Below are 52,987 nucleotides of genomic sequence, written 5' to 3'. Positions count from 1 at the left end.
ATCCGCGAGGGTGGCCGCACCGTTGGCGCTGGCGTGGTTGCCAAGATCATCAAGTAAGCGTATAGTGCGCGGCTCGGCACCCCTCCAGGGGGTGCCAACATACGAAATGAGGGGCAGGACGCCCCTCGTGTTCGCGCCCAGGACGGGCGAAGCTGGTGGAAACCGACCTGTTTGACAGGTTTGTTAACACGAGCTACACTTTCTTGCTCGGTGGACCATTCCTTGGTCCGCCGAGTTTGTTTTCCACGGGAAGCAGGGCCCCAGGCCCCTGGTTCCGACGCTCTTTACCGTAACAAGGACATCGCCATGGCGGACCAGAAGATCCGGATTCGGCTCAAGGCCTACGATCATCGTCTGATTGATCGTTCGGCTTCCGAAATCGTGGAGACGGCCAAGCGGACCGGCGCGCAGGTGCGCGGCCCGATCCCGCTGCCGACCAAGATCGAACGCTACACCGTGCTGGTGTCGCCGCACGTCGACAAGGACGCGCGCGACCAGTACGAGACCCGCACCCACAAGCGCGTGCTGGATATCGTTGACCCCAATGACAAGACCGTCGATGCGCTCATGAAGCTTGAGCTCGCGGCTGGCGTCGATGTCCAGATCAAGCTGACCTGAGGCAACCGCCATGACGACCAAAAATATTGGAATCGTGGGCCGCAAGGCGGGCATGAGCCGCATGTTCACCGAGGATGGCCGCTCCATCCCCGTGACCGTGATCGAGGCCAGCCCGAACCGCATCACCCAGATCAAGACCACCGAGACCGACGGCTACACCGCCGTGCAGGTCACCGCCGGCACCAAGCGCGCCGCGCTGGTGAACAAGCCGCTGTCGGGCCACTTCGCCAAGGCGAAGGTCGAGGCCGGCCGTGGCCTCTGGGAGTTCCGCATCGAAGACAAGGATGCGGGTAACTTCCAGGTGGGCGGCGAGATCAAGGCCGACATCTTCGAGGTTGGCCAGCTGGTTGACGTTGCCGGCATCACCAAGGGCAAGGGCTTCCAGGGCACCATCAAGCGCCACAACTTCAAGATGGGCGACGCTACCCACGGTAACTCGCTGTCGCATCGTTCGCCGGGCTCCATCGGCCAGCGCCAGACCCCGGGTCGCGTTTTCCCGGGCAAGAAGATGGCCGGCCACATGGGCGCCGAGCGCCAGAGCATGCAGAACCTGGAAGTGGTCAAGGTCGACGCCGAGCGCGGCCTGATCGCGGTCAAGGGTTCCGTTCCCGGTGCGCCGGGCGGCGACGTCGTCGTCCGTCCCGCGAGCAAAGGTTGAGGAGTTAGATAATGGAACTCGCCGTCATTGGAAGCGGTAAGGCGCTGTCGGTTTCCGACGCCGTCTTCGGCCGCGAATTCAGCGAGGACCTGGTGCATCAGGTGGTGGTTGCTTTCCGCAACGCCGGCCGTGCAGGCACCAAGGCCCAGCTGACCCGCTCGGAAGTCTCCGGCACGACCAAGAAGTTCAAGAAGCAGAAGGGCGGCGGCGCGCGTCACGGCGACTACCGCGCCCCGATCTTCGTGGGCGGTGGCGTGTCGTTTGCCGCCAAGCCGCGCAGCTTCGCGCAGAAGGTCAACCGCAAGATGTACCGCGCTGCCATCTGCGCGATCATCTCCGAGCTCAATCGCCAGGACCGCCTGAAGGTCGTCGACAGCTTTGATGTCGCCGAGCCGAAGACCAAGGCCCTGATTGCGAAGTTGAACGAGATGGGCGTCGCCCGTCCGCTGATCGTCACCGAGAACGGCACCGAAGCCCTGTTCCTGGCCGCCCGCAACCTGCCGTACGTGCAGGTCCGCGACGTCCAGGGCCTGGATCCGGTCGCCCTGGTCGGTGCCGAGAACGTGATCATGACCGCCGAAGCGGTCAAGAAGGTCGAGGAGTGGCTGGCATGAACATCAACATCCTCTCCGTGATCCGCGCCCCGCGCGTGTCTGAAAAGACCGCGCGCCTGCAGGAACAGAGCAACCAGTACGTCTTCGAAGTGGCGCAGACCGCGACCAAGGCCGACGTCAAGTCCGCCATCGAGTCGCTGTTCAACGTCAAGGTCGAAGCGGTCAACGTGGTGAACGTGAAGGGCAAAGCCAAGGCCTTCCGTAACCGTGCCGGCCGCCGTGGCGACTGGCGCAAAGCATACGTTCGCCTGGCCGATGGCCAGACGATCGACGTGATGGCCAAGGCCTGAGGTAGGAACCCATGGCACTACAGACTTTCAAGCCGACCTCGCCTGGCCGCCGCGCCATGGTGCGCGTTTCCACCGCCGGCCTGCACAAGGGCGGCCCGCTGGAATCGCTGGTCGAAAAGAAGAGCAAGACCGGTGGCCGTAACAACTACGGTCGCATCACCACCCGCCACATCGGCGGTGGCCACAAGCAGCATTACCGCATCATCGACTTCAAGCGCGACAAGGAGGGCATCCCCGCCCGTGTCGAGCGCCTTGAGTACGATCCGAACCGCACTGCGCACATCGCGCTGCTGTGCTATGCCGACGGCGAGCGCCGCTACATCATCGCTCCCAAGGGCCTGGCCCAGGGCGACCAGGTGATCGCCGGCAAGGATGCGCCGATCAAGACCGGCAACAGCCTTCCGCTGCGCAACATGCCGGTTGGTTCGACCGTGCACTGCGTCGAGATGAAGCCGGGCAAGGGTGCCCAGCTGGCCCGCGCCGCTGGCGCCGGTGCCCAGCTGATTTCCCGCGACGGCGGCTACGCCACGCTGCGCCTCCGCTCCGGCGAGATGCGCAAGGTGCCGGCCGACTGCCGCGCCACCATCGGCGAAGTCGGCAACGTCGAGCACAACCTCGAGAAGCTGGGCAAGGCTGGTGCGGCACGCTGGCGCGGCGTCAAGCCGACCGTGCGCGGCGCGGCCATGAACCCGGTCGACCATCCGCACGGCGGTGGTGAGGCCAAGGCTGGCCAGGGCAACCCGCACCCGGTGTCCCCGTGGGGTACCCCGGCGAAGGGTTACAAGACGCGCAAGAACAAGCGCACCCAGAAGTTCATCGTGCGCGATCGTAGGGGTTGATAGGCCATGGCACGTTCTCTTAAGAAAGGTCCCTTCATCGACCACCACCTCGTCAAGAAGGTGGAGGCCGCCCAGGGCAGCAGCAAGAAGCCGATCAAGACCTGGTCGCGTCGTTCCATGATCTCGCCGGAAATGGTCGGGCTCACCATTGCCATCCACAATGGCAAGGTGCACATCCCGGTCCTCGTGAACGAGAACATGGTTGGCCACAAGCTCGGCGAGTTCGCCCTGACCCGTACCTTCAAGGGTCACGGCGGCGACAAGAAGTCGGGCAAGTAAGGGGATATGACTATGGAAGCCAAAGCCATTCTCCGTACCGCCCGGATTTCGCCGCAGAAGGCCCGCCTGGTCGCCGACCAGGTCCGTGGCATGCAGGCCTCCCGCGCCTACGAGCTGCTGCAGTTCTCCGACAAGAAGGCCGCCCACATGATCGGCAAGGTCCTGTGGAGCGCCATCTCGAACGCCGAAAACAACCTCGGCGCTGACATCGACGAGCTCAAGGTCTCGACCATCATGGTCGACGAGGGTCCCGTCCTGAAGCGCTTCATGGCCCGCGCCAAGGGCCGCGGCACCCGCATCCTCAAGCGCACCAGCCACATCACTGTGGTTGTGGGCTCGGGCAAGTAAGGCAGGGACGACGAATATGGGTCACAAAGTTCATCCGACCGGAATCCGCCTGGGCATCGCCAAGGATTGGAATTCCAAGTGGTTCGCCAACAAGCGCGACTACGCCCAGTACCTCACCTCGGACCTGAAGGTCCGCGAGATGCTGCGCAAGAAGCTCGCGCAGGCTGGCATCTCCAAGATCCTGATCGAGCGTCCCTCGAAGAGCGCCCGCGTCACCATCCACTCGGCTCGCCCGGGCGTGGTGATCGGCAAGCGCGGCGAGGACATCGAGAAGCTGCGCAAGGAAGTCTCGGACATCATGGGCGTCCCGGCGCACATCAATGTCTCCGAGGTCCGCAAGCCCGAGCTGGACGCCCAGCTGGTGGCCGAGTCGATCGCGCAGCAGCTCGAGCGCCGCATCATGTTCCGCCGCGCGATGAAGCGCGCCGTGGGCAACTCGATGCGCCTCGGCGCCCTGGGCATCAAGGTCAACGTCGCCGGCCGCCTCAACGGCGCCGAGATCGCGCGTTCGGAGTGGTACCGCGAGGGCCGCGTGCCCCTGCACACCCTGCGCGCCGACATCGACTACGGTTTCGCCGAGGCCTCGACCACGTACGGCATCATTGGCGTCAAGGTCTGGATCTACAAGGGCGAAGTGTTTGACTTCAGCCAGGTCGGCCAGGAGAAGGTGGAAGAGCGCACCGAGCGCCCGTCCCGTCCGGCGAAGGAAGCGAGGTAATCCGCCATGCTGCAACCCAAGCGAACCAAGTACCGCAAGGTCTTCAAGGGCCGCAACGACGGCCTGAGCTGGAACGGCTCGGCCGTCAGCTTCGGCGAGTTCGGCCTCAAGGCCACCTCGCACGGCCAGCTGACCGCGCGCCAGATCGAGGCGGCCCGCCGCTCGATCAGCCGTTACGTCAAGCGTGGCGGCAAGATGTGGATCCGCGTGTTCCCGGACAAGCCGATCACCAAGAAGCCGATCGAAGTGCGAATGGGCGCCGGTAAGGGCAACGTCGAGTACTGGGTGGCCCAGATCGCCCCTGGTCGGATGATCTACGAGATCGAGGGCGTGGACGAGGCGACGGCTCGCGAGGCTTTCCGCCTGGCTGCCGCGAAGCTCTCGGTCACCACCACTTTCGTGACCCGGACGGTGCGCTGATATGGAACTCAAGGAACTGCGTAACAAGTCGGCGGCCGAGCTGAAGGCCCATCTGCTGGACCTGCACAAGGAACAGTTCGCCCTGCGCATGCAGAAGGCGACTGGCCAGCTGAGCCAGCCCCACAACATCAAGCGGGTCCGTCGCGAAATCGCGCAGACGATGACCCTGCTGACCGACAAGAAGTAAGGGCGAGCTATGAGCGATAATGCCAACCAGCTGCGCACGGTCGAAGGCCGCGTCGTCAGCAACAAGATGAACAAGACCGTCACCGTGCTCGTCGAGCGCCAGGTCAAGCATGCGCTGTACGGCAAGTACATCCGCCGCTCGACCAAGCTGCACGCGCACGACGAGGACAACGCCTGCAACGAAGGCGACGTTGTCCGCGTCACCGAGTGCCGCCCGCTTTCCAAGACCAAGAACTGGCGCGTGGTGGAAGTCATCACGCGAGCCGGTAAGTAAGGAGGCCCGGAAATGATTCAGGTACAGAGCTACCTCGAGGCCGCCGACAACTCCGGCGCCAAGGAAATGATGTGCATCAAGGTGCTCGGCGGCTCCAAGCGCCGTTACGCGCACATTGGCGACATCATCAAGGTCACCGTCAAGGACGCGATCCCGCGTGGCAAGGTCAAGAAGGGCGAGGTCTACGACGCCGTCGTGGTCCGCACCCGTTCGGGCGTCCGCCGTGCCGATGGCTCGCTGATCCGCTTCGACGGCAACGCCGCCGTCCTGCTCAACAACAAGCAGGAGCCGATCGGCACCCGCATCTTCGGGCCCGTGACCCGTGAGCTTCGTTCCGAGAAGTTCATGAAGATCGTGTCGCTCGCTCCCGAAGTGATCTGAGGGAAGGAACAGACATGAACCGTATTCGCAAGGGCGACCAGGTGATCGTGATCGCCGGCGCCGACAAGGGCAAGAAGGGTGAGGTTGTTCGCGTCGCGGGCGACAAGGTCGTCGTGCAGAACGTCAACATCATCAAGCGCCACACCAAGCCGAATCCGCAGGCGAACATCGCCGGCGGCATCGTCGAGCGCGAGGCGCCGCTCCACATTTCCAACGTGATGCTGTTCAACCAGGCCTCGGGCAAGGGTGAGCGCATTGGTTTCAAGGTGCTCGAGGATGGACGCAAAGTGCGTGTGTTCCGCTCGAGCGGTGAGGCGGTTGACGCCTAAGGAATGATGCCATGACCCGGCTTGAGAAGATTTACAAGGAAGAGGTTCTGCCGAAGCTCATCGAGCGCTTCGGTTACAAGAACGTGATGGAAGTTCCCCGCATCACCAAGATCACGCTGAACATGGGCGTGGGCGAGGCCGTGGGCAACAAGAAGATCCTGGAAAATGCCGTCGCCGACATGACCAAGATCGCCGGCCAGAAGCCCATCACCACCAACGCCCGCGTTTCGGTGGCGAGCTTCAAGATCCGTGACGGCTGGCCGATCGGCTGCAAGGTCACCCTGCGCCGCGCCAAGATGTACGAGTTCCTGGATCGCCTGATCAACGTCTCGCTGCCGCGCGTGCGCGACTTCCGTGGCGTGTCGGGCCGTTCCTTCGACGGCCGTGGCAACTACAACATGGGCGTCAAGGAACAGATCATCTTCCCGGAGATCGATTTCGACGCCGTCGACGCCATGCGTGGCATGGACATCGCCATCACCACGACGGCGAAGACCAACGAGGAAGCCAAGGCGCTGCTCGAGGCCTTCAACTTCCCGTTCCGCAACTGATCCGAGGACTACCCAGATGGCCAAGACTTCGATGGTGAACCGCGACGTCAAGCGCAAGAAGCTTGTCGCGAAGCACGCCACCAAGCGCGCGGAACTGAAGAAGATCATCAGCAGCACCACCGCCTCCTACGAGGAGAAGATGGATGCCGCCACCAAGCTGCAGAAGCTGCCGCGCGACTCGAGCCCGAGCCGCGTCCGCAACCGCTGCGAACTGACCGGCCGCTCGCGCGGCGTGTACAGCAAGTTCGGCCTCGGCCGCAACAAGCTGCGCGAAGCCACCATGCGTGGCGACGTGCCGGGCCTGCGCAAGGCCAGCTGGTAATCGCCGGCCCCCTCCGGGGGGCTTGCGGATATCGGTGCTCCCACACCTAGGAACAAGGTAAGCAAAAATGAGCATGACTGATCCCATTGCCGACATGCTGGTGCGCATCAAGAATGCGCTCGCCGTCGGCAAGCCGCAGGTTTCCATGCCTGCCTCCAAGATGAAGCTGGCCATCGCCAACGTGCTGAAGTCCGAGGGTTACATCGGCGACTTCCGCGTGAACGGCGAAGGCGCCAAGGCCAAGCTCGAGATCTCCCTGAAGTACTACGAAGGCAAGCCGGTGATCGAGCGCCTCGAGCGCGTCTCCCGTTCGGGCCTGCGCCAGTACAAGGGCAAGAGCGACCTTCCGAAGGTGCTCGCCGGCCTCGGCGTCGCCATCATTTCCACCTCCCAGGGTCTGATGACCGATCGCCAGGCCCGCGCTGCGGGCGTGGGCGGCGAAGTCATCTGCCTCGTGGCCTAAGGAGGACTGACCCATGTCCCGCGTTGCCAAGAAGCCGATCTCCCTGCCGAAGGGCGTCGAGTTCAACGTTTCCAACGACCAGGTCGTCGTCAAGGGCCCGAAGGGCTCGCTGAGCCTGGCCAAGCCGGCCGGCGTCGAGTTCAAGGTCGAGAACGGCGTGCTGCAGCTGTCCGCCGCCGAGGCCGCCAACATCCCGATGGCCGGCACCGCCCGCGCCATCCTGGCCAACATGGTCACCGGCGTTGCCGAGGGTTTCACCCGCAAGCTCGAGCTGGTCGGCGTCGGTTACCGCGCCGCCATGCAGGGCAAGGACCTCAACCTCAGCCTGGGTTTCTCGCACCCGGTCGTGTTCGTGGCGCCGGAAGGCATCACGCTCGCCACCCCGACCCAGACCGAGATCCTGGTCACCGGCGCCGACAAGCAGCTGGTGGGCGAGGTCGCGGCCAAGATCCGCGCCTTCCGCAAGCCTGAGCCGTACAAGGGCAAGGGCATCCGCTACTCCGGCGAAAAGATCATCATGAAGGAAGCCAAGAAGGCCTAATCGGGCACTTCAGCTTCCCAAAGGTAAAAGACCATGGAAAAGAACACCGCCCGTCTCCGTCGCGCCAAGACCACCCGCGCGCACATCCGCAAGCTCGGTGTCGCCCGCCTGTCGGTGCTGCGCTCGGGCCAGCACATCTATGCCCAGCTGTTCACGGCCGATGGCTCCAAGGTGCTGGCTTCCGCCTCCACCGTGCAGGCCGACGTCAAGGAAGGCCTCAAGGGCAGCAAGAACATGGAGGCTGCCGCCAAGGTCGGCCGCACCATCGCCGCCAAGGCGCTGGCCGCGGGCATCGACAAGGTCGCCTTCGATCGTTCGGGCTACCGCTACCATGGCCGCATCAAGGCCCTGGCCGACGCCGCCCGCGAGGGTGGCCTGCAGTTCTAAGCCCACGGGCTTGAGTTCCAAGATCCAACCACAACCATAAGCGGCCAAGTGCCGTAAGCAACCTCAGGAATCCACATGAGCAGCAACGAGCGCGATCGCAATCGCGGCGAAAGCGACGACGGCTTCATCGAGAAGCTGGTCGCCGTGAACCGCGTGTCCAAGACCGTCAAGGGCGGTCGTCAGTTCACCTTCACCGCGCTGACCGTCGTCGGCGACGGCGCGGGCAAGGTTGGTTTCGGCTACGGCAAGGCCCGCGAGGTCCCGGTGGCCATCCAGAAGTCCATGGAGTACGCCCGCAAGGCGATGGTCTCCGTTGACCTGGACAATGGCACCCTGTTCCACCCGGTCAAGGCCAACCATGGTGCCGCCCGCGTGTACATGCAGCCGGCTTCCGAGGGTACCGGCGTGATCGCCGGTGGCGCCATGCGCGCCGTGCTCGAGGCCGTGGGCGTGAAGAACGTGCTGGCCAAGGCCGTCGGTTCCCGCAACCCGATCAACCTGGTGCGCGCCACCGTGAAGGGCCTGGCTGCCACCCAGTCGCCGGCCCGCATCGCCGCCAAGCGTGGCAAGAAGCTTGAGGAGATCCTCAATGGCTGAGAAGACCGTCAAAGTCCGCCTGGTCAAGGGCCTGCGCGGCTGCCAGGAGCGCCATCGCATTTCGGTGCGCGCCCTGGGCCTGAACAAGGTCAATGACGTCCGCGAGCTCAAGGACTCCCCGTCCGTGCGCGGCCTGATCAACCAAGTGCATTACCTGGTGCGCGTCGAGTCCTGAGCGCCCCGAGGAGAACCCATATGAAGCTCAATTCTCTCAAGCCCGCCGACGGCGCCCGCAAGGATCGCGTCCGCGTCGGTCGTGGTATCGGCTCCGGCCTCGGCAAGACCGCCGGCCGCGGCCACAAGGGTTCCTTTGCCCGCACCGGCAAGGGCAAGATCAAGGCCGGCTTCGAAGGCGGCCAGATGCCCATGCAGCGCCGCCTGCCGAAGATCGGCTTCCGCTCGAAGCTGAAGAACGACACGGCCGAAGTGCTGCTGTACCAGCTGGACAAGCTCGAGGCCGGCGAGATCGACTTCGCCGCCCTGCGCGAGGCCAAGCTGGTCCCGGCCACCGCCAAGCAGGCCAAGATCGTCAAGAAGGGCGAGCTGAGCAAGAAGTTCGTGCTCAAGGGCGTGCTGGCCACCGCCGGTGCCAAGGCCGCCATCGAGGCTGCCGGCGGCAGCGTCGCGGAGTAAAGCCTTGGCCCAGTCCTCTTCCGCAGCAGCTGCCCTCGGCGGGCTCGGCAAGTTCACCGAGCTCCGCCAGCGCCTGGTCTTCGTGATCCTGGCCCTGATCGTCTACCGCATCGGCAGCTACATCCCGGTGCCGGGCATCGATCCGGAAGCCATGCTGCGGCTGATGGAACAGCAGGAAGGCACCATCGTGGACATGTTCAACATGTTCTCCGGTGGTGCCCTCAACCGCTTCAGCCTGTTCGCGCTGAACGTCATTCCGTACATCTCCGCTTCCATCATCGTGCAGCTCATGGGCCAGATCTACGAGCCCTGGAAGCAGATGAAGAAGGAAGGCGAGAGCGGCCGCCGCAAGCTGACCCAGTACTCGCGCGTCGGCGCGGTGTTCCTGGCGATCGTGCAGGCGGGCAGCATCGCCTCGATGCTGCAGGGCCAGGGTGGCGTGGTCTACGCGCCGGGCCCGGGCTTCATCCTCACCGCCGTGGTCTCCCTGACCGCCGGCACGATCTTCCTGATGTGGCTGGGTGAGCAGATCACCGAGCGCGGCATCGGCAACGGCATTTCGCTGATCATCTTCGCCGGCATCGTGGCGAGCCTGCCGGGTGCCATCATCGGCACCTTCCAGCAGGTCGCGAACGGCGAGATCAGCGGCTTCGCGGTGGTCGCCATCCTCGCGCTGGTGCTGGGCGTCACCTACTTCGTGGTGTTCATGGAGCGCGGCCAGCGCCGCATCACGGTGAACTATGCCCGTCGCCAGGGCGGCCGCCAGGCCTACATGAACCAGAGCTCGCACCTGCCGCTCAAGCTGAACATGGCGGGCGTGATCCCGGCGATCTTCGCCTCCAGCCTGATCATGTTCCCGGCCACCATGGTGCAGTGGTTCGGCCAGGGCTCCGGCCCGACCGGCGAAGGCTGGAAGGACCAGCTGAACCTGTTCCTGCAGAACCTGAGCCAGGCCCTGGCCCCGAGCGAGCCGCTGCACATGCTCCTCTACGGCGCCATGATCATCGGCTTCGCGTTCTTCTACACCGCCCTGGTTTTCAATTCGCAGGAAACGGCGGATAATCTCAAGAAGTCGGGGGCCCTGGTTCCGGGCATCCGGCCGGGCAAGGCCACCGCCGATTACATCGACGGCGTGCTGACCCGGCTGACCCTCATCGGCTCGCTCTACCTGGTGCTCGTGTGCTTGCTGCCCGAGGTCATCCGGTCGTTCTGGTCGGTCCCGTTCTACTTCGGCGGCACCTCGCTGCTGATCGTGGTCGTGGTGGTGATGGATTTCACCGCCCAGATCCAGGCTCACCTGATGTCCCATCAGTACGAGAGCCTGATGAAGAAGGCCAATTTGAAGGGTGGTTCCCGCGGCGGCCTCGCCCGTAGCTGAGAACCACGCACAATGGGCGGTCCGCGCGGCAGCTTGGCGCGCGGATGAGCCGGCACCCGTCCCTGCGCTGGAGTAGCGCGGGGCGTCCGACCCGGGAAGGGGAGGGCAGGCGCCAGTTCGTCGCCGGAGCATGGGCACACTCCCCATGCCGGGTTTCCCGGGTCCCAGGACCCGGGGGGCTACAAGAGAACCCCAAGCTGCTGTATACTTTCCGATTCACTGCGCTCAATTTAGTTTTGGAGAACGCCTGATGGCGCGCATTGCGGGTGTCAACCTGCCTGTCCAGAAGCATGTCTGGGTGGGCCTGCAGAGTATCTTTGGCATCGGCCGTACCCGGTCGAAGCTTGTTTGTGAGGCGGCTGGGGTGGCTCCGGCCACCAAGATCCGCGACCTGTCCGAGCCGGAAATCGAGCGCATCCGCGCCGAGGTGGCCAAGTACACGGTCGAGGGCGACCTGCGCCGTGAAGTGGGCATGTCGATCAAGCGCCTGATGGACCTGGGCTGCTACCGCGGCCTGCGTCATCGTCGTGGCCTGCCGATGCGTGGTCAGCGTACCCGCACCAATGCCCGTACCCGCAAGGGTCCGCGCAAAGCCATCAAGAAGTAAGGACCTGGCCCAATGAACAAGCCGGCAGTTAAGACGAAGAAGAAGATCAAGCGGGTCGTCACCGACGGCATCGCCCACGTCCACGCTTCCTTCAACAACACCATCGTCACCATCACCGACCGCCAGGGCAACGCGCTCTCGTGGGCGACTTCGGGCGGCGCGGGTTTCCGCGGTTCCCGCAAGTCCACCCCGTTCGCCGCCCAGGTCGCCGCCGAAAAGGCCGGCAAGGTCGCGCTGGAGTACGGCGTGAAGACGCTGGAAGTCCGCATCAAGGGCCCCGGCCCGGGCCGCGAGTCGGCCGTGCGTTCGCTGAACGCGTGCGGTTACAAGATCACCAACATCATCGACGTCACCCCGATCCCGCACAACGGGTGCCGGCCGCCGAAGAAGCGCCGCGTCTAACGGGAACTGGAGACTACATAAATGGCTCGTTATATCGGTCCCACCTGTAAGCTCGCCCGCCGCGAAGGCTCCGACCTCAGCCTGAAGTCGCCGGCGCGCGCGATTGATTCCAAGTGCAAGCTGGAGCAGAAGCCCGGCCAGCACGGCGCCGTCGCCAAGCGCGGCAAGCTGTCCGACTACGCCACCCAGCTGCGCGAGAAGCAGAAGGTCAAGCGCATCTACGGCCTGCTGGAGCGCCAGTTCCGCAACTACTACAAGAAGGCTTCGACCAAGAAGGGCAACACCGGCGAGACCCTGCTGCAGATGCTTGAGCAGCGCCTCGACAACGTGGTGTACCGCATGGGCTTCGCCGTCACCCGTCCGCAGGCGCGCCAGCTGGTGTCGCACAAGGGCGTGCTGGTCAACGGCAAGGCCGTCAACCTGCCGTCGTACCAGGTCAAGGCCGGCGACAACATCGCCCTGACCGAGCGTGCCCAGAAGCACCTGAACGTCCAGGAAGCCGTGAACCTGTCGCAGCAGATGGACCTGGTCCCGAGCTGGTGCGAAGTGGACGCCAAGAAGTTCGCCGGCGTCTTCAAGGCCGTCCCGGATCGTGCCGACCTGCCCTCGGACATCAATGAAGCGCTGATCGTCGAGCTGTACTCGAAGTAATCCTTTAGGAGACACCTTGACCATGACGGTTACCGCCACCCAGGTGCTGCGCCCGCGCGGCCCGCACATCGAACGCCTCGGCTCCAACCGCGCCAAGGTGGTCATCGAGCCGCTGGAGCGCGGCTACGGCCACACGCTGGGCAACGCCCTGCGTCGCGTCCTGCTGTCGTCGATCCCCGGCTTCGCCATCACCGAGGTCGAGATCGACGGCGTGCTCCACGAGTACACCACCGTCGAAGGCCTGCAGGAAGACGTGCTCGAGGTCCTGCTGAACCTCAAGGACGTCGCCATCCGCATGCACAACGTGGACCACACCACGCTGTCGCTGCAGAAGAAGGGCCCGGGCGTCGTCACCGCCGGCGACATCAAGACTGACCACAACGTCGAGATCATCAATCCCGACCACGTGATCTGCACCCTCACCAAGGACACGGCGCTGAACATGCGCCTGAAGATCGAGCGCGGTTTCGGCTACCAGCCGGCCGCCGATCGCCGCCGCCCGGACGAAGAGTCCCGGGCGATCGGTCGCCTGGTGCTTGATGCCACCTTCTCGCCGGTCCGCCGCGTCGCCTACGCCGTCGAGGCCGCCCGCGTCGAGCAGCGCACCGACCTGGACAAGCTGGTGCTGGAAATCGAGACCAACGGCACGATCGATGCCGAGGACGCGATCCGCACGGCCGCCGACATCCTCACCGACCAGCTGTCGGTGTTCGGCGACTTCACCCAGCGCGAGCGCGGCCCGGCCAAGGCCTCCGCGACCGGCATCGACCCGGTGCTGCTGCGCCCGATCGACGACCTCGAGCTGACCGTGCGCTCGGCCAACTGCCTCAAGGCCGAGAACATCTACTACATCGGCGACCTGATCCAGCGTACCGAGGTCGAGCTGCTCAAGACCCCGAACCTGGGCAAGAAGTCGCTCACCGAGATCAAGGAAGTCCTCGCCCAGCGCGGTCTTTCGCTCGGGATGAAGCTGGAGAACTGGCCGCCGGCCGGCCTGCAGCAGGGCATGCTGGGCTGAGCCCCGGAATTCACTAAGGAACCACGACCATGCGCCACCAGAAATCCGGACGCAAGTTCAGCCGTACCAGCGCTCATCGCGAAGCGATGTTCAGCAACATGGCTGCGTCCCTGATCAAGCACGAACTGATCCGCACCACCCTGCCGAAGGCCAAGGAACTGCGCCGCGTCGCCGAGCCGCTGATCACCATCGGCAAGACCGATGGCGTCGCCAATCGCCGCCTGGCCATGTCCCGCCTGCGCGACAAGGAAGCGGTGGGCAAGCTCTTCGTCGAGCTCGGCCCGCGTTACCAGGCCCGCCCCGGCGGTTACCTGCGCATCCTCAAGTGTGGTTTCCGTCCGGGCGACAATGCCCCGATGGCCTACGTCGAACTCGTCGACCGCCCGCAGGCGGCCACCGAAGCCGCCGAATAATCCCGGCGCACCGACGTGGTACCCAAGACCCCGGCCCGCGCCGGGGTCTTGCTTTTCGCGGCACGGAAACTTCGCCTGCTCGCCGCTGTCCTGTACGCTAGACCCTGCACACGAAAGCCGCGCCCATGACCGCCAATCCCTTCGCCTGGACCTTCCGGGCCCAGTTCCTCACCGGGTTCCTGCTCTGCGCGTCGCTGCTGGCCTACGCGCTGTACGTGCAGTTCGGCATGCTGATGCTGCCTTGCCCGCTGTGCATCCTGCAGCGCCTGGCCTTCGCCGCGATGGGCTTCGTCTTCCTCGTCGGTGGACTGCACTCGCCCAAGGGCCGGGTCGGTCGCGGCGTGTACGGCCTGCTGGCCTTCGCTGCGGCCGCAGCGGGCGCGGGCGTCGCCGGCCGCCATGTCTGGCTGCAGTCGCTGCCGGCCAGCGAAGTGCCGCTGTGCACGTCGATGGGCCTGGACTACATGGTCGAGGCGATGGGCCCGTTCAAGGCCCTCTCGAGCGTGCTCGCCGGCTCCGGGGAGTGCGCGAAGGTGGACTGGACCCTCCTGGGCCTGTCCATGCCTGCCTGGACGCTGGCCTGGTTCATCGGCCTGGGCCTGGGCGCGCTCTGGGCGGGCTGGCGCCGCCGCTGACTCCCCGCGTCGTCGCGTCGCCTGCACGGGCCCGCGAGGCGCCTGTGGCATGATGATTTCGACTTCCCACCGCGATGACACCACGGACCCCCGAGATGAACGCCTCCGACCGCAGCCTGACCCCCGTTTCCGTTCCCGGTGACTGGTCGCCGGCGAGCTGGCGGGCGTTCGCCGCGGCCCAGCAGCCCACGTATCCGGACGCCCAGGCGCTCGCCGAGGTCCTCGGTGAGCTCGGCCGGCTGCCTCCGCTGGTCACCTCCTGGGAAATCCTGGCGCTGAAGAAGCAGCTTGCCGAGGCCCAGGAAGGCAAGCGATTCCTGCTGCAGGGCGGCGACTGCGCCGAGTCCTTCGCCGACTGCGAGTCGGCCCTGGTCTCGAACCGCCTGAAGGTGCTGCTGCAGATGAGCCTGGTGCTCGTGCACGGCCTGCGCCTGCCGGTAGTGCGCGTCGGCCGTTTCGCCGGCCAATACGCCAAGCCGCGCTCGGCCGACATGGAGGAGAAGGACGGCGTCTCGCTGCCCAGCTACCGCGGCGATTTCATCAACCAGCCCGAGTTCACGGCCGAGGCCCGCACGGCCGACCCGCGCCGCATGATCAAGGGCCACGCGCGCTCGGCGATGACGATGAACTTCGTGCGCGCGCTGATCGACGGCGGTTTCGCCGACCTGCACCACCCCGAGTACTGGGACCTGGGCTGGGTCGGCCATTCGCCGCTGTCCGACGAATACCGACGCATGGTCGCCGCCGTCGGCGACGCCGTGCGCTTCATGGAAACCATTTCCGGCGAAGCGCTGCACAACCTCAACCGCGCCGACTTCTACACCTCGCACGAAGCGCTGCTGCTGCCCTACGAGGAAGCGCTCACGCGCCAGGTGCCGCGCCAGTGGGGCTGGTTCAACCTGTCCACCCACTTCCCGTGGATCGGCATGCGCACGGCCGCCCTTGATGGCGCGCACGTGGAGTATTTCCGCGGCCTGCGCAACCCGGTGGCGGTGAAGATCGGCCCCTCGGTCACGCCCGACCAGCTGCTGCGGCTTGCCGACGCGCTCAACCCCGAGAACGAGCCCGGCCGCCTGAGCTTCATCCACCGCATGGGTGCCGCCAAGGTCGCCGAGAAACTGCCGCCGCTGCTCGACGCCGTGCGGCGCGAAGGCCGCCGCGTGCTGTGGATCTGCGACCCGATGCACGGCAATACCGAAAGCACCAGCAACGGCTACAAGACCCGCCGCTTCGACAACATCCGCGCCGAAGTGGAGGCCAGCTTCGACCTGCATGCCGCGGCCGGCACCCGCCTGGGCGGCGTGCACCTGGAGCTCACCGGCGAAAACGTCACCGAGTGCACCGGCGGCGCGCGCGAACTCACCGACACCGACCTGGCGCGCGCCTATCGCTCCACCGTGGACCCGCGCCTCAACTACGAGCAGTCGCTCGAGATCGCCATGCTGATCGTGCGCAAGCAGACCAGCCTGGCGGCCCCGATCACGCCCTGATTCCTCAGGGCGTGGCGCCCGGCGCGAAGCCGGGCGGGCGGCGGGCCCGCGTGGCCTGCTCGAAGGCGTAACCCAGCGCCAGCAGTTCCGCTTCCGAGTGCGGACGACCCAGGAAAGCCAAGCCCAGCGGCAATTCGCTGGCTTCGCCCATCGGCACCGTGAGGCTGGGCGTGCCGGCTACCGCGGCCATGCCGTACCCGGCGCTGACGAAATGGTCGCCCAGCACGTGGTCGGTGGGCCAGGCCGGGCCGGTGGTGGGCGCCACCAGCGCATCGAGCTTCTGGCCATCGAGCACGGCCATCAGGCCTTCGTCCCGGGCCAGGCGCCGGGCCTTGGCGCGCGCTTCGACGTAGGCCTTGTCATCGAGGCCGGGCTTGGCCTGGGCCTGCACCAGCAGGTCCTGGCCGAAGAAGGGCATGGCAGCCGCGGCGTTGGCCTCGTTCCAGGCAATCAGCGCCTCGAGCGAAGCCACGGGGGCGCCGCTCCCGCGCAGGTAGTCGTCCAGGCCGGCCTTGAACTCGTGCAGCAGTACCTCGAACTCGGCCTGTCCCCACTGGCCCCAGGTGGGCACGGTCACGTCCACGACGTCGGCGCCGGCTTTGCGCAGGACCTCGAGCGCTGATTCCGTGGCGGCGTCCACGGCGGGGTGGCGGCCCATGGCCTGGCGCAGCACGCCGATGCGCTTGCCGGCGAGGGCCTGGGCATCGAGCGCCGACAGGTAGTCCACGCGCGGGCGCTGGACTGCCGCCGGATCGGCAGCGTCATGCGCCACCAGCACCTGCAGCAGCGCGGCCGCATCGGCCACCGTGCGCGCCATCGGGCCGGCGGTGTCCTGCGTCGCCGAGATCGGGATGATGCCGTCGCGGCTCACCAGCCCCACCGTCGGCTTCAGCCCGACCAGGCCATTGACTGCCGACGGACACAGGATGCTGCCGTCGGTTTCGGTGCCGACGCCCACGGTGGCCAGGCTGGCGGCGATCGCCGCGCCGGTGCCCGAGCTCGAGCCGCAGGGGTTGCGCTCGAGCGCGTACGGATTGCGTGTCTGCCCGCCGCGAGAGCTCCAGCCGGAGCTGGAATGGCTGGAGCGGAAATTGGCCCACTCGCTCAGGTTGGTCTTGCCCAGCACCACGGCGCCGGCGTCGCGCAGCCGCGCCACCAGGAAGGCGTCGTCCTTGGGGCGGTGGTTGGCCAGGGCCAGCGAACCCGCCGAGTTCACCAGGCCGGCCACGTCGATGTTGTCCTTGAGCAGCACCGGGATGCCGTGCAGCGGGCCGCGCACCTTGCCGGCGGCACGCTCGGCGTCGCGCGCACGGGCTTCGTCGAGGGCGGCCGGGTTGAGTTCGATCACCGAGTTCAGGCGCGGGCCGGCGCGGTCGATGGCGGCGATGCGGTCGAGGTAGGCCGCGGCGAGCGCTTCGGCGCTCAGCGTGCCGGCCTCGAAGGCGGCGCGTGCGGTCGCCACGTCGAGTTCGACGACGTTGGCGGTGTCGCTGACGACCACCGGCGACCAGGCCATGCCATCGGGCTCCTTGCCGGTGGGCAGCCAGCGGCGCACCCGGTAGTCGCCCAGGTCCACCTCGGCCACGGCGTCGGCGCTGGCCAGCGCCACGTAGGCGCGGTTGCCGGCGGGCGGCACCACGATGCCAATGGGGAGCGGGCTCTTGCCGAAGCGGTCGCCGAACAGGCGGCCCTCGGCGTCCTTGGCCTCGCGGTCGAAGCGGATGTCGGCCAGGTGGCGGCGCGCGGCGCGGTCATAAACACGCACCAGGCCTGCTTCGGCGCAGCTCACCAGCACGCGCGAGCCGTCGGGCGTGATCGTGACGCGGATGGGGAAGCCGGCCGCCGGGAGGCGCGCCAGCTCCCTGCCGCTGGCGGCGTCGAACACGGCGACGTCGCCTGCGTCGCGGTGGCCCACCCAGAGCTCGCGGCCGTCGGGCGAAACGGCGATGCCCTCGGCGCCGTCGCCGGTCTTCCAGACGCCCAGGCGTTCGCCCTTTTCCAGGTCGATCACGGTCACCGAGTCATCGCCCAGGTTCGAAACATAGGCGCGGCTGCCGTCGGGGTGCAGGGCGACCATGTGCGAACCCGCCTGGTCGGTCGGAAGCACCGCCACGCGTTCGCCGGTGCGCGCCGACCAGCCCACCAGCGCCCGCTGGCCCTCGGCGGTCACCCAGGCGGTATCGCCGTGCCAGGCGATGCCATGCGGGCGGTCGTAGCGCCCCAGCCGGTGCATGGCCACCACCCGTGCGGCGGCCACGTCCACCAGGCTCAGGCTGTTGCCCGGTGCGCCGGGTCGGCCGTAGTTGGCCACCAGGGCCCAGCGCCCGTCCGGGCTGACCGCGGCTTCGTGCGGGCCGGCGCCCACGGCGACCGTGGCGCGCTCGCGGCCGCTGGCCAGGTCGAGCAGGGTGGCGGTGTCGGCGGCCTTGTTGAGCACCACGAGGGTGTCGGCGCATGCCGGGGTCGAGGCGGCGAACGCGGCGGCAAGGCAAAGCAGGGGCAGGGCGGCAGGACGCATGGCGGGCTCCGGGGACGAACCCGTGGAGTCTAGACAACTCCCGCGTTGCGACGGCGTGACCCGCGGCGCGGTCCTAGCGCAGCAGGTCCCAGGCGATGCGGGCCACCAGCGCCAGCACCACGCCCAGGAACAGCAGCCGGATGAAGCGGTCGCCCTGGCGGATGGCCAGCCGGCTGCCGACGTAGCTGCCCAGCATGTTGCCGACGATCAGCGGCACCGCCAGCGCCCATTGCACGAAGCCGCTCGCGGCCAGCACCGCCCACGAGGACAGGTCGGCGGCCACGTTGGTGGACTTCGACACCGCCGAGGACTTCAGGAAGTCCAGCCCGATCACGCTGACGAAGGCGAACACCAGCAACGTGCCCGTGCCGGGGCCGATCAGGCCGTTGTAGAAGCCGCAGGCGGCGCCGACCAGGGCCGCGGCCACGGCCTCGCGGCGGGGCGCGAAACGGCGCTGCTCGCGCGTGCCCAGGTCCTTGCGCAGCACGGTGTACACCGCCAGCACCACGCACACGGAGAGCACCACGAGCTTGAGCACGTCGGGTTCGATGCGCTTGGCGAACTGAACGCCCACCGCCGAGGCGGCGAGCGCGGCCAGCAGCGCCGGCAGCACGATGCGGCGCTCCACCGTGAGGTGGCGGAAGTAGTTCCAGGCCGCGACGCTGGTGCCCAGCAGCGAACTGGTGCGCTGGGTGGCGATGGTCTGGAGGATGTTCAGGCCCGGATGCAGGTTGAGCATCGCGGGCGTGAGGATCAGGCCGCCGCCGCCGACGATGCTGTCGAGCAGGCCGGCGGCGAAGCCGGCCAGCCCGGTCAGCAACCAGAGCTCGGGGCTCATCGGTGGCAGGTCCGCAGGCGGGGATCAGCCGGCGCGCGAGGCCTTCTTGCGGTCGTTTTCGGTGCGGAACTTCTTGCGCAGGCGGATGGCGACCGGGGTGATCTCGACCAGCTCGTCGTCGTCGATGAACTCCAGCGCCTGTTCGAGCGAGAACTTCACCGGCGGGATCAGGCCCTCGTCCTTGTCGGTGCCCGAGGCGCGGAAGTTGGTCAGCTGCTTGCCGCGCAGGGCGTTGACGGTGAGGTCGTTGTCCTTGGCGTGGATGCCGACGATCTGGCCTTCGTAGATTTCCTCGCCCGGCTCGATCATCAGGCGGCCGCGCTCCTGCATGGCGATCTGCGCATAGGCCGGCGACGGGCCGGTGCCGTTGGAGATCAGCACGCCGTTCTGGCGCTGGCCGATCTCGCCTTCCTGCTTCGGCGCGTAATGGTCGAAGACGTGGAAGAGCAGGCCGGTGCCGGCGGTGATGGTGCGGAATTCGGTCTGGAAGCCGATCAGGCCACGCGCCGGGATGATGAAGTCCATGCGCACGCGACCCTTGCCGTCCGGCTCCATGTTCTGCAGGAGCGCGCGGCGCTCGCCCAGGCGCTGCATCACGCCGCCCTGGTACTGCTCCTCGAGGTCCACCACCAGCGACTCGAACGGCTCGGACTTCACGCCGTCGATGTCCTTGATGATCACCTCGGGGCGCGATACGGCCAGCTCGTAGCCCTCGCGGCGCATGGTTTCGATGAGGATCGAGAGGTGCAGTTCGCCGCGGCCGCTGACCTTGAACTTGTCGGCGTCGCCGGTGTCCTCGACCTTCAGCGCCACGTTGTGCTGGGTCTCGCGCATTAGGCGGTCGCGCAGCTGGCGCGAGGTGAGGAACTTGCCGCCGCTGCGGTCCTTGTTGCCGGCGAAGGGCGAGTCGTTGACCTGGAAGGTCATCGAGATCGTGGGCTCGTCGACGGTGAGCACCGGCAGCTGCTCGGGGGCCGAGACGTCGCAGACGGTGTCGGAGATGCCCAGGCCTTCGATGCCCGAAATGGCGATGATGTCGCCGGCGCGCGCTTCCTTCACCTCGTGGCGCTCCAGGCCCATGAAGCCGAGCACCTGCAGCACCTTGGCGTTGCGCACCTTGCCGTCGCGGGCCACCACGGTGACCGGCTGGTTGGTGCGGATGGTGCCGCGCTGCACGCGGCCGACGCCGATGATGCCGACGTAGTTGTTGTAGTCGAGCGAGGTGATGCGCATCTGGAACGGGCCGTCCATGTCCACCGGCGGCGGCGGGACCTTGTCCACGATGGTCTGGAACAGCGCGGTCATGTCGCCCGAGCGAACCGATTCGTCCATGCCGGCGTAGCCGTTCAGGCCCGAGGCGTAGACCACGGTGAAATCGAGCTGCTCGTCGGTGGCGCCCAGGCGGTCGAACAGGTCGAAGGTCTGGTTGAGCACCCAGTCAGGGCGCGCGCCCGGGCGGTCGACCTTGTTGATCACCACGATCGGCTTGAAGCCCATCGCGAACGCCTTCTGGGTGACGAAGCGGGTCTGCGGCATCGGGCCGTCCATCGCGTCCACCAGGATCAGCACCGAGTCCACCATGGACAGCACGCGCTCGACCTCGCCGCCGAAGTCGGCGTGGCCCGGCGTGTCGACGATGTTGATGCGGTATTCCTCGCCTTCCGGCGACGTCCAGCGGATGGCCGTGTTCTTGGAAAGGATGGTGATGCCGCGTTCCTTTTCCAGGTCGTTGCTGTCCATCGCGCGCTCGGCGAGCTGCTGGCGTTCACCCAGGGTGTTGGACTGCTTGAGCAGCTGGTCCACCAGGGTGGTCTTGCCATGGTCGACGTGGGCGACGATGGCGATGTTGCGGAGCTTTTCGATGGACATGCGAATGGGCGCCGGGGGCGCTGTCTCGTAGGAAAATGAGTCTGACAGTATATCACCGAACGGCGCCCCGGACGGCCCCCGGGGTGGCAGCTGTGGCATCCTAGGCGGCCCGCCGGGACCCGCCCGGCACCCGTTACCGGAGCCTGAAATGTCCCTGACCGCTGTCTTCACCACCTCCCGCGGGCCGATCCGCGTCCGCCTGCACGCCGACAAGGCCCCGGTCACCGTGGCCAGCTTCGTCAACCTGGCCCAGCGCGGCTTCTACGATGGCCTGAGCTTCCACCGCGTGATCCCCGACTTCATGATCCAGGGCGGTTGCCCCAAGGGCACCGGCACGGGCGGCCCGGGCTACCGCTTCGAGGACGAGTGCCGCGCCGACCTGCGCCACGACAAGCCGGGCGTGCTGTCCATGGCCAACGCAGGCCCGGGCACCAACGGCAGCCAGTTCTTCATCACCCACGTGGCCACCCCGTGGCTGGACGGCAAGCACACCGTGTTCGGCGAAGTCATCGGCGCCGGCGACCAGCAGGTCGTGGACGCGGTGCGCGGCGGCGACAAGATCGAAAGCGTGCGCATCGAGGGCGACACCGCCCCGCTGCTGGCCGCCCAGGCCGCGCGCGTGGCCGACTGGAACAAGGTGCTCGACGCCTGACCAGGCTCAGGGCAGGAAACGCAGCCTGTCCAGCGTGCGCGACACCGCTTCGGCGTCGCGCGGGTAGTAATGCTCCTCGGGCGCCAGCCACACCAGAAGGGTGAGGCGCCCGTCGCGCTCCGCCGCCGCGGCCTGGCCGCGGTAGCGCAAGCCACGGCCGTTGGCCAGGCTCAGCTCGAAGCGCAGGCCCGGCACGCCGCCGAAGTCGGCTGGCCGCAGGCCCTGTGCCTGCACGGCCGACCAGCCCGAGAGGGCCAGGCCGTCGGCCACCAGGTCGCGGATTTCGTCCGGCCGCATGCCCGGGCGGAACCACGGGCCGTCGGGGCGCCGCTTCGTGGCCTTGCTGCCCTGGAACACGTGCTCTCCCGGTTTCACCCGCGAGACGATGTTGAGCTGGTTCAACGGCGTACCGTCCACCGTCCAAAGCTCCTGGCGAGCCCCCTTGATTCGGGCCCAGTCGAGCGAGGTTTCCAGCTGCAGGTCGAACACCTGCACCCGGCCGGCGGGCTGCAGCGTGCCGCCGGCGCCGGCGCAGGCGGCCAGCAGCAGGAGGGTGGCGAAAGACAGGAGCAGGCGCGTCATCGGCCGGGCTCCGGACTTGCCAGGTAGCTGGCGATGAACTCGGCGTCGTCCGCTTCGGGTGACAGTGCCAGGTAGCGGCGCAGGGACGCCGAGGCTTCCTCGTGGTGGCCGGCGTCGCGCAGGGCCAGGCCATGGTCGCGCCAGGCTTCGGCCGGCGGGTCGGGCAGGGCCAGTGACCGCGCCAGCAGCTCCGCGGCGCGCGCCGCATCGCCGGGCCCGCCGCGGCGACGGTGCGCTTCGGAAAGGTAGTAGGAGAGCAGCGACTGGCGGGCTGGTGGCGCGTCGGCGAGCAAGTCGCCGATGACCCGTGCCGAACTGTCGTACATGCGCCTCGACAGTTCGCCACGCAGCCAGCGGGCGAAGTGGGGCGCCACAGCGGCCTGGTGGCGGTCGCGGCCGGATTCGCCGCCGGCCGGCAGCCTCGCCGCGGCTGCGGTGACGTCCGCCAGCCGCTCCGCCGTGCGCGGGTGGGTGGCGAAGACGGGCAGCGGCTTGCCGTGCCGGCGGGCGTCTTCCTCGGCCTTCATGCGTTGCCAGAGCCTTGGTGCCGCGGCTGCTTCATACCCTTGGGCGACGGCGGCGGCCAGGCCGATGGCGTCGGCCTCGCGCTCGGCCTCCCGCGAATGCCCGTACATCGAGGCGGCGCCCAGCAGGCTGGCCGCCGGACCCGCGGCCGCGGCACCGGCGCCCCAGGCCACCAGCCCGAAGGTGCCGAGGAACGCGCTGGTGCGCTTGGCCTTGCGCCACTGCACCAGCGAATGGCGCTGCCGGAAATGCGCGAATTCATGCCCCAGCACCATGGCCAGCTCGGCTTCGTCCCGGCAGCGCAGCAGGGCGCCGGTCCACACCACCAGCATGCCGTTGGGCGCCATCGAGGCGTTGAACCAGGGCTGCTCGATGACGTAAACGCGCAACTCGCCGCAATACTCGCCGGCGACGCGGCAAGCCACGTCGTGGACATAGGCTTCCAGCGCGGCGTCGCGCACGCGCAGCGGGTGTTCGCGCAGTTCGCGTTCGGCGCGGTCCATGGCGTAGCGCAGCTCGTCTTCCACGCTGCCGCGCTCCGGCACGTGGCCCGGCAGTGCGGCGGGCGGCACGGCCGCGCCGGCAGCCGCCAGGGCCAGCCATAGCGGCAGGCTGGCCGCGGTCACAGCGGCAGGCCCTGCAGCAGTTCGCCGGCCGTGGCGCGTGCGCCGGCCTCGTCGCGCAGGTCGCCCGTCTGCCGCGCGATGCGGTTGAACCACACCACCCGCCCGTTGCGCAGGTCCACCAGCGTGGCCACGCCCACCTGGCGCCCGCCGCCGATGTCCACCACGCCACCGAAGGCCGCGCCGGCCACCAGGCCCAGCACCCGCAGCGCCTTGCGGCCGTCGCTGGCATAGCTGTCGCGCACGTAGGTGAAAAGTGCGTAGTCGGCGCCGGTGGCCGCGCGCAGCTCCGAGACGCCGCCGCCCAGCGTCCAGTCCAGTCGGTCGCCCTTGGTGGCGAGTTCGCTGCCGGGGCGGGCGTGGTAGGCGATGCTGAGTGCGACGGCCTCGTTCAGGCGCAGCACCTGGCCGAGCCGTGAACTGGCGGGCAGGTCGTCGGGCACGTCGAAATCGGGGCGGCGGCCCACGCCGGCCGCGGCCAGCCGTTCGGCCACCGCCGTCGGATACCGGCGCCGCGCGGCCTCGGACCAGTCGCGTCGCGGCTCGGTCATGCCGCCGGCCGTGACCTCGCTCAGTTCGATGTCGGGCTCGACCACCACGACGCTGCCCTGGATCCGCAGGGGGCGTCCGTCCCCGTCCGCGGCGACCTGTTCAGGGCCCGCGCCGGCATGGCCGGCGGACAGGCCCAGCAGCGCGGCCAGCGCGAGGGCGGCGGCGGGTGCTGTCCGGCGGTGGCGGCGCATTGCGGACATGGGCTCCTCCTGCCGCCAGAGTGCCTGATCCGGGCCCGCAGGCAAGTCCCCGGCGGGCCGGCCGGGGAGGGTGGCGTGGTATCCTTTACCGGTTTTCCATCCCGCCAACCAAGCACGCGAGGATAGTGATGCCCCAGCTCGCTCAGCGCATGGGCCGTGCCAAGCCCAGCGCCATCATGGCCGTCGCCGAAAAGGCGAAGAAGCTCAAGGCCGAAGGCCGCGACATCGTCAGTTTCTCCATTGGCGTCCCCAACTTCCTGCCCGGCGAACACGTCTACGCCGCCGCCCGCGAGGCGCTGGCCAAGGACAGCGGCCAGTACGGCAGCAACCGCGGCTCCGACGCCCTGCTCGATGCCTTCCTCAAGCACATCGAAGCGCTCGGCCTCACCGGTTATACGCGCATGCACTGCGCCACCGGCATCGGCGCCAAGCACATCCTCTACAACCTGGCCGAGGCGCTGCTGGACGAAGGCGACACCATCGCCTATGCCACGCCCTACTGGACCACCTACGCCGACATCGCCGAGGTGCTGAACGCGAAGATCCTCGAGCTGCCGTGCCCGGCCAGCCAGGACTACAAGCTCACCCCGGCCCAGCTCGACGCCGCGCTGGCGACCAAGCCCAAGGTCTTCCTGTTCAACAACCCGAACAACCCGACCGGCATGGTCTACACCCGCGACGAGATCGCGGCGCTGGCCGACGTGGTGGCGAAGCACCCGGACACCTGGGTCATCACCGACGACATCTACAACACCATGGTGTTCGACGGACTGGGCTACCACAACTTCGTGCAGTTCCGCCCGGAGCTGCGCGAGCGCACCATCTTCGTCGACTCGCTGAGCAAGACCTACGGCATGCCCGGCTGGCGCGTCGGCTTCATGGCCGGCCCGGAAGTGGTGGCCAAGGCGCTCACGGTGCTCAACTCCACCCACATCACCAACCTGCCCGAAGTGGTCGTGGCCGCTGCCATCGCCGCGCTCACCGGCCCGCAGGACGTGCCCACCAGCAAGTGCGCCGAGTTTCAGGCCAAGCGCGACCTGGTGGTGGACACCATGAATGCCATCCCCGGCGTCGTCTGCCCGAAGCCGCAGGGCGCGTTCTACGTGTTCCCGGACATCAGCTGCGCCTTCGGCAAGTCGCACAAGGGCGTGAAGATCGCCAACGACGTCGATTTCTGCTCCGTGCTGCTCGAAGCCAAGGGCGTGGCCTGCGTGCCCGGCTCGGCCTTCGGCGAGCCGCGCGCGCTGCGCATCAGCTACACCTGCCCGACCGAGCAGCTGCCCAAGGGCCTGCAGCGGATCCAGGAATTCTTCGCAGAACTGAATTGAGGAGACCCCACATGAAGAACCCCGTCCGTGTTGCCGTGACCGGCGCCGCCGGCCAGATCGGCTATTCCCTGCTGTTCCGCATCGCCTCGGGCGAGATGCTCGGCAAGGACCAGCCGGTCATCCTGCAGATGCTCGAGCTGCCGATGGAGAAGGCCCAGGCCGCGCTGCGCGGCGTGATGATGGAGCTCGAGGACTGCGCGTTCCCGCTGCTGGCCGGCATGGTCGGCACCGACGACCCGATGGTGGCCTTCAAGGACGCCGACGTGGCCCTGCTGGTCGGCGCGATGCCGCGCGGCCCGGGCATGGAGCGCAAGGACCTGCTGCTCAAGAACGCCGAGATCTTCACCGTGCAGGGCAAGGCGCTCAACGCCGTCGCCTCGCGCAACGTGAAGGTGCTGGTGGTGGGCAACCCGGCCAACACCAATGCCTACATCGCCATGAAGTCGGCGCCCGACCTCGACCCGCGCAACTTCACCGCCATGCTGCGCCTTGACCACAACCGCGCCCTGTCGCAGCTGGCCATCCGCGCCGGCGTGGCCGTGGCCGACATCGAGAAGCTGGTCGTGTGGGGCAACCACAGCCCGACCATGTACCCGGACTACCGCTTCGCCACCGCGAATGGCGCCTCGCTCAAGGACAAGATCGGCGACGAGGCCTGGAACCGCGAGACCTTCATCCCGAAGGTCGGCAAGCGCGGCGCCGCCATCATCGAGGCCCGCGGCCTGAGCTCGGCCGCTTCGGCCGCCAACGCCGCCATCGACCACATCCGCGACTGGTCGCTGGGCACGAACGGCAAGTGGACCACCATGGGCATCCCGTCGGACGGCAGCTACGGCATCCCGAAGGACGTGATGTACGGCTTCCCGGTCACCTGCAAGGACGGCAAGTACGAGATCGTGCAGGGCCTGGAAGTCGACGAGTACTCGCGCTCGATGATGGACAAGACCCTGGCCGAGCTCGAGGAAGAGCGCGCCGGCGTCGCCCACCTGCTCTGAGGCGCGATCGCGTGCAGCGCACCTATCCGCTGCTGCTCGCCGCCATCCTGGCCAGCGCGGCCCCCGTTGCCGGGGCCGCCGGTCCCGGGGGCGGCGGGAGTGCGGATACGGTTCGCGAATGCTGGCCCGAACTGGCGGGCGCGCCCAAGGCCAAGCCGGGCGGCGCGGTCGGCAGGATGCTCAGGCTCGAGGCGGGAAAGAGCCCGATCGCGCGATTCGCCACGGGAGAGAGCCTGGTCGTGGTGGTGGTCCTGCCGGCCCTGAAGAAGCCCTACGCCCTCGAGTTCCAGGTGACGCCCGACCTCAACCTCGGCCGTCCCGGCGAGGTCCTGCTGCCGTCGGTGGTGTTGGTGGATGCGGAGTTCTGCGCCGTCTCCAGCCATCCCGAGCTGGAATTCAAGCCGCACTACAACTTCTTCACCACCGAACGCACCACCCGGGCCCAGGTACCGGTTTCCGACCCAGTGGTCCGCCACGCCCTCGTTTATTCCGATCCCGCCCGCGTGGGCCAATCCGTGGATTTCGAGCTCAATGGTTTCGACATGGGCGCGCTTCGCCGATCCGAACAAGGATGGACGATGGCCCGCATCAACCGTTGATCGATCCGCCGACGCAAGCATGGAGTCAAGCATGTCCGAAGTTTCGAATGGCGCGCGCTTCCGCGCCGCCGTCAGGGAAGAATCCCCGCTGCAGGTGATGGGCGCCATCACCGCCTACGCCGGCCTGATGGCCAAGCGCGTGGGCTACAAGGCGCTGTACCTCTCGGGCGGCGGCGTGGCCGCCAATTCGCTGGGCGTGCCCGACCTCGGCATCAGCACCATGGAAGACGTGCTCACCGACGCCCGCCGCATCGTCGACGCCACCGGCATGCCGCTGCTGGTGGACATCGACACCGGCTGGGGCGGCGCCTTCAACATCGGCCGCACCATCAAGGCCTTCCAGCGCATCGGCGTCGCCGCCGTGCACATGGAGGACCAGGTCGGCCAGAAGCGCTGCGGCCACCGCCCGGGCAAGGAGGTGGTGTCGAAGGAAGAAATGGTGGACCGGGTCAAGGCCGCCGTGGACGCGCGCACCGACGCCGGCTTCGTGATCATGGCGCGCACCGACGCCGCCGCGGTGGAGGGCGTCGACGCCGCCATCGATCGCGCCGTGGCCTACGTCGAGGCCGGCGCCGACATGATCTTCCCCGAGGCCATGAAGTCCCTGGACGACTACCGCCGCTTCAAGGCCGCGGTGAAAGTGCCCATCCTCGCCAACCTCACCGAGTTCGGCTCGACCCCGTTCTTCACCACGGACGAGCTGCGCGAAGCCAGCGTCGACATCGCGCTTTACTGCTGCGGCGCCTACCGCGCCATGAACAAGGCCGCGCTGGGCTTCTACGAAACCGTACGCCGCGAAGGCACCCAGAAGAACATCATCGACACGCTGCAGACCCGCGCCGAGCTGTACGACTTCCTGGGCTACCACGCCTACGAAGACAAGCTCGACGAACTGTTCTCGCAGAAGAAAAACTGAGCAAGGAGCCACCGATGAGCGAAAACACCCACCTGCCCAAGCCCAAGAAGTCGGTCGCCCTCAGCGGCACCGCGGCGGGCAATACAGCGCTGTGCACGGTCGGCCGCAGCGGCAACGACCTGCATTACCGCGGCTACGACATCCACGACCTGGCCACGAAGGCCGGCTTCGAGGAAGTGGCGCACCTGCTGGTGCACGGCGCGCTGCCCACCGCCAGCCAGCTGGCCGCCTACAAGACCAAGCTGCGCCGCCTGCGCGGCCTGCCGGCCATCGTCACCGACGCGCTGGAGCTGGTGCCGGCCAACGCCCACCCGATGGACGTGCTGCGCACCGGCTGCTCGGTGCTGGGCACGGTGCTGCCCGAGCGCGACGGCCACCCGGTGAACGAGGCCCGCGACATCGCCGACAAGCTGATGGCCAGCTTCGGCTCGATGCTGCTGTACTGGTGGCACTTCACCCGCAACGGCCGCCGCATCGACGTCGAGACCGACGACGACACCATTGCCGCGCACTTCCTGCACCTGCTGCACGGCGAACCGCCGAGCGCCTCGCACGCCCGCGCGCTGGACCAGTCGCTGGTGCTCTACGCCGAGCACGAGTTCAACGCCTCCACCTTCACCGCCCGCGTCATCGCCGGCACCGGGTCCGACCTGTTCAGCTGCATCACCGGCGCCATCGGCGCGCTGCGCGGCCCGAAGCACGGCGGGGCCAACGAAGTGGCGATGGAGATCATCGCGCGCTACGGCAGCGCCGACGAGGCGGAGGCCGACATCCGCGCCCGCGTCGAGCGCAAGGAAATCGTCATCGGCTTCGGCCACCCGGTGTACACCATCGGCGATCCGCGCAACCCGATCATCAAGGAAATCAGCCGCAAGCTCTGCAAGGAGGGCGGCAACCAGGTCCTGTTCGACGTCAGCGAGCGCATCGAGACGCTGATGATGGACCTCAAGAAGATGTTCCCGAACCTCGACTGGTACAGCGCCTCGGCCTACCACATGATGGGCGTGCCGACGGCGATGTTCACCCCGCTGTTCGTCATCGCCCGCACCAGCGGCTGGAGCGCGCACGTGATCGAGCAGCGCATCGACGGCAAGATCATCCGCCCGAGCGCGAACTACACCGGTCCCGAGGACCGCGAGTTCGTTCCGCTCGACAAGCGCTGACCGCGCCCCGGGGGCAAAAGAAAAGGCCGCGCAGCGATGCGCGGCCTTTTTTGTCGCCGGACCCGGATGCCTCAGGGGGCCATGCGCTGGGCAGTGGCGGGCAGGGCGGCCACGGTGACGGTGGGCACCGGCGCGGCTGCCGGCGGGTTCAGGCGCTGCACGCGGAAGAAAGTGTGGTCGCCGATGGTGGCCACCCGGGGCGAGGCGGCCCAGGCCGGGTTGGCCAGGTCCAGGGCGGCGAAGTGGCTGGCGCCGGGCACCACCTCGTGGCGCTGGCCGGGCGGCAGGCGCCAGTCCTGCTGGGCCTGGAACGCGACCTGGACGGCCTGCTGCCAGGCCTCGAGGTTCTTCATGCGCAGGCCGGGGTTCACGATGGTCGGTGCGAACTGCTTGCGGGCGGTGACCACCTCGCAGACCGAATCGCCCCACTGGCCGCTGTCGCGGCGGCGCAGGGCCACCTCGGCCACCGCGCGCTGGCCCAGTTCGGACTGGTTGCGGGCTTCCAGGTACACCGTCGTCGCCAGGCACAGGGGGTCGGCGGCAGGCTGGGGCAGGATCTGGGCCAGCCAAAGGATGAAAGACAACTTCATGGCGGAACTCCTTGCTCCGTTGCGCCGCAAGTTCCCGCCCGCCATCTGGCGGGTCCCGTAATGGTCAACGGGGGAGGGGAGGGCCTGCGGCCTGGCGTTTTGGGGATGGACGGGACTTGCCCGCATTCCAGGGGGGCGGGCTAGGTTGGGCGCCCCCGGAATCCCCGCGAAGCCATGCGCTGCGGGGCCGTTTCAGTCGGTGCGGCCCTTGGCCGGGCACCGATCCAGCGGCGCATGGTACGGGTAATAATCCAACCTTGCCTGAACGGGAATTTCCAAGCCTTTGATTTGGCTTGGAGTAATTGCTTAGAGGGCGGCCGCGAGGCGGCTGCCCTGGTCGATGGCGCGCTTGGCGTCGAGCTCCGCGGCCACGTCGGCGCCGCCGATCAGGTGGGCGGCGCGGCCGGCCGCCTGCAGCGGTTCCACCAGCGCGCGCAGCGGCTCCTGGCCGGCGCAGACCACCACGTGGTCCACCGGCAGCAGCTGCTCCTGGCCGTCCACCCGGATGCGCAGGCCGGCGTCGTCCACGCCCAGGTACTCCACCCCGCCCAGGGCCTGCACGGCCTTGGCCTTGAGGGCCGCGCGGTGGATCCAGCCGGTTGTCTTGCCCAGGCGGGCGCCCGGCTTGCCGGGGCTGCGCTGGAGCAGCCAGAGCTGGCGGGCCGGGGCCTCCGGCCGGGGCCTGGCCAGGCCGCCGGGGCCCTCGAACTCGGGCGCCACGCCCCACTCGGCCATCCAGCGCTCCGTGTCGAGGCTGGGCGAGGGGCCCTCGTGGGCCAGGTACTCCGCCACGTCGAAGCCGATGCCGCCCGCGCCGATGATGGCCACCTTGGCGCCCGGAACCACGCGGCCCGTGAGCACGTCCAGGTAGCTCACCACCTTCGGGTGGTCGGCCCCGGGAAAGGCCACCTTGCGCGGGCGGATGCCGGTGGCCAGCACGATCTCGTCGTAGCCGCCGGCCAGCAGCGCTTCGGCGTCAACGCGCTGGCCCAGCCGCAACTCGACGCCCGTCAGTTCGATGCGCTTGCCGAAGTAGCGCAGGGTTTCGTGGAACTCTTCCTTGCCAGGGATCTTCTTGGCCAGGTTGAACTGGCCGCCGATTTCGCCGGCCGCGTCGATCAGGGTTACCCGGTGCCCGCGTTCGGCGGCCACGGTGGCGCAGGCGAGCCCGGCCGGCCCGGCGCCGACCACGGCGATGCGCTTGGGCGCGGCGGTGGGCGTGTAGACCAGTTCGGTCTCGGCGCACGCGCGCGGGTTCACCAGGCAGCTGGCCTTGCGGTTGACGAACACGTGGTCCAGGCAGGCCTGGTTGCAGGCGATGCAGGTATTGATTTCGTCTCGCCGGCCGGCGCGTGCCTTGTTCGCCCACTGCGGGTCGGCCAGCAGCGGCCGGGCCATGGACACCATGTCGGCCTGGCCCGCGGCAAGGATGCCCTCGGCCACTTCGGGCATGTTGATGCGATTGGTCGCGACCAGCGGCACCGACACGTGCGGCTTGAGCTTTGCGGTGACGCCGGCGAAGGCGCCGCGCGGCACCGAGGTGGCGATGGTGGGCACGCGCGCCTCGTGCCAGCCGATGCCGGTGTTGATGATCGTGGCGCCGGCGGCCTCGATGGCCTTGGCCTGCATCACGATCTCGTCCCAGGCCGAACCACCCTCGACCAGTTCCAGCATGGAAAGCCGGTAGATGAGGATGAAATCCGGACCCACGGCCTCGCGGATGCGGCGCACGATCTCGACCGCGAAGCGCATGCGCTTCTCCGGCGTGCCGCCCCAGGCGTCGTTGCGCTTGTTGGTGCGCGCCGACAGGAACTGGTTGATCAGGTAACCCTCGGAACCCATCACCTCGACGCCGTCGTAGCCCGCGTCGCGGGCAAGCTTCGCCGTGGTGACGAAGGCGCGGATCTGGCGCTCGACGCCCCAGGCCGTGAGCGCACGCGGCGTGAGCGGGCTGATCGGCGCCTTGACCTTCGAGGCCGACACCAGCAGCGGGTGCGCGGCGTAGCGGCCGGCATGCAGGATTTGCAGGCAGATGCGGCCGCCGGCGCCGTGCACCGCGTCGGTGACGATGCGGTGCTTGTGGATTTCCCAGGGCCAGCTGAGTTTGCCGGCGAAGGGCTTGAGCCAGCCAACCAAGTTCGGCGAGATGCCGCCGGTGACCATCAGGCCCGTGCCGCCCTCGGCACGCTCGCGGAAGTAGGCCGCCAGCTTCGGGAAGTCGCGCGCGTGGTCTTCCAGGCCGGTGTGCATCGAGCCCATCAGGATGCGGTTGGGCAGGGTGCAGAAACCGAGGTCCAGCGGCTGGAAGAGGTGCGGGTAGGGCGAGGTGGTCATGTCGGGCGCGGGCGTCGGCTGAGCGTTTCACCTTGCCCGGATCGATCGACCCGGACAAGACGTGGGCAGGTGGGGAATCAGGGGGCTTCGGCGTCGGCAGGTCGCAGCCCGACGTCGCGCAGCTCGAGGCGGCCACCGTCGGCGTCGCGCAACTCCAGGGTGGCCAGGGGCACGCCCGTGTGGCGGTTGACGAAGCGCACCGGCGAGCGGCCACCGTAGACCCAGCGGTCACCCCATTGCGCCAGCGCGATAAGCACCGGGGCCAGGTCCTTGCCGCTCGGCGTGAGGCGGTATTCGACCTCGCGGGCATCGTCGGCGGAAGGGCGGCGTTCCAGCACGCCGGCTTCGACCAGGCGCTTGAGCCGCGCGCTCAGCACGTTCTTGGCGATGCCCAGCCGGCGTTCGAAGTCGCCGAAGCGGCGGGCGCCCCGGAAGGCCTCGCGCAGGATCAGCAGGCTCCACCATTCGCCGACCCGCTCCAGCGCCTGCGCCATCGGGCAGGCCATGCCTGAATAGGAAGTTCGCTTCATGGGGCCAGCCTAACGGATTCCAGTTGCATCAAGCAACCGAAAGGCGTAAGTTCCATTCAAGTTGCATAAAGCAACCGAATAGGACCCGCCATGACCCGCCTCCCGATCCGCCCGCTGGGCCGCCTGCTGGGCGTGCTGTCCCCCGAACTCGCGGCCGAACTGGCCCGCCGCCTCGCCACCCGGCCCATGGCCCGCTCCCGGCGCCCCGACCCCGAAGGCGCGGTGCCGGTGACCTTCCGCTTCGGCCTGGCCGGCCTGCGCTGGGGCGACCAGGGCCCGCGCATCCTGGCGCTGCACGGATGGGAAGGACGGGCGGCGCAATTCCGAGGCTTGGGTGAACGGCTGGCGGCGCGCGGCTACCAGCTGATCGCGATCGACGCGCCGGCGCATGGCCGTTCGCCCGGTCGCGAGGCCGACCCGGTGGTGTTCGCCGATGCGCTGCAGGAAGTGGCGGCCGAACTCGGCCCGCTGCACGCGGTGGTGGGGCATTCGATGGGCGGTGCCTCCGCCTTGCTGGCCCTGAGCCGTGGGCTCGACGCACTGCGCACGGTGGCGATCGCGGCGCCGGCCGGCTTTGCCGGCGTGCTGGCGCGCATGAGCCGCGGGCTCGGCCTGCCGGAGCCCGCGCGGCGCAGCTTCTTCGAGAAGATGCATCGCCGCACCGGCATCGCGCCCGAGGCGCTGGACATCGACCAGCTCGCCGCGCGCATCGCCCGGCCGCTGCTGGTGGTGCACGACCACGACGACGCGGTCATCCCCTTCGACGACGCCCGCCGCATCGCCCGGGCGACGCAGGGGCAACTGCTGGCCACCCGCGGCCTCGGCCATCGCGCCGTGCTGCGCGACGCCGCGGTGCTCGACCACGTGGTCGGATTCCTCGACGTTCGCGCCGCCTGACAGGGACGGCCGCGTGCCGCGCCATTGTCCGTTCTGGCTTAGGACCAGGACCGGCGGGGCCCCGCTGCTTCTGGCAAAGTAAGCCCACTTCGCCAACGCACGCACGGACCGCCCGCCGATGAGCCTTCAAGACCACCGCTCCGCCAAGCGCCCCGAGCCCGACCAGTCCATGGTCGACATCGCCAACTACGTCACCGACTACTACATCGGTTCGTCGGAGGCCTACACCACGGCGCGCTACATGCTGCTCGACTCGCTGGCGTGCGCGATGCTGGCCATGCGCCACCCGGAATGCGTGAAGCACCTCGGCCCGCTGGTGCCCGGCGCCAACCTGCCCGGCGGCGTGCGCGTGCCCGGCACCTGCCACGAGCTCGACCCGGTGCAGGCGGCCTACAACATCGGCGTGCAGGTGCGCTGGCTCGACTTCAACGACACCTGGCTCGCCGCCGAGTGGGGCCATCCGTCCGACAACCTGGGCGCCATCCTCGCCGTCGGCGACTACCTCAGCCGCAAGGCCGAGCGTGAACACGGCAAGCCGGTCACCGTGCGCGACATCCTGACCTGGGCGATCAAGGCGCACGAGATCCAGGGCTGCTACGCGCTCAAGAACAGCTTCAACCGCGTCGGCCTCGACCACGTGCTGCTGGTGCGCCTGGCCTCGACCGCCGTGGCCACCCACATGCTGGGCGGCGGCAAGGAAGAAATCATCAACGCCGTCAGCCACAGCTGGGCCGACGGCGGCTCCCTGCGCGCCTACCGGCACGCGCCCAACGCCGGCCCCCGCAAGGGCTGGGCCGCGGGCGACGCCTGCCGCCGCGCCGTCACCCATGCGCTCAACGCCATGAAGGGCTGCGTCGGCTATCCCAGCGTGGTCAGTGCCAAGACCTGGGGCTTTTCCGACGTGCTGTTCAAGGGCAAGCCCTTCGAGTTCGAGCGCACCTTCGGCAGCTACGTGATGGAAAACGTGCTGTTCAAGATCAGCCACCCGGCCGAATTCCACGCCCAGACCGCGGTCGAGTGCGCCATGCAGCTGCACGCCAAGGTCGCCGGCCGCCTGGACCAGGTCGATCGCGTGGTGATCGAAACCCAGGAAGCGGCGATGCGCATCATCGACAAGACCGGGCCGCTGTCGAACCCGGCCGACCGCGACCATTGCCTGCAGTACATGGTGGCGGTGCCGCTGGTCTTCGGCCGCCTCGGCCACGAGGACTACGGCGACGCCGTCGCCGTCGATCCCCGCATCGACGCCCTGCGCGGCAAGATGGAGGTGAAGGAAGATCCGCGCTTCACCCGCGACTACATGGACCCGGAGAAGCGCTACATCGGCAACGCCGTCGAGGTCTTCTTCAAGGACGGGAGCTCGACGGGCAAGGTCTCGGTGGATGCCCCGATCGGCCACCGCGAGCGCCGCGGGGAGGGCGTGCCGGTCCTGCTGCGCAAGTTCGAAGCGGCCATCGCCGGCCAGTTGCCGGCCAAGAGGGTCCAGCAGGTCCTGGCCCTGACCGGCGACACCTCCCGGTTCGAAGCCACCCCCATCCACCGGTTCATGGACCTGTTCGCACTCTGAAGGCCCGGAATGGGCGGGGAGGCGAAGCCTCAACTTGCCAAGCGCCAGCCGATTTGTTAGCTTCGCGTTAACATTCAGGCCGATATGGTCTGGGTTGACTCTGGCGGGGCCCCTCTCACGAGGTTTAGTCCGCACCGTTTGAGCTGTTTCCCCTTGAATACGGAGCAAATCATGAAGAAGAAACTCCTCTGCTGTGCCCTCCTTGGCGCCGTGTCGATGTCGCAGGCCGCGATGGCCCAGGATTTCGACGATCGCTGGTACGTCTCCGGCACCGTCGGCCAGAACTTCCAGGACGATGACCGCAACACCGACAACGCGCTGTTCGGCGCGCTGGGCCTGGGCAAGTTCATCACCCCGAACTGGTCGGTCGACGTCGAAGCCAACTACCAGAATCCGAAGAACGGCAACCTCTGGTTCAGCCAGTACGGCGCGTCGGTCGACGCCCGCTACCACTTCCTGCGCGAAGGCAAGAACTGGTGGCCGTTCGTGCGCATGGGCGTGGGCGTCCAGAAGGCCGAGGAGGAGTTCAATGCCTTCCCGAGCCCGAACTCGCCGGGCCAGCGCGAAGACAGCTTCATGGCCGCCAACCTCGGCGCCGGCATCCAGGCCGACTACGACCGCTACGCCCTGCGTGGCGAGCTGACCGGCCGCTTTGCCTTCGACGACACCTCGGTCGTGGCCCCGAACTCCAACTCCTTCGGCGACATCCTGGCCTCCATGAGCGTGCTCGTGAAGCTCGGCGACCTGCCGGCCCCTGTCGTTCCGGAAGCCCCGGCCCCGGTCGAGAAGACCTGCGCCGACCTCGATGACGACGGCGACGGCGTCAACAACTGCGACGACAAGTGCCCGGGCTCGGTTGCCGGCCAGGCCATTGGTCCGGACGGTTGCCCGGTCCCGCTGACCATCGACCTGAAGGGCGTGAACTTCGACTTCGACAAGTCCACCCTGCGTCCGGACGCCGTGGCGATCCTCGACGAGGCCGTGTCGATCCTGCAGAAGTACCCGCAGCTCAAGGTTGAAGTCGCCGGCCACACCGACTCCGTCGGTACCGAGCAGTACAACCAGGGTCTGTCGGAGCGCCGCGCCAAGGCCGTTTACGACTTCCTGATCGGCAAGGGCATCGACGCCGGCCGCCTGGTGGGTCCGAACGGCTTCGGCGAGAGCCGTCCGATCGACACCAACGACACCAGCGAAGGCCGTGCGCGCAACCGCCGCACCGAGCTGAACGTCCAGAACTAAGTGCGACACGAGCAATCGTAAAGCACTGAAAAGACTCGGCTTTTCCGAGACACCCAAGCAAGTGCGGGCCTCTTCGGAGGCCCGCGAAACCAAACGGAGCCCGGGAGGGCACTACCCTCCCGGGTCTTCGCGCAAAGCGGAGAGGGTGGGGTGCGTCTGTACTCCCATGCTCTGCCGCTCATCGCAACGATGACCGGAGTCCTCGCCTCGAGGGCAGACGGTGTGCTCTTCCCGCAACGGGGAGAGAACCTTTTCAGGCGCGCAGATTGCGTGTCCGTGATGTCATTGCTCAATCGTGCCCAAAGCACGGTAGCGAGCCCGCTATGCGACTAGCGGTAGCCTAGGAAAGCGTGCGTAACCGGCAACGGTTTCGTGCGAAGCCTTTCCGACAATGAAGCCCCCTGCATGGCCAGGAGCGCGCAACCCGCGAGGGTGGTGCGTGGAACTGTGAGCAGCACTACGGTTCGGGAGCTAGGCTGACCGGTATGGGTATCGAACAGAGAACTGTCTATAAACGCCGTTAGGACGAAGGTGCCAACGCTGCTGGTTAAGGCATCGACCAAAACGGTATGTGAGCAGCTGTCCCGCTTTAGTTTCGGGGCACGTCGCTAATCAGGCTCACCGGCGAACAGACAGACCCTCACCCGGTCGTGTGACATCACGGGAACGTGGCAACCCCATCCATCCGCCCTCGTGGCAGGCGAACCGCAAGGAACGCTGTTGGATGCGTGGGACAGGGATCGCGGAGAAAGCGAATGGCCGGCGGTAATCGTCGGCATAGGCGTTGAAACATCACGCTGGTACGAGAGTACGCCCACTTCCGCGTGGTTCTGGATCGCGATGGCGATCTGCTGACACCCGCAACGTGGATGCCGCGCCTCTTGGCGGCATCGAACCTACCCGCATGGGGACAACAGTCCCCTACGGGGTTACTGCGTCCTCATGGGGTCAACCAACACTGAGGAGAGCAGCATGAAAGAGTCCAACTGCAAGGTTGGATCTGCGCCCTCCGGCGGGCCGCAGGACTGGATGAGCATTGACTGGCATCACGTCCACCGGACTGTCCGGGGTATGCAGATACGAATCGCGAAGGCGACACAGGAAGGCGACTGGCGCAGGGTGAAAGCCCTGCAACGGATGCTGACCCGCTCGCTGACGGCCAAGATGTTGGCCGTTCGGCGAGTGACGGAAAACCAAGGCAAGCGCACGGCCGGAGTCGACCGTGTGCTTTGGACCGAACCGCAGCAACGATGGGAAGCGCTGTCAGGCTTGCATCGTCGCGGCTATAAACCCCTGCCATTGCGGCGCGTCTTTATCCCGAAATCCAACGGGAAGGAACGCCCGCTGGGCATACCCACGATGCGGGATCGAGCCATGCAGGCGCTTCATCTGCTGGCATTGGAACCGGTGGCGGAATGCAAGGGCGACCCGAACAGCTTCGGCTTTCGGAAAGGTCGTTCAACGCATGACGCCATGGCGCAGAACTTCATCTGCCTGGCGAAGAAATATTCGCCGGGCTGGGTGCTGGAAGCGGACATCAAGGGTTGCTTTGACCATATCAATCACGACTGGCTGGTGACCAACGTCCCTATGGACGCGGGGATCCTGCGCAAGTGGTTGAAGGCCGGCATCCTCTACCGGGGTCAGTACGAACCGACGGAGGAGGGGACACCGCAGGGCGGCATCATTTCGCCAACCTTGGCGAATATGGCGTTGGATGGGCTAGAGGGTGGCCTCAAGGAGCATGTGTACGCGACCTTGGGTTACACGAAGGCCCAGCAGGCAAAGATAAACGTCATCAGGTACGCCGACGATTTCGTGGTTACGGGTTCCTCGCAAGAGGTGCTCGTGAACACGGTCCGGCCATGGGTGGAGAAGTTCCTCGCCACCCGGGGTCTGGAATTGTCGGCGGAGAAGACCCGCGTGACGCACATCGATGCTGGTTTTGACTTCCTTGGCTGGAACTTCCGCAAGTACAACGGGAAGCTCCTGATCAAGCCGAGCAAGAAGAACGTTTCGACGTTCTATCGCAAGGTAAAGGGAGTCATCAGCGACCATAAGACGGTCAGGCAGGAAATGCTGATCAAGATGCTGAACCCGATGCTCAGGGGGTGGGCGAATTACCACCACCCCGTTGTGGCCAAGCAGACGCTCAACCGCATGGATGCCCTGGTGTTTGGGGCTCTGTGGCGGTGGGCACGGCGACGCCACAACAACAAAGGTTCGAGGTGGGTGCGGGAGAGGTATTTCCACACCAACGCGACCCGCAACTGGGTATTCGCGGCACGCCGTGAAGAAATGGGGGCGGAAGAGCCGCTGTTGGAGCTCTACCGGCTTGCCGACACGCCGATAGTGCGACACGTGAAGGTGAGGGCGGAATACAACCCGTTCGATCCCGCGTTCGAACAATACGGCGAGAAGCGGCGGCAGGACCGCATGGTCCGGTCCCGCGCGCACCGCAAGCAATGGGCGAGCCTGTTTCTGTCCCAACAGGGCAAGTGCGCACACTGCTGGCAGCCCATCACCGCAGAGTCAGGCTGGCACGATCATCACATCGTGCCGCGGGTGGCCGGAGGTTCCGACCTCCTCTCCAACCGAGTCCTGTTACACCCCAGCTGTCACGTTCAGGTTCACGCTTTGGGTATCACCGTTGTGAAGCCCTAGCCAGGGCTTGAGCCGTGTGCAGTGAAAACCGCACGCACGGTTCTTAGGGGGGAGGGGGCCGGCAACGGCCCCCTCCCACCCGACGGCGTTCGCTGCAAGCAACACCCGAAGCCCGGCCTCGCGCCGGGCTTCGTCTTTCCGGGGGTTCAGTTTTCTTCGATTGCGCGCCGCGTTGCCCGGGCCTAAGCTTTCCGCAGCCTACCGGTCCCCTGGTGTCCGATGATCCGCAAACTGCTCCTGGCCCCGCTGCTGTTCCCCGCGCTCGCGCTCGCCGCCGGCGCGCCCTGCGAAACGTCCTCGCTGGCGCCGCTGCCCGACACGGTGCCGGCCCCGGAAATGCTGCGCGCGCCCGCCGCCGCCAGTTGCCTGCGGGTGGATGCGCTGTCGTTCGTCGAGCGCCTGCGCCGGCCCGCCACCCCGGCGCCGGCTGCGCCCGCCGCGGCCCGCCCGGCGGCCGCCACGGCCTCCAACAGCGGCTACGTGCCCAAGACCCAGCACGACAACACGCCCTGGCGCTTCGACATGAACCAGAACGGCCGCCGCATGACCGCGGAAGAGTTCGATGCCTGGATGAAGGCCAAGGGCATCCGCGTCGCCACCGGCAAGCCGGCGACCGCGGCCGATGCGCCGGCACCGGCTGCCGCCGCGCCGGCCACCGCCAAGGCGGGCTGCCAGGCCAGCGCTACGCAGGCTTGCTGAAGCGGTAGTGGGCGACGAGCCACTCGTTGCCCCCGGCATAGCCGAAGAGCTCCGCGCACGCCATCCAGAACATCCGCCAGCGCTGGTGCCAGCGCTCGGCTTTTGCCGCGCCATAAGCGGCCGACAGCACCTGCAGCACCTCGGCGCGGTTGCGATCCTGGTTTTCGAGCCAGTGGTTGGCCGTGCGCTCGTAGTGCGTGCCCGGCAGCAGCCAGCGCTGCTCGATCGCCAGGTGCTCCTGGAAGTGCAGCAGCGTGTCGGCCGAGGGCATCAGGCCGCCGGTGAAGAAGTACCGGCCCATCCAGTTGTCCTCGCCCTCGGTGAGGAAGGGGTACATCAGGCTGCGGTGGGCGAAGATGTGCACGAACAGCTTGCCGCCCGGCTTCAGCCAGCCGGCGACGTTGCCCAGCAGGTGCCGGTAGTTGCGCATGTGCTCGAACATCTCGATCGACACCACGCGGTCGAATTCGCCGGCCGGCAGCTCGAGCCGGTTGACGTCGCGGGTCAGGATCTCGACGTTGCCCAGGCCGCGCCGGGCTGCCTGCGCCAGGATGTGCTCGCGCTGGCTGCGTGAGTTCGACACGCCGGTGATGCGGGCGTTCGGGAAACGCTCGGCCATCCACAGCGTCAGCGAACCCCAGCCGCAGCCGAGCTCGAGGATGCGCTGGCCGTCGGCCAGTTCCGCGCGCTCGCCGTAGAGCGCCAGCATGGCGTCCTCGGCGTCGTCCAGGCTTTCGTCGCCGGTGCGGTAGAAGGCGCTCGAATACTTCAGGCGCCGTCCCAGGCACAGTTCGAAGAAGCGCGCCGGCACTTCGTAGTGCTGCTCGTTGGCCGCGTCGGTTTCGATGGCGATGGGGCTGCGGCGCAGTTCTTCCAGCAGCTCGCGGAAGCGGGCATCGGCCATTGCCAGGTCACCCGCGCCTTCCTCGCGCAGGCGCTGGGCGCAGAGGCGGCGGATGCCGAGGCGGGTGAGTGCGTCGGGCACGAGCCCGCGCTCGCACAGGTCGATCAGGGACATTCGCTTACTCCGGGGAACGGGGAGCGCGGCGCGGCGGCCACGGGAAGAAGGCGCTGGTTTCCTGCTGGTAGCGGCGGTAGTCCTCGCCGCGGCTGCGCAAGGCCTGCGCCTCGGTCCAGGGGATGCCGCTCACCCGGTACAGGAAGGCGAACATCAGCACCGGGCCGACCAGGCTGAGCCAGAACAGGCCGCCGCCAACGGCCAGCAGCACGTAGCTGAACCAGTGCAGCCATTCGAAGAAATAATTCGGGTGCCGCGACCAGGCCCACAGGCCCGTGCGGCAGGTCTGGCCGCGATTGGCCGGGTCGGCGCGGAAGCGGGTCAGTTGCCGGTCGGCCACGCCTTCGCCCACCATCGCGCCCAGCCACACCACGATGGCCAGCACCGTGCACAGGCCCGAGTGGAAGCTGGGGTTCTGCGCCGCCGCCACGAAGGGCAGGGCGAACAGGGCCACCACCAGCGCCTGGCCCTGGAAGAACCAGAAGAACTTCGACGGGCTGCCGCCCCAGGCGGCGCGCAGGGCCTGGTAGCGCCCGTCCTCTTCCTCGTTGAGCACCCGGTGCAGCAGGTGCAGGCACAGGCGTGCGCCCCAGACGCTGCCGAACATCGCCACCAGGCTGCGCGACATCGGCGAGCCTTCGCCCAGCGCGCCCACCAGCAGCGCCGCCAGCGCCATCAGCCCCGCCCAGCCCACGTCGACGAAGCCGACGTTGCGCACGCGCATCGAGAAGGCCCACAGCGCCGCCATCACCAGCGCCGAGCCGGCCCAGATGACCGCGATGAGCAGCCAGGAATTCATGCCGCCGCCGTCCCCCGGCCGCCCGGCTGCGCCAGCGCACCGGTGCGGCGGTGTAGGGCGAACAGCAGCGGCATCACCAGCGCCCAGCCCAGCGCGAGGGCGCCCAGGGTCCACGCCACGGGGGCGCCGAAGCTGACGGCGTCAAAGGCGCCGGCGGCCGTCCAGTAGGCCAGCGGGCCGCCGACCAGCCCGAACAGGGCCGCCGTCCACGGCCGCTTCGCCAGGAAGCCCATCGAGTGGTTCAGGGTGAGCGCGAAGCCGGCCCACAGCGACCAGATCCACACCGGCGCCACCGAGCGCCAGGGCCACGGCTCGGCGTAGACCAGCCAGCCCGACGCCGCGAACGCGGTGTCGAGGGTGATGCCCAGGGGCAGCGCGATGGCGAGCAGGCGCAGGTCGTCGCGGCGCTTGCCGCCCCAGGCCAGCATGGCCAGCACGAACAGCAGCGCCGCCACCGGCCCGGCCCAGGGCTGGCCCGCGCCGGCGCCGCCGATGCTGGCCAGCCACACCAGCTGGAAGCCCACGACGTTGCCCGCGGCCAGGAGCATCGCGTTCATGTCAGGCCGCCTCGGGCGCGGGAAGGTACTGGTCGCGACGGTTGCCCGGGCGGGCCAGCAAGAGGTGCACGTCGCCGATCGAACGCTCAAGGAAGCCACCCTCGCAATAGCACAGGTAGAACTCCCACATGCGGATGAAGCGCTCGTCATACCCCAGCGCCCGCACCGCGTCCAGCCGGTCGAGGAAACGCTGGCGCCAGTGGCGCAGGGTGAGCGCGTAGCTCGGGCCGATGTCCTCCAGGTTCACCAGGCGCAGGTCGCTGGCGTTGGCGGCGGCGTTGGCGATGGCGCTGACGCAGGGGATGAAGCTGCCCGGGAAGATGAAGCGCTTGATGAAATCCACCGAGTGCAGCGCCTGCTCGTAGCGGTGGTCCTCGATGGTGATGGCCTGGATCAGCGCCAGGCCGTCCGGCTTGAGCAGCGAGGCGCACTTGGCCAGGTAGGTTTCCAGGTACTGGTGCCCGATGGCCTCGACCATCTCGATGGACACGAGTTTGTCGTAGGTGCCTTCCAGGTCGCGGTAGTCCTCGAGCAGCACGGTCACGCGGTCGGACAGGCCGGCCGCGGCGACGCGCTCGACGGCCAGCGCGTGCTGCTCCTTCGAAATGGTGGTGGTGGTGACGCGGCAGCCGAAGCGCGAGGCGGCGTGCAGCGCCATGCCGCCCCAGCCGGTGCCGATCTCGACCAGGTGGTCGCCGGGCTGCAGGTCGAGCTTGCGGCAGATGCGCTCGAGTTTCCGGAACTGGGCCTGTTCGAGCGTTTCGGTTTCGTCGGCGAACACGGCCGAGGAATACATCATCGATTCGTCCAGGAACAGCTTGAACAGCTCGTTGCCCAGGTCATAGTGCGCGGCGATGTTCCTGCGGCTGCCGCGGCGGGTGTTGCGGCGCAGGGCGTGCCAGCCGCGCAGGGCCAGGCCGCCGGCGCGCGCCAGGCCGGTTTCCATGGCGTCGAGGTGGTCGCGGTTGAGCACCAGCAGGCGCACCAGCGCCACCAGGTCGGTGCAGCGCCAGAGGCCGTCCATGTAGGCCTCTCCGGCGCCCACCGAGCCGCTGGCGGCGGCCGCGCGGTAGAAGCCGGGGTCGAGGATGTCCAGTTCGGCCCGCAGCGTGCCGCCGGCTTCGCCCAGCACCACGGTGCCCAGGGCGTCGCGCACCACCAGTTGGCCGCCGCGCAGGCCGTCCAGGGTGGCCAGCAGGCGCTTGCGCAGCACGCGGTCGAGCGCGCCGTACCGGCCGGAGGCTTGGTCCGGGCGGGACAGGGTTTCGGCGGTGCTGCTCATCAGGGACTCCGGGGCGTGGTGGCGGGGTGCGGGTGGAACGGGATGCGCTTGAGCCAGAGCCGGGCCGCCTGCCAGTAGATGGCGGCGCCTACCTTGGCCGTGAGCAAGGGATACCGCGCCAGGCATGAAGCCAACGTGTTCCCGTCCAGCGGCCGGCGTTCGAGCACCAGGGTGGCGTCGAATTCGGGCCGGTCGCCCCCGAGCACGTCCATGTGCACCCGCAGGTGTTCGCCGGGCGGCTGGAACACCCAGTGGTAGCGCCGCTGCATGGCCATGAACGGCGAGACATGGAAGGCCTTGTCGAAGCCCCAGTGCCAGGCGTCGCCGCGGCGTTCGGCCCCGGCCACCGGCAGCAGGTAGCCGTGGCGCTCGCCCCAGGGCGTGTTGGTGATTTCGGCGAACACCCAGTCCAGCGTCTCGCCGTCGGGCAGGAAGCCGTAATAGAAGCTCACCGGGTTCATGGTCTTGCCGAAGTAGCGGCCGTGGGTGAGCAGGCGGATGGGGCCTTCGGGGCGGCGGCCGAGTTCGCGTTCGACCCGGTCGCGCACGGCCGTGTCGAGCGGCAGCGCCGGGTCGCCGTAATAATCGCGGCGGCGGAACTGCGCCAGGTTGCGGCGGTCCACCGACCAGAACCAGCGGCCGGCGAAGACCTGGTCGAGCTCGGCCAGGTCCAGGTACAGCTGGAACATGCGGTAGCGGAACGCGTGCGGCGCCGGGGCGTGCCGGCGGTGCCGGACCCATCCCTCGTAGATGGCAGAATTCAGCGCCATGGCACTCCGAGCGCGCGCGCCACCTCGACGCCGCTGCGCAGCCCGTCCTCGTGGAAGCCGAAGCCCCAGTAGGCGCCGGCGTACCACGTGCGGTTGACGCCGTTGATCTCGCCGCGGCGCGCCTGCGCGGCCACGCTGGCGTGGGTGTAGACCGGATGGTGGTAACGCATGCGGGCCAGCACCCGCGCGGGGTCGATGTCCTGGCCGCGGCCCAGGGTGACCACGAACGGCCGCTCGCTCTCGAGCGACTGCAGGTGGTTCATGCAGTAGCTCACGGTGCAGGCCGCGCCGGGCGCCGCCGGCACGTAGGCGTTCCAGGCGGCCCAGGCCCGGCGGTTCTTCGGCAGCAGGCGGGCGTCGGTGTGCAGCACGGTTTCGTTGGCCTGGTAGGGGATGGCGCCCAGCACCTGGCGCTCGGCGTCGCTGGGGTCGGCCAGCAGGGCCAGGGCCTGGTCGCTGTGGCAGGCCAGCAGCACCTGGTCGAAGGCCTCTTCGCCGTCGTCGGTGGCCACGAAGGCGCGGTCCGCCTCGCGGCGCACGCGCCGGGCCGGCGACGACAGCCGCACCTGCACCTTCCATTGCCGCCGCAGCGCCTCGATGTAGCTCGAGGAACCGCCCGCCACCACCCGCCACGCCGGCCGGTCGCTGACCTGCAGCATGTGGTGGTTGTCCATGAAACGCACCAGGTACTTGGCCGGGAACTGCAGGATCGACTGCGAGGGCGACGACCACAGCGCGCAGGCCATCGGCACCAGGTGGTCCTCGACGAACATCGGCGAATAATCGTTGTCGCGCAGGTAGTCGCCCAGCGAGGGGCCGTCGCCGGCTTCGGCCAGCAGCGCGGGCGCCTCGCGGTAGAAGCGCGTGATGTCGCGCACCATTCGCCAGAACTTCGGCGACACCAGGTTGCGGCGCTGGCAGAACAGCGAATCGAGGCTGGTGGCGTTGTACTCCAGCCCGCTGCGCGCGTCCTGCACCGAGAAGCTCATGGTGGTGGGCTGGGTGGGCACGCCGAATTCGTCGAACAGCGCCGTCAGCAGCGGGTAGTTCTGCGGGTTCATGACGATGAAGCCGCTGTCCACCGAGTAGGCCTTGCCGCCCTGTTCGACGCGGTGCGTGTGCGTGTGGCCGCCCAGGCGCGCCTCGCGCTCGAACAGCACCACCTCGTGTTCTCGCGAGAGCAGCCAGGCCGCGCCCAGCCCGGCGATGCCGCTGCCGATGACCGCGATCCTCATGCGGCCTCCCGGCGCGCCGTGCGCAGCGCGGCCGGCACCGGCCGCAGGTCGCTCACCAGTCCCAGCAGCGCCATCGCGCGCAGGCCCAGGTAGGTCAGGTCCAGTTCCCACCAGGCGAACCCCTGCCGGGCCGAGCCCGGGTAATGATGGTGGTTGTTGTGCCAGCCCTCGCCGAAGGTGAGCAGGGCCAGCAGCGCGTTGTTGCGGCTGTCGTCGCGGGTGGCGAAGCGGCGGCTGCCCCAGCGGTGCGACAGCGAGTTGATGGTCACGGTGACATGGAACAGCACGATCGTCGACACGAAGAAGCCCCACACCAGCAGCTGCGGCCCGTTGGTGCCCAGTCCCGGGTGGGCGGACTCCAGCCAGGAGCCGAGGGCGTACAGGCCCATGGCCAGCAGCACCGGCACCAGGATGTCGAAGCGATCGAGCAGGCGCAGCTCGGGGAATCGCACCAGGTCCTTGATGGCGTCGAAATCGGTGCGGAAGCCGCGCGGGGTCAGGAACCAGCCCATGTGGCTTCGCCAGAAGCCGTGGCGCGGTGAATGCACGTCGAGGTCGGTGTCGGCATGGCGATGGTGGTGGCGGTGGTGCGCCGCCCACCAAAGCGGCCCGCGCTGCACCGAAGCGGCGCCCACCACGGCGAACGCGAACTGCACCGGCCGCGAGGTGCGGAAGGCCTTGTGCGAGAAGTAGCGGTGGTAGAAACCGGTGATGGCGAACATGCGTGCCGCATACAGCGCCACGGCCGTCCAGAACGCAAACCAGGAGAACCCGACCCAGAACACGCCCAGGCAGGCCAGGTGCAGGCCGATGAAGGGCAGCACGCGCAGCCAGTCGATGCGGTCGGGATCGCCGTCGCCCGCGGGGGCGGCGCCGGTGTCGAACCAGAGCACGATGGCGCGCAAGGCGCGGCGCCAGGCGGGGGCGGGGGAGGGCATATCAGGCATGGGCGTATGGTCGGCAGCGGGCGGTGATGGGTCGGTGAACCGAACCCGCCGCGGCCGCGCAAGACTGGCGCGCGTCGCCACGCCTGCGCCATCCTTCGCGCATGCAAAAGCCAAGCCTTCCACGCAAGCCGGGCGCGCCCCGCCACGGCGTGGCCCGCGTGCTGTCCAAGCAGGGCCTGTGCTCGCGCACCGAGGCGGCGCGCTGGGTGGCCGCGGGCCGCGTGGCGGTGAACGGCCGCGTGGTGCTCGACCCCGAGTTCCCGGTGCGCCAGGGCCAGGACCGGCTGGCGCTGGACGGCCGGCCGCTCGAGGCCGCCGCGCCGGTGTACGTCGCGCTCAACAAGCCGCGCGGCCTGGTCACCACGGCCAGCGACGAAAAGGGCCGCGACACCGTCTACGCCTGCCTCGAGGGCTCGGGCCTGCCCTGGCTGGCCCCCGTGGGCCGCCTGGACCAGGCCAGCGAAGGCCTGCTGCTGATGAGCAACGACCCGGCCTGGGCCGCCGCCATCACCGACCCGGCCACCGGTCCCGACAAGACCTACCACGTGCAGGTGGACGCGGTGCCCGATGCGGCCCTGCTGGCGCGCCTGCTGGACGGCATCACCGAGGACGGCGAACACCTGTCGGCGAAGTCCGCCACCTTGCTGCGCAGCGGCGGCCGCACCGCCTGGCTCGAGATCGTGCTCGACGAGGGCCGCAACCGTCAGATCCGCCGCCTGCTCGCCGCCCACGGCCTGGGCGTGATGCGCCTGGTGCGCGTGGCCATCGGCCCGCTGGCCCTGGGCGATTTGCCCAAGGGCCAGTGGCGCCGGCTCAGCGCCGACGAGGCCGCCGCGCTCAGCCCCGGATGACGCCCAGCTCGCGGCCGACCTTGGTGAAGGCGGCGATGGCGCGGTCGAGGTGTTCGCGGGTGTGGGCGGCGCTCATCTGGGTGCGGATGCGGGCCTGGCCCTTGGGCACCACCGGGAAGAAGAAGCCGATCACGTAGATGCCTTCCTCGAGCAGGCGCTGGGCGAACTTCTGCGCCAGCGGCGCGTCGTAGAGCATCACCGGCACGATCGGGTGCACGCCCGGCTTGAGGTCGAAGCCGGCGGCGGCCATCCGCTCGCGGAAGTAGGCGGTGTTCTCCTGCAGGCGCGTGCGCAGGTCGCCGGCGGCGGCGAGCATGTCGAACACCTTGGTGCCCGCGGCCACCACGTGCGGCGGCAGCGAGTTGGAGAACAGGTAGGGGCGCGAGCGCTGGCGCAGCATCTCGATGACCTCGCGGCGGCCGGTGGTGAAGCCGCCCAGCGCGCCGCCCAAGGCCTTGCCCAGGGTGCCGGTGAAGATGTCGATCTTGTCCATCACGCCCTTCACCTCGGCGCTGCCGCGGCCGGTGGCGCCCAGGAAGCCGGTGGCGTGGCACTCGTCGATGTGCACGAGGGCGCCGTACTTGTGCGCCAGCGCGGTGATCTGGTCGAGCGGGGCGATGAAGCCGTCCATCGAGAACACGCCGTCGGTGGTCACCATGATCGTGCGGGCGCCGTCGGCGGTGGCCTGCTGCAGCTGCTTTTCGAGGTCGGCCATGTCGCAGTTGGCGTAGCGGTAGCGCTTCGCCTTGCACAGGCGCACGCCGTCGATGATCGAGGCGTGGTTGAGCGCGTCGGAGATGATCGCGTCCTCCTCGCCCAGCAGCGGCTCGAACAGGCCGCCGTTGGCGTCGAAGCAGGCGGCGTAGAGGATGCTGTCCTCGGTGCCGAAGAACGAGGCGATCTTCGCCTCCAGCTCCTTGTGCAGGTCCTGGGTGCCGCAGATGAAGCGCACCGAGGCCATGCCGAAGCCGTGGGTGTCCAGGGCGTGCTTGGCGGCCTCGATCACCTCGGGGTTGTCGGCCAGGCCCAGGTAGTTGTTGGCGCAGAAGTTGAGCACCGTCGAGCCGTCGGCCAGGGTGATCTCGGCCGATTGCGGGCCGGTGATCACGCGCTCGGCCTTGAACAGGCCCTGTTCGCGGATGGCGTCGAGTTCGGCGGCGTAGCGGGCGAGGGCGGGCGAGGTCATGGGCGGTCCCTGGGGCGGTGGAAAGCCTGCCATTATGCCGGCAAAGGTTTGCTGCGCTGCCGCATGCCTTATCATTGGCCACTGTTGGACACTGCGCTCATTATTTTCAACAACTGGCCCGGTATCCCGAACAGGGGGCCGGTGACAAGACCAGCCAGCGCGCCGTGCCCTTGCCCCGCCCCAAAAACCTGACGAGGAATTCCCGATGCCCAACAAGAAGACGCTTTCGCTCGCCCTGACCGCCGCGCTGTTCGCGCTGCCGATGGTTTCGCTCGCCCAGGACGGCGCCGAAGAGGCCGCCGCCGAGGAAGAGAGTTCCATCTACAGCTGGAACGCCGCCATCGCCACCGACTACATGTTCCGCGGCGTGTCGCAGACCGACGGCGAAGCCGCCCTGCAGCTCGGCGCCGACCTGAACTTCGACAACGGCTTCTACGTGGGCGTCTGGGGTTCGAACGTGGACTTCGGTGCCGGCAGCCCGGACGTCGAGATCGACACCTACATCGGCTGGAACCACGACCTGACCGAGCGCCTGAACCTCGACCTGATGGTCAACCGCTACAACTACATCGGCGAAGCCGACGACTACGGCGATTCCGACTACAACGAATTCATCGGCGCCCTGACGCTCGACGAGACCTACACCTTCACCCTCGGCTACACCAACGACGTGTACGCCCTGGGCGAAACCGGCATGTACTTCGGCCTGGGCGGCAGCTGGGAGCTCCCGCATGCGATCGGCCTGGACGTCACCGCCGGCCGCAGCACCTTCGACGAAGCCACGGGCTACGAGGACTACAGCGACTTCTCGATCTCGTTCAACAAGGACTTCGGCCCGGTGAACGCCGCGATCGGCTACTACGGCACCGACGCCGACGGCGACGTGAACTTCGGCGACGCCGCCGACAACCGCTTCATGCTCACCCTGTCGATCGGCGGCTGATCCATCCGCCCGAAGCGACACCGCGGGGCGCCCCAGGGCGCCCCGTTTTTTTCAGGGCGCCGAACGCGCCAGGCGCAGGCCGCGGCGGTACGGCGGCTCGCCGGGGTAGGGCGGCGGCGGGGCCAGGCGCCAGCCGCGGGCGCTGATTTCCCGCTGCGCTAGGTCGCTCACCACGCCCGACACCAGCAGTCGGCGCGGCGCCTCGTCGGCCAGCACGCCCAGGCCGAACCAGCGCTGCAGTTCCGGCGTCCACGCCAGCCAGTCCACGGCCAGTGGCACCACCAGCTCGCCGGCCGGCGTGCGGTAGGCCAGCAGCGCGCCCTGGGGCACGAATTCACCGCGGCGTTCGTCGGCCCGCAGCGTGGCCACCAGCAGGCGCAGGCCGTTCACCACGAAGCGCGCCTGCGGCTCGTCGGTGGCCATCAGCGCGGTTTCGAGCAGGGCCTCGCAGCCGCCGGCGGGCTCGAGCCGCAGCATCAGGTCCACCAGCTCGGTCTGCAGCGTGGGGCCGTAGGCGCCGTCGCGCAGGAAGGCGCGCACCAGGCGGTCGTCGAGGCAGACGGCGCCGAGGCGTTCCTGGTTGCGCTGGCGAAGTTGTTCCGGTGGTTCCTGCAGCACCCACTGGTTCACCTGCACGGCGTAGGACAGCGCCGAGCCCGCCGGGCCCGCGACCAGGCCGATGGCGCGCGCGGTGGCGAAGCGTCCGCTGGTTTCGGCCCAGGCCAGCGCGTCCAGGCGCGGCCCGATCAGCGGGTTGCGGGTGGACGGGTCCACGCCCAGCCGCGCCGCCAGCGCGCGCCGGGCCGCCGGGTAGCCGACTTCCTGCTTGGCCAGGCCGGCCACTTCGCGGCCGCGGCGCTTCCAGAATCCGCGCGAGCGGCCGGGGCGGTCGTCGCCGGCCACGCCCATCAGGCCGTCGGGCTGGTCGTAGGGCGAACCTTCGTGCATCACCTCGTCGCGGCCGCGGTCGGCCAGGCGGCGCACCGCGGCGCGCAGGCGCTGCCAGCGTTCGCCGAAATACCGCGCCACGCCCAGCGGCAGGCCGGTGACGGCGCGCACCGGTTCGCGCGCCACCGCGCCCACGGCGTTCGCCGGGTGCAGGGCGCGTTCCTTGGCGGCCGCGGCCACCACCTCGTCCACTTCGGCGCCATGCAGCGCCGCCAGCGCGGGCATTTCCGCCACGCGCACGGCCAGCAGCTCGACGCTGTCGGCCTCGAGCTCGCCCCAGTCGGTGTGGATGCGGAAACGCGCCTGGTAACCGCGCACCTCGACGCGCGGATCCACCCGCCAGCCGGGCCCGGACAGCAGCGCGGGCTCGACCAGGGTGGCGGCGTCGAGCACCGGTTCGGATTCGGCGCGGGCGCCGCCAGCCAGGGCAAGCGCCAGCGCCGCCGGGGTCAGCAGGCGGCGGAACACGGCGGCGGCGGGCTCAGGGCTTGGTCAGGACCAGCTGCACACGACCTTGCCGCACTGGCCGCTTTCCATCAGGTCGAAACCCTTCTGGAAATCGTCGATGTGCACCTGGTGGGTGAGCACCTTGCCGAGCGGGAAGCCGGACTGCACGAGCTGGGTCATCTTGTACCAGGTCTCGTACATCTTGCGGCCGTAGATGCCGTGCAGCACCAGGCCCTTGAAGATCACCTTGTCCCAGTTGATGCCGGCGCCGTTGGGCAGGATGCCGAGCAGGGCGATCTTGCCGCCGTGGTACATGCAGTCGAGCATGTCGTTGAAGGCGTGCGGGTTGCCGCTCATTTCGAGGGCCACGTCGAAGCCCTCCATGTGCAGGTCCTTCATCACGTCCTTGAGCGACTGCTTGGAGACGTTCACCACGCGGGTGGCGCCCATCTCGGCGGCCAGCTTCAGGCGGTAGTCGTTGACGTCGGTGACCACCACGTTGCGCGCGCCGATGTGCTTGCAGATGCCCGCGGCGATGATGCCGATCGGGCCGGCGCCGGTGATCAGTACGTCCTCGCCCACCACGTCGAACTCCAGCGCGCAGTGCGCGGCGTTGCCGTAGGGGTCGAAGAACGCGGCCAGCTCGGACGGGATGCTGTCCGGGATGGGCCAGAGGTTCGAGGAGGGCATCACGATGTATTCGGCGAAGGCGCCGTGGCGGTTCACGCCGATGCCGGTGGTGTTCGGGCACAGGTGCTGGCGGCCGGCGCGGCAGTTGCGGCAGTGGCCGCAGACGATGTGGCCCTCGGCCGACACGCGGTCGCCGATGGCGTAGCCGGTGACGCCCGGGCCCATTTCGACGATGCGGCCGACGAACTCGTGGCCGATCACCAGGCCCGGCTTGATCGTGCGCTGGCTCCACTCGTCCCACTTGTAGATGTGCAGGTCGGTGCCGCAGATGGCGGTCTTCTCGAGCTTGATCAGCACCTCGTTCGGGCCGGGCGAGGGCACCGGCACCTGTTCCATCCAGATGCCTTTTTCGGGGTTGCGCTTCACCAGCGCCTTCATCGTCTGCTGGGACATCGTCCTGTTCCACGCTGGCCCGGACGGGCCGTGAGGGCCGCAATTATACCCGCCGCCCGTGAACCGGCCGGGAAAACCTCAGGGCAGCTCCATCCGCCAGCCCAGGGCCAGCACCCGCTCCTGCAGGAAGGCGTGGCCGACGCGCTGGCGCAGCTCGACGAAGCCCGAATGCCCGCCCGTGAATACGAACACCGCCCCCAGGCCGGCCTCGCCCCAGCTGTCGTCGGCGTCGTCGGTGTCGAAGCGGATGGGGGTGGCGTTGCCGTCGTTCACGAAGGTCACCGCCAGCGGGCGCGCCGGGTTGGCGAATTCGCGCCGCCAGCCCAGCCGCAGCATCGGCTGCCAGACGCCCCAGGACGCCGACACGCTTCGCGCCAACGCCGCGTCGAGCCGGCCGCGCCGGCTGGTGATCGAGCGCCCCGGCACGAACAGCGCCAGGCCCGAGCCGCCGGTTTCGGCGTAGGGATCGATGTCGGTGCGCTGCCAGTCCAGGCCCGCGCCCAGCTGCCATTCCCAGGCACCGGCCGGGATCGACCAGGTCAGGCCCGCGCCGGCCAGGCGGCGGTCGGCGTCGGTGCTGGCGTTGGCCACCGCGTCCACGGTGACGCCACTGAGCAGGGTGAAGTTGATGGCGCGGCGCACGCGGTAGTCGCCGCGCAGGCTGCCGGCGTAGGCGTCCAGCGCCACGCCGTCGGCCAGGTTCCAGCCGGCCAGCGCCATCACGCCGGTGAAGCGGGTGCGCAGGCTGCCGTCGGAGCGCAGGAAGTCGAGCTCGTCGCGCACGTGGTTGGCCACCAGGCCCAGCCGCCAGCGCGCCGAGGGCGCCCAGTCCACGCCGGCCAGCAGCGCGCCGGTGTCGCCGTCGAACGGTGCTTCATTGGTGCCGTCGCGGCGCTCGAGCCGGCCCAGGTCGGCGCTGGCGAAGGCCGACCAGCCGGCGCCCAGGTCGGTGCGCAGTTCGGGGTCGGCCGGGGCGCCGTCGCGGGTGGCGGCGCGGCC

The 52,987-nt window shown here is 68.4% G+C and carries 60 protein-coding genes and 2 pseudogenes; 42 read left to right on the top strand and 20 right to left on the bottom strand.

The genetic code is table 11. The features are described from left to right. Positions 1–306: 306 nt before the first annotated feature. From rpsJ to N790_RS14390, 29 genes are all read left to right on the top strand, one after another. A complete protein-coding gene (rpsJ, locus tag N790_RS14530; protein WP_022968186.1) occupies positions 307–618 on the top strand; it encodes a 30S ribosomal protein S10 in 312 nt (103 codons plus the stop codon). Between the two features lie 10 nt (positions 619–628). Further along, positions 629–1,276 carry a 50S ribosomal protein L3 gene (gene rplC / locus N790_RS14525; protein WP_043805401.1) on the top strand — a complete coding sequence of 216 codons (648 nt, stop codon included), beginning with the start codon at positions 629–631 and terminating at the stop codon, positions 1,274–1,276. 11 nt (positions 1,277–1,287) lie between these two features. After that, entirely contained in the window at positions 1,288–1,890 is a 603-nt protein-coding gene (rplD, locus tag N790_RS14520; protein ID WP_043805399.1) for a 50S ribosomal protein L4, read from the top strand. Beyond that, positions 1,887–2,180 carry a 50S ribosomal protein L23 gene (gene rplW, locus N790_RS14515; protein ID WP_043805415.1) on the top strand — a complete coding sequence of 98 codons (294 nt, stop codon included), beginning with the start codon at positions 1,887–1,889 and terminating at the stop codon, positions 2,178–2,180. Before rplD ends, rplW begins: the two co-directional genes overlap by 4 nt. 11 nt (positions 2,181–2,191) lie before the next feature. After that, positions 2,192–3,019, top strand: coding sequence for a 50S ribosomal protein L2 (rplB, locus tag N790_RS14510; RefSeq protein ID WP_043805398.1), 828 nt, complete (start codon positions 2,192–2,194; stop codon positions 3,017–3,019). A 6-nt stretch (positions 3,020–3,025) separates the two neighbouring features. Further along, a complete protein-coding gene (rpsS, locus tag N790_RS14505; protein WP_043805397.1) occupies positions 3,026–3,298 on the top strand; it encodes a 30S ribosomal protein S19 in 273 nt (90 codons plus the stop codon). A gap of 12 nt (positions 3,299–3,310) precedes the next feature. Further along, positions 3,311–3,646: a 50S ribosomal protein L22 gene (rplV, locus tag N790_RS14500; RefSeq protein ID WP_043805396.1), complete on the top strand. Its 336-nt coding sequence runs from the start codon at positions 3,311–3,313 to the stop codon at positions 3,644–3,646. Positions 3,647–3,662: 16 nt separating this feature from the next. Then, a complete protein-coding gene (gene rpsC, locus N790_RS14495) occupies positions 3,663–4,364 on the top strand; it encodes a 30S ribosomal protein S3 (protein ID WP_043805395.1) in 702 nt (233 codons plus the stop codon). Positions 4,365–4,370: 6 nt separating this feature from the next. Beyond that, positions 4,371–4,784 (top strand): 50S ribosomal protein L16, encoded by a 414-nt coding sequence (gene rplP, locus N790_RS14490; protein ID WP_043805394.1) that lies wholly within the window; start codon positions 4,371–4,373, stop codon positions 4,782–4,784. 1 nt (position 4,785) lies between these two features. Then, positions 4,786–4,971: a 50S ribosomal protein L29 gene (gene rpmC, locus N790_RS14485; protein ID WP_043805393.1), complete on the top strand. Its 186-nt coding sequence runs from the start codon at positions 4,786–4,788 to the stop codon at positions 4,969–4,971. A 9-nt stretch (positions 4,972–4,980) separates the two neighbouring features. After that, complete coding sequence (rpsQ, locus tag N790_RS14480) at positions 4,981–5,244, top strand: 30S ribosomal protein S17 (RefSeq protein WP_043805391.1); 264 nt, start codon at positions 4,981–4,983, stop codon at positions 5,242–5,244. 12 nt (positions 5,245–5,256) lie between these two features. Then, positions 5,257–5,625 (top strand): 50S ribosomal protein L14, encoded by a 369-nt coding sequence (gene rplN, locus N790_RS14475; protein WP_034213292.1) that lies wholly within the window; start codon positions 5,257–5,259, stop codon positions 5,623–5,625. A gap of 14 nt (positions 5,626–5,639) precedes the next feature. Then, the gene (gene rplX / locus N790_RS14470; protein ID WP_043805389.1) at positions 5,640–5,954 is read left to right on the top strand and encodes a 50S ribosomal protein L24; all 315 of its coding nucleotides are present in this window, start codon (positions 5,640–5,642) and stop codon (positions 5,952–5,954) included. An 11-nt stretch (positions 5,955–5,965) separates the two neighbouring features. Continuing rightward, the gene (gene rplE, locus N790_RS14465) at positions 5,966–6,505 is read left to right on the top strand and encodes a 50S ribosomal protein L5 (protein WP_043805388.1); all 540 of its coding nucleotides are present in this window, start codon (positions 5,966–5,968) and stop codon (positions 6,503–6,505) included. Positions 6,506–6,521: 16 nt separating this feature from the next. After that, positions 6,522–6,827: a 30S ribosomal protein S14 gene (gene rpsN, locus N790_RS14460; protein ID WP_043805387.1), complete on the top strand. Its 306-nt coding sequence runs from the start codon at positions 6,522–6,524 to the stop codon at positions 6,825–6,827. Positions 6,828–6,894: 67 nt separating this feature from the next. Continuing rightward, on the top strand, positions 6,895–7,290 hold the full coding sequence (gene rpsH / locus N790_RS14455) for a 30S ribosomal protein S8 (protein WP_043805386.1): 396 nt from the start codon (positions 6,895–6,897) through the stop codon (positions 7,288–7,290). A 13-nt stretch (positions 7,291–7,303) separates the two neighbouring features. After that, positions 7,304–7,831 (top strand): 50S ribosomal protein L6, encoded by a 528-nt coding sequence (gene rplF / locus N790_RS14450; RefSeq protein ID WP_043805385.1) that lies wholly within the window; start codon positions 7,304–7,306, stop codon positions 7,829–7,831. A 33-nt stretch (positions 7,832–7,864) separates the two neighbouring features. Further along, positions 7,865–8,218, top strand: coding sequence for a 50S ribosomal protein L18 (rplR, locus tag N790_RS14445; RefSeq protein ID WP_043805384.1), 354 nt, complete (start codon positions 7,865–7,867; stop codon positions 8,216–8,218). A 75-nt stretch (positions 8,219–8,293) separates the two neighbouring features. Then, a complete protein-coding gene (gene rpsE / locus N790_RS14440; protein WP_043805383.1) occupies positions 8,294–8,815 on the top strand; it encodes a 30S ribosomal protein S5 in 522 nt (173 codons plus the stop codon). Further along, positions 8,808–8,990: a 50S ribosomal protein L30 gene (rpmD, locus tag N790_RS14435; RefSeq protein WP_043805381.1), complete on the top strand. Its 183-nt coding sequence runs from the start codon at positions 8,808–8,810 to the stop codon at positions 8,988–8,990. The genes rpsE and rpmD overlap by 8 nt, the downstream gene beginning before the upstream one ends. 20 nt (positions 8,991–9,010) lie before the next feature. Next, positions 9,011–9,448, top strand: coding sequence for a 50S ribosomal protein L15 (rplO, locus tag N790_RS14430; RefSeq protein ID WP_043805380.1), 438 nt, complete (start codon positions 9,011–9,013; stop codon positions 9,446–9,448). A 4-nt stretch (positions 9,449–9,452) separates the two neighbouring features. Then, entirely contained in the window at positions 9,453–10,826 is a 1,374-nt protein-coding gene (gene secY, locus N790_RS14425; protein ID WP_043805379.1) for a preprotein translocase subunit SecY, read from the top strand. A gap of 250 nt (positions 10,827–11,076) precedes the next feature. After that, a complete protein-coding gene (gene rpsM / locus N790_RS14420) occupies positions 11,077–11,433 on the top strand; it encodes a 30S ribosomal protein S13 (protein WP_043805378.1) in 357 nt (118 codons plus the stop codon). A 12-nt stretch (positions 11,434–11,445) separates the two neighbouring features. Further along, complete coding sequence (gene rpsK / locus N790_RS14415) at positions 11,446–11,835, top strand: 30S ribosomal protein S11 (protein WP_043805377.1); 390 nt, start codon at positions 11,446–11,448, stop codon at positions 11,833–11,835. A 21-nt stretch (positions 11,836–11,856) separates the two neighbouring features. Further along, positions 11,857–12,486: a 30S ribosomal protein S4 gene (gene rpsD, locus N790_RS14410; RefSeq protein ID WP_043805375.1), complete on the top strand. Its 630-nt coding sequence runs from the start codon at positions 11,857–11,859 to the stop codon at positions 12,484–12,486. A gap of 22 nt (positions 12,487–12,508) precedes the next feature. Beyond that, positions 12,509–13,504, top strand: coding sequence for a DNA-directed RNA polymerase subunit alpha (locus N790_RS14405; protein ID WP_043805374.1), 996 nt, complete (start codon positions 12,509–12,511; stop codon positions 13,502–13,504). A 29-nt stretch (positions 13,505–13,533) separates the two neighbouring features. Further along, a complete protein-coding gene (gene rplQ / locus N790_RS14400) occupies positions 13,534–13,917 on the top strand; it encodes a 50S ribosomal protein L17 (RefSeq protein ID WP_043805373.1) in 384 nt (127 codons plus the stop codon). Positions 13,918–14,042: 125 nt separating this feature from the next. Further along, complete coding sequence (locus N790_RS14395; RefSeq protein WP_043805372.1) at positions 14,043–14,552, top strand: disulfide bond formation protein B; 510 nt, start codon at positions 14,043–14,045, stop codon at positions 14,550–14,552. Positions 14,553–14,647: 95 nt separating this feature from the next. Beyond that, positions 14,648–16,042, top strand: a complete 1,395-nt coding sequence (locus N790_RS14390; RefSeq protein WP_043805371.1) for a class II 3-deoxy-7-phosphoheptulonate synthase — start codon at positions 14,648–14,650, stop codon at positions 16,040–16,042. Positions 16,043–16,046: 4 nt separating this feature from the next. Here the strand turns inward: N790_RS14390 and N790_RS16820 are convergent. From N790_RS16820 to typA, 3 genes and pseudogenes are all read right to left on the bottom strand, one after another. Then, a pseudogene (locus N790_RS16820) lies at positions 16,047–17,608 on the bottom strand (amidase); the annotation flags it as partial. Positions 17,609–18,633: 1,025 nt separating this feature from the next. After that, a complete protein-coding gene (locus N790_RS14380) occupies positions 18,634–19,398 on the bottom strand; it encodes a sulfite exporter TauE/SafE family protein (RefSeq protein WP_043805370.1) in 765 nt (254 codons plus the stop codon). Positions 19,399–19,422: 24 nt separating this feature from the next. Beyond that, positions 19,423–21,267: a translational GTPase TypA gene (typA, locus tag N790_RS14375; RefSeq protein WP_043805369.1), complete on the bottom strand. Its 1,845-nt coding sequence runs from the start codon at positions 21,265–21,267 to the stop codon at positions 19,423–19,425. 148 nt (positions 21,268–21,415) lie between these two features. On the opposite strand from typA, the gene N790_RS14370 reads away from it, so the two are divergent. Then, the gene (locus N790_RS14370) at positions 21,416–21,919 is read left to right on the top strand and encodes a peptidylprolyl isomerase (protein ID WP_043805368.1); all 504 of its coding nucleotides are present in this window, start codon (positions 21,416–21,418) and stop codon (positions 21,917–21,919) included. Positions 21,920–21,925: 6 nt separating this feature from the next. Here the strand turns inward: N790_RS14370 and N790_RS14365 are convergent, their stop codons facing one another. From N790_RS14365 to N790_RS14355, 3 genes are read right to left on the bottom strand one after another with little or no spacing between them, the layout of a single operon-like run. Continuing rightward, positions 21,926–22,501, bottom strand: coding sequence for a hypothetical protein (locus N790_RS14365; RefSeq protein WP_043805367.1), 576 nt, complete (start codon positions 22,499–22,501; stop codon positions 21,926–21,928). Further along, on the bottom strand, positions 22,498–23,652 hold the full coding sequence (locus tag N790_RS14360) for a M48 family metallopeptidase (protein WP_043805366.1): 1,155 nt from the start codon (positions 23,650–23,652) through the stop codon (positions 22,498–22,500). Before N790_RS14360 ends, N790_RS14365 begins: the two co-directional genes overlap by 4 nt. Further along, a complete protein-coding gene (locus N790_RS14355) occupies positions 23,649–24,401 on the bottom strand; it encodes a hypothetical protein (protein WP_156970105.1) in 753 nt (250 codons plus the stop codon). The genes N790_RS14360 and N790_RS14355 overlap by 4 nt, the downstream gene beginning before the upstream one ends. 128 nt (positions 24,402–24,529) lie before the next feature. Here N790_RS14355 and N790_RS14350 point away from each other — a divergent pair, with 128 nt between their 5' ends. Genes N790_RS14350 through prpC form a run of 5 tightly spaced genes read left to right on the top strand, consistent with a single transcriptional unit; the run spans position 24,530 to position 29,402 of the window. Then, positions 24,530–25,729 carry an aminotransferase class I/II-fold pyridoxal phosphate-dependent enzyme gene (locus N790_RS14350; protein ID WP_043805365.1) on the top strand — a complete coding sequence of 400 codons (1,200 nt, stop codon included), beginning with the start codon at positions 24,530–24,532 and terminating at the stop codon, positions 25,727–25,729. 11 nt (positions 25,730–25,740) lie between these two features. Then, on the top strand, positions 25,741–26,724 hold the full coding sequence (locus tag N790_RS14345) for a malate dehydrogenase (RefSeq protein WP_043805364.1): 984 nt from the start codon (positions 25,741–25,743) through the stop codon (positions 26,722–26,724). Positions 26,725–26,735: 11 nt separating this feature from the next. Beyond that, positions 26,736–27,323 (top strand): hypothetical protein, encoded by a 588-nt coding sequence (locus N790_RS14340; protein WP_043805363.1) that lies wholly within the window; start codon positions 26,736–26,738, stop codon positions 27,321–27,323. Between the two features lie 31 nt (positions 27,324–27,354). Further along, positions 27,355–28,239: a methylisocitrate lyase gene (gene prpB, locus N790_RS14335; protein WP_043805361.1), complete on the top strand. Its 885-nt coding sequence runs from the start codon at positions 27,355–27,357 to the stop codon at positions 28,237–28,239. Positions 28,240–28,253: 14 nt separating this feature from the next. Further along, complete coding sequence (gene prpC / locus N790_RS14330) at positions 28,254–29,402, top strand: bifunctional 2-methylcitrate synthase/citrate synthase (RefSeq protein ID WP_043805360.1); 1,149 nt, start codon at positions 28,254–28,256, stop codon at positions 29,400–29,402. A 131-nt stretch (positions 29,403–29,533) separates the two neighbouring features. Here prpC and N790_RS14325 read toward each other — a convergent pair. The 3 genes and pseudogenes from N790_RS14325 to N790_RS14315 form a co-directional block, all read right to left on the bottom strand. After that, positions 29,534–29,992 (bottom strand): annotated as a pseudogene (locus N790_RS14325) (cell wall hydrolase); the annotation flags it as partial. A 306-nt stretch (positions 29,993–30,298) separates the two neighbouring features. After that, entirely contained in the window at positions 30,299–32,326 is a 2,028-nt protein-coding gene (locus N790_RS14320; RefSeq protein ID WP_043805359.1) for an NADPH-dependent 2,4-dienoyl-CoA reductase, read from the bottom strand. A 77-nt stretch (positions 32,327–32,403) separates the two neighbouring features. After that, the gene (locus tag N790_RS14315; RefSeq protein ID WP_043805358.1) at positions 32,404–32,856 is read right to left on the bottom strand and encodes a winged helix-turn-helix transcriptional regulator; all 453 of its coding nucleotides are present in this window, start codon (positions 32,854–32,856) and stop codon (positions 32,404–32,406) included. 90 nt (positions 32,857–32,946) lie between these two features. Between N790_RS14315 and N790_RS14310 the strand changes: the two genes are divergently transcribed. From N790_RS14310 to N790_RS16745, 5 genes are all read left to right on the top strand, one after another. After that, positions 32,947–33,753 carry an alpha/beta hydrolase gene (locus N790_RS14310; RefSeq protein ID WP_043805356.1) on the top strand — a complete coding sequence of 269 codons (807 nt, stop codon included), beginning with the start codon at positions 32,947–32,949 and terminating at the stop codon, positions 33,751–33,753. Between the two features lie 118 nt (positions 33,754–33,871). After that, on the top strand, positions 33,872–35,320 hold the full coding sequence (locus tag N790_RS14305; RefSeq protein WP_043805352.1) for a bifunctional 2-methylcitrate dehydratase/aconitate hydratase: 1,449 nt from the start codon (positions 33,872–33,874) through the stop codon (positions 35,318–35,320). 171 nt (positions 35,321–35,491) lie between these two features. Then, a complete protein-coding gene (locus N790_RS14300) occupies positions 35,492–36,559 on the top strand; it encodes an OmpA family protein (protein WP_043805349.1) in 1,068 nt (355 codons plus the stop codon). 972 nt (positions 36,560–37,531) lie between these two features. After that, entirely contained in the window at positions 37,532–39,223 is a 1,692-nt protein-coding gene (ltrA, locus tag N790_RS14290) for a group II intron reverse transcriptase/maturase (RefSeq protein WP_043805410.1), read from the top strand. Positions 39,224–39,442: 219 nt separating this feature from the next. Continuing rightward, positions 39,443–39,922 carry a hypothetical protein gene (locus tag N790_RS16745; RefSeq protein ID WP_052385989.1) on the top strand — a complete coding sequence of 160 codons (480 nt, stop codon included), beginning with the start codon at positions 39,443–39,445 and terminating at the stop codon, positions 39,920–39,922. Here N790_RS16745 and N790_RS14280 read toward each other — a convergent pair. Genes N790_RS14280 through N790_RS14250 form a run of 7 tightly spaced genes read right to left on the bottom strand, consistent with a single transcriptional unit; the run spans position 39,906 to position 46,521 of the window. Next, the gene (locus tag N790_RS14280) at positions 39,906–40,940 is read right to left on the bottom strand and encodes an SAM-dependent methyltransferase (RefSeq protein ID WP_052385988.1); all 1,035 of its coding nucleotides are present in this window, start codon (positions 40,938–40,940) and stop codon (positions 39,906–39,908) included. The genes N790_RS16745 and N790_RS14280 overlap by 17 nt on opposite strands. A 4-nt stretch (positions 40,941–40,944) precedes the next feature. Beyond that, positions 40,945–41,739 carry a DUF1295 domain-containing protein gene (locus N790_RS14275; RefSeq protein ID WP_043805346.1) on the bottom strand — a complete coding sequence of 265 codons (795 nt, stop codon included), beginning with the start codon at positions 41,737–41,739 and terminating at the stop codon, positions 40,945–40,947. Further along, entirely contained in the window at positions 41,736–42,296 is a 561-nt protein-coding gene (locus tag N790_RS14270; protein ID WP_211252009.1) for a DUF2878 domain-containing protein, read from the bottom strand. Before N790_RS14270 ends, N790_RS14275 begins: the two co-directional genes overlap by 4 nt. Position 42,297: 1 nt before the next feature. Next, positions 42,298–43,578 carry an SAM-dependent methyltransferase gene (locus N790_RS14265; RefSeq protein ID WP_043805344.1) on the bottom strand — a complete coding sequence of 427 codons (1,281 nt, stop codon included), beginning with the start codon at positions 43,576–43,578 and terminating at the stop codon, positions 42,298–42,300. Further along, positions 43,578–44,348, bottom strand: coding sequence for a DUF1365 domain-containing protein (locus N790_RS14260; RefSeq protein ID WP_156970104.1), 771 nt, complete (start codon positions 44,346–44,348; stop codon positions 43,578–43,580). Before N790_RS14260 ends, N790_RS14265 begins: the two co-directional genes overlap by 1 nt. Next, positions 44,339–45,583, bottom strand: coding sequence for an NAD(P)/FAD-dependent oxidoreductase (locus N790_RS14255; protein WP_043805343.1), 1,245 nt, complete (start codon positions 45,581–45,583; stop codon positions 44,339–44,341). The genes N790_RS14260 and N790_RS14255 overlap by 10 nt, the downstream gene beginning before the upstream one ends. Then, positions 45,580–46,521, bottom strand: coding sequence for an acyl-CoA desaturase (locus N790_RS14250; RefSeq protein ID WP_052385987.1), 942 nt, complete (start codon positions 46,519–46,521; stop codon positions 45,580–45,582). Before N790_RS14250 ends, N790_RS14255 begins: the two co-directional genes overlap by 4 nt. Positions 46,522–46,631: 110 nt before the next feature. Here N790_RS14250 and N790_RS14245 point away from each other — a divergent pair, with 110 nt between their 5' ends. Next, a complete protein-coding gene (locus N790_RS14245; protein WP_043805341.1) occupies positions 46,632–47,381 on the top strand; it encodes a pseudouridine synthase in 750 nt (249 codons plus the stop codon). On the opposite strand, the gene kbl is transcribed toward N790_RS14245, so the two are convergent. Further along, a complete protein-coding gene (gene kbl, locus N790_RS14240; RefSeq protein ID WP_043805339.1) occupies positions 47,368–48,567 on the bottom strand; it encodes a glycine C-acetyltransferase in 1,200 nt (399 codons plus the stop codon). The genes N790_RS14245 and kbl overlap by 14 nt on opposite strands. Positions 48,568–48,772: 205 nt before the next feature. On the opposite strand from kbl, the gene N790_RS14235 reads away from it, so the two are divergent. Next, a complete protein-coding gene (locus N790_RS14235) occupies positions 48,773–49,510 on the top strand; it encodes a TorF family putative porin (RefSeq protein WP_043805338.1) in 738 nt (245 codons plus the stop codon). 51 nt (positions 49,511–49,561) lie between these two features. Here the strand turns inward: N790_RS14235 and N790_RS14230 are convergent, their stop codons facing one another. From N790_RS14230 to N790_RS14220, 3 genes are all read right to left on the bottom strand, one after another. Continuing rightward, on the bottom strand, positions 49,562–50,926 hold the full coding sequence (locus N790_RS14230; protein ID WP_043805335.1) for a hypothetical protein: 1,365 nt from the start codon (positions 50,924–50,926) through the stop codon (positions 49,562–49,564). A 24-nt stretch (positions 50,927–50,950) separates the two neighbouring features. Beyond that, positions 50,951–51,988 (bottom strand): L-threonine 3-dehydrogenase, encoded by a 1,038-nt coding sequence (gene tdh, locus N790_RS14225; RefSeq protein ID WP_211252008.1) that lies wholly within the window; start codon positions 51,986–51,988, stop codon positions 50,951–50,953. Between the two features lie 78 nt (positions 51,989–52,066). Beyond that, the coding region (locus N790_RS14220; RefSeq protein WP_043805331.1) for an autotransporter outer membrane beta-barrel domain-containing protein at positions 52,067–52,987 on the bottom strand (921 nt) is incomplete at its 5' end.

The sequence above is a fragment of the Arenimonas malthae CC-JY-1 genome (assembly GCF_000747075.1).
Taxonomy (GTDB): Bacteria; Pseudomonadota; Gammaproteobacteria; order Xanthomonadales; family Xanthomonadaceae; genus Arenimonas; species Arenimonas malthae.
This window is presented reverse-complemented; position numbering and strand designations above follow the sequence as displayed.

What these genes read in the sequence shown, in the direction of transcription:
- N790_RS14275 (WP_043805346.1), bottom strand. Translation starts at nt 41,739, where the DNA reads ATGAATTCCTGGCTGCTCATCGCGGTCATCTGGGCCGGCTCGGCGCTG.
- rplN (WP_034213292.1), top strand. Translation starts at nt 5,257, where the DNA reads ATGATTCAGGTACAGAGCTACCTCGAGGCCGCCGACAACTCCGGCGCC.
- prpC (WP_043805360.1), top strand. Translation starts at nt 28,254, where the DNA reads ATGAGCGAAAACACCCACCTGCCCAAGCCCAAGAAGTCGGTCGCCCTC.
- rpmD (WP_043805381.1), top strand. Translation starts at nt 8,808, where the DNA reads ATGGCTGAGAAGACCGTCAAAGTCCGCCTGGTCAAGGGCCTGCGCGGC.
- N790_RS16745 (WP_052385989.1), top strand. Translation starts at nt 39,443, where the DNA reads ATGATCCGCAAACTGCTCCTGGCCCCGCTGCTGTTCCCCGCGCTCGCG.
- rpsC (WP_043805395.1), top strand. Translation starts at nt 3,663, where the DNA reads ATGGGTCACAAAGTTCATCCGACCGGAATCCGCCTGGGCATCGCCAAG.
- N790_RS14380 (WP_043805370.1), bottom strand. Translation starts at nt 19,398, where the DNA reads ATGAGCCCCGAGCTCTGGTTGCTGACCGGGCTGGCCGGCTTCGCCGCC.
- rplX (WP_043805389.1), top strand. Translation starts at nt 5,640, where the DNA reads ATGAACCGTATTCGCAAGGGCGACCAGGTGATCGTGATCGCCGGCGCC.
- N790_RS14260 (WP_156970104.1), bottom strand. Translation starts at nt 44,348, where the DNA reads ATGGCGCTGAATTCTGCCATCTACGAGGGATGGGTCCGGCACCGCCGG.
- rplP (WP_043805394.1), top strand. Translation starts at nt 4,371, where the DNA reads ATGCTGCAACCCAAGCGAACCAAGTACCGCAAGGTCTTCAAGGGCCGC.
- N790_RS14280 (WP_052385988.1), bottom strand. Translation starts at nt 40,940, where the DNA reads ATGTCCCTGATCGACCTGTGCGAGCGCGGGCTCGTGCCCGACGCACTC.
- rplB (WP_043805398.1), top strand. Translation starts at nt 2,192, where the DNA reads ATGGCACTACAGACTTTCAAGCCGACCTCGCCTGGCCGCCGCGCCATG.
- rpsD (WP_043805375.1), top strand. Translation starts at nt 11,857, where the DNA reads ATGGCTCGTTATATCGGTCCCACCTGTAAGCTCGCCCGCCGCGAAGGC.
- N790_RS14390 (WP_043805371.1), top strand. Translation starts at nt 14,648, where the DNA reads ATGAACGCCTCCGACCGCAGCCTGACCCCCGTTTCCGTTCCCGGTGAC.
- rpsE (WP_043805383.1), top strand. Translation starts at nt 8,294, where the DNA reads ATGAGCAGCAACGAGCGCGATCGCAATCGCGGCGAAAGCGACGACGGC.
- typA (WP_043805369.1), bottom strand. Translation starts at nt 21,267, where the DNA reads ATGTCCATCGAAAAGCTCCGCAACATCGCCATCGTCGCCCACGTCGAC.
- N790_RS14320 (WP_043805359.1), bottom strand. Translation starts at nt 32,326, where the DNA reads ATGACCACCTCGCCCTACCCGCACCTCTTCCAGCCGCTGGACCTCGGT.
- rpsK (WP_043805377.1), top strand. Translation starts at nt 11,446, where the DNA reads ATGAACAAGCCGGCAGTTAAGACGAAGAAGAAGATCAAGCGGGTCGTC.
- N790_RS14255 (WP_043805343.1), bottom strand. Translation starts at nt 45,583, where the DNA reads ATGAGGATCGCGGTCATCGGCAGCGGCATCGCCGGGCTGGGCGCGGCC.
- rpsN (WP_043805387.1), top strand. Translation starts at nt 6,522, where the DNA reads ATGGCCAAGACTTCGATGGTGAACCGCGACGTCAAGCGCAAGAAGCTT.
- prpB (WP_043805361.1), top strand. Translation starts at nt 27,355, where the DNA reads ATGTCCGAAGTTTCGAATGGCGCGCGCTTCCGCGCCGCCGTCAGGGAA.
- N790_RS14265 (WP_043805344.1), bottom strand. Translation starts at nt 43,578, where the DNA reads ATGAGCAGCACCGCCGAAACCCTGTCCCGCCCGGACCAAGCCTCCGGC.
- N790_RS14355 (WP_156970105.1), bottom strand. Translation starts at nt 24,401, where the DNA reads ATGTCCGCAATGCGCCGCCACCGCCGGACAGCACCCGCCGCCGCCCTC.
- N790_RS14350 (WP_043805365.1), top strand. Translation starts at nt 24,530, where the DNA reads ATGCCCCAGCTCGCTCAGCGCATGGGCCGTGCCAAGCCCAGCGCCATC.
- rplQ (WP_043805373.1), top strand. Translation starts at nt 13,534, where the DNA reads ATGCGCCACCAGAAATCCGGACGCAAGTTCAGCCGTACCAGCGCTCAT.
- N790_RS14270 (WP_211252009.1), bottom strand. Translation starts at nt 42,296, where the DNA reads ATGAACGCGATGCTCCTGGCCGCGGGCAACGTCGTGGGCTTCCAGCTG.
- rplV (WP_043805396.1), top strand. Translation starts at nt 3,311, where the DNA reads ATGGAAGCCAAAGCCATTCTCCGTACCGCCCGGATTTCGCCGCAGAAG.
- rpmC (WP_043805393.1), top strand. Translation starts at nt 4,786, where the DNA reads ATGGAACTCAAGGAACTGCGTAACAAGTCGGCGGCCGAGCTGAAGGCC.
- rplR (WP_043805384.1), top strand. Translation starts at nt 7,865, where the DNA reads ATGGAAAAGAACACCGCCCGTCTCCGTCGCGCCAAGACCACCCGCGCG.
- rpsH (WP_043805386.1), top strand. Translation starts at nt 6,895, where the DNA reads ATGAGCATGACTGATCCCATTGCCGACATGCTGGTGCGCATCAAGAAT.
- tdh (WP_211252008.1), bottom strand. Translation starts at nt 51,988, where the DNA reads ATGTCCCAGCAGACGATGAAGGCGCTGGTGAAGCGCAACCCCGAAAAA.
- rpsJ (WP_022968186.1), top strand. Translation starts at nt 307, where the DNA reads ATGGCGGACCAGAAGATCCGGATTCGGCTCAAGGCCTACGATCATCGT.
- N790_RS14310 (WP_043805356.1), top strand. Translation starts at nt 32,947, where the DNA reads ATGACCCGCCTCCCGATCCGCCCGCTGGGCCGCCTGCTGGGCGTGCTG.
- rplD (WP_043805399.1), top strand. Translation starts at nt 1,288, where the DNA reads ATGGAACTCGCCGTCATTGGAAGCGGTAAGGCGCTGTCGGTTTCCGAC.
- rpsQ (WP_043805391.1), top strand. Translation starts at nt 4,981, where the DNA reads ATGAGCGATAATGCCAACCAGCTGCGCACGGTCGAAGGCCGCGTCGTC.
- N790_RS14250 (WP_052385987.1), bottom strand. Translation starts at nt 46,521, where the DNA reads ATGCCCTCCCCCGCCCCCGCCTGGCGCCGCGCCTTGCGCGCCATCGTG.
- N790_RS14345 (WP_043805364.1), top strand. Translation starts at nt 25,741, where the DNA reads ATGAAGAACCCCGTCCGTGTTGCCGTGACCGGCGCCGCCGGCCAGATC.
- rplW (WP_043805415.1), top strand. Translation starts at nt 1,887, where the DNA reads ATGAACATCAACATCCTCTCCGTGATCCGCGCCCCGCGCGTGTCTGAA.
- rplC (WP_043805401.1), top strand. Translation starts at nt 629, where the DNA reads ATGACGACCAAAAATATTGGAATCGTGGGCCGCAAGGCGGGCATGAGC.
- N790_RS14365 (WP_043805367.1), bottom strand. Translation starts at nt 22,501, where the DNA reads ATGACGCGCCTGCTCCTGTCTTTCGCCACCCTCCTGCTGCTGGCCGCC.
- kbl (WP_043805339.1), bottom strand. Translation starts at nt 48,567, where the DNA reads ATGACCTCGCCCGCCCTCGCCCGCTACGCCGCCGAACTCGACGCCATC.
- N790_RS14395 (WP_043805372.1), top strand. Translation starts at nt 14,043, where the DNA reads ATGACCGCCAATCCCTTCGCCTGGACCTTCCGGGCCCAGTTCCTCACC.
- N790_RS14235 (WP_043805338.1), top strand. Translation starts at nt 48,773, where the DNA reads ATGCCCAACAAGAAGACGCTTTCGCTCGCCCTGACCGCCGCGCTGTTC.
- N790_RS14405 (WP_043805374.1), top strand. Translation starts at nt 12,509, where the DNA reads ATGACGGTTACCGCCACCCAGGTGCTGCGCCCGCGCGGCCCGCACATC.
- rplO (WP_043805380.1), top strand. Translation starts at nt 9,011, where the DNA reads ATGAAGCTCAATTCTCTCAAGCCCGCCGACGGCGCCCGCAAGGATCGC.
- rplF (WP_043805385.1), top strand. Translation starts at nt 7,304, where the DNA reads ATGTCCCGCGTTGCCAAGAAGCCGATCTCCCTGCCGAAGGGCGTCGAG.
- rpsS (WP_043805397.1), top strand. Translation starts at nt 3,026, where the DNA reads ATGGCACGTTCTCTTAAGAAAGGTCCCTTCATCGACCACCACCTCGTC.
- ltrA (WP_043805410.1), top strand. Translation starts at nt 37,532, where the DNA reads ATGAAAGAGTCCAACTGCAAGGTTGGATCTGCGCCCTCCGGCGGGCCG.
- N790_RS14300 (WP_043805349.1), top strand. Translation starts at nt 35,492, where the DNA reads ATGAAGAAGAAACTCCTCTGCTGTGCCCTCCTTGGCGCCGTGTCGATG.
- N790_RS14305 (WP_043805352.1), top strand. Translation starts at nt 33,872, where the DNA reads ATGAGCCTTCAAGACCACCGCTCCGCCAAGCGCCCCGAGCCCGACCAG.
- N790_RS14245 (WP_043805341.1), top strand. Translation starts at nt 46,632, where the DNA reads ATGCAAAAGCCAAGCCTTCCACGCAAGCCGGGCGCGCCCCGCCACGGC.
- N790_RS14370 (WP_043805368.1), top strand. Translation starts at nt 21,416, where the DNA reads ATGTCCCTGACCGCTGTCTTCACCACCTCCCGCGGGCCGATCCGCGTC.
- N790_RS14315 (WP_043805358.1), bottom strand. Translation starts at nt 32,856, where the DNA reads ATGAAGCGAACTTCCTATTCAGGCATGGCCTGCCCGATGGCGCAGGCG.
- rpsM (WP_043805378.1), top strand. Translation starts at nt 11,077, where the DNA reads ATGGCGCGCATTGCGGGTGTCAACCTGCCTGTCCAGAAGCATGTCTGG.
- rplE (WP_043805388.1), top strand. Translation starts at nt 5,966, where the DNA reads ATGACCCGGCTTGAGAAGATTTACAAGGAAGAGGTTCTGCCGAAGCTC.